Origin of the sequence: Paludisphaera mucosa (assembly GCF_029589435.1) — a bacterium.
GTDB lineage: Bacteria > Planctomycetota > Planctomycetia > Isosphaerales > Isosphaeraceae > Paludisphaera > Paludisphaera mucosa.
The window spans coordinates 4,481,400-4,539,070 of the sequence record NZ_JARRAG010000002.1 but is presented as its reverse complement, the minus strand read 5'-3'; the positions used below and the strand labels follow the sequence as shown (position 1 = coordinate 4,539,070).

General features: G+C 71.0%; 44 protein-coding genes (2 of these 44 cut by a window edge). 13 read left to right on the top strand and 31 right to left on the bottom strand.

The genetic code is table 11. The features are described 5' to 3' along the window. Both PZE19_RS27535 and PZE19_RS27530 read right to left on the bottom strand, forming a co-directional pair. Positions 1-204: the 5' end (the start) of an argininosuccinate synthase gene (locus tag PZE19_RS27535; protein WP_277863810.1), read on the bottom strand. Its footprint begins 1,059 nt before the window's first position; 204 of the gene's 1,263 nt are visible here — the first part of the coding sequence; it begins with the start codon at positions 202-204; its stop codon lies beyond the left edge, outside the window. Between the two features lie 48 nt (positions 205-252). After that, on the bottom strand, positions 253-495 hold the full coding sequence (locus tag PZE19_RS27530) for a type II toxin-antitoxin system Phd/YefM family antitoxin (RefSeq protein ID WP_277863809.1): 243 nt from the start codon (positions 493-495) through the stop codon (positions 253-255). A 271-nt stretch (positions 496-766) separates the two neighbouring features. Here PZE19_RS27530 and PZE19_RS27525 point away from each other — a divergent pair, with 271 nt between their 5' ends. Next, complete coding sequence (locus PZE19_RS27525) at positions 767-1,789, top strand: hypothetical protein (protein ID WP_277863808.1); 1,023 nt, start codon at positions 767-769, stop codon at positions 1,787-1,789. A gap of 117 nt (positions 1,790-1,906) precedes the next feature. Here PZE19_RS27525 and PZE19_RS27520 read toward each other — a convergent pair whose 3' ends face one another. Both PZE19_RS27520 and PZE19_RS27515 read right to left on the bottom strand, forming a co-directional pair. Beyond that, positions 1,907-2,539: a hypothetical protein gene (locus tag PZE19_RS27520; protein ID WP_277863807.1), complete on the bottom strand. Its 633-nt coding sequence runs from the start codon at positions 2,537-2,539 to the stop codon at positions 1,907-1,909. A gap of 130 nt (positions 2,540-2,669) precedes the next feature. Continuing rightward, on the bottom strand, positions 2,670-4,460 hold the full coding sequence (locus tag PZE19_RS27515) for an aspartate kinase (protein ID WP_277863806.1): 1,791 nt from the start codon (positions 4,458-4,460) through the stop codon (positions 2,670-2,672). 331 nt (positions 4,461-4,791) lie between these two features. Between PZE19_RS27515 and PZE19_RS27510 the strand changes: the two genes are divergently transcribed. The 3 genes from PZE19_RS27510 (at position 4,792) to PZE19_RS27500 (ending at position 8,434) form a co-directional block, all read left to right on the top strand. Continuing rightward, positions 4,792-5,835 carry a GT-B fold glycosyltransferase domain-containing protein gene (locus tag PZE19_RS27510; RefSeq protein WP_277863805.1) on the top strand — a complete coding sequence of 348 codons (1,044 nt, stop codon included), beginning with the start codon at positions 4,792-4,794 and terminating at the stop codon, positions 5,833-5,835. Between the two features lie 31 nt (positions 5,836-5,866). Then, positions 5,867-6,916 (top strand): GT-B fold glycosyltransferase domain-containing protein, encoded by a 1,050-nt coding sequence (locus tag PZE19_RS27505; RefSeq protein WP_277863804.1) that lies wholly within the window; start codon positions 5,867-5,869, stop codon positions 6,914-6,916. A gap of 195 nt (positions 6,917-7,111) precedes the next feature. Next, a complete protein-coding gene (locus tag PZE19_RS27500) occupies positions 7,112-8,434 on the top strand; it encodes a UDP-glucose dehydrogenase family protein (protein WP_277863803.1) in 1,323 nt (440 codons plus the stop codon). Here PZE19_RS27500 and PZE19_RS27495 read toward each other — a convergent pair. Further along, positions 8,392-9,594 carry a tetratricopeptide repeat protein gene (locus tag PZE19_RS27495; RefSeq protein WP_277863802.1) on the bottom strand — a complete coding sequence of 401 codons (1,203 nt, stop codon included), beginning with the start codon at positions 9,592-9,594 and terminating at the stop codon, positions 8,392-8,394. The two genes, PZE19_RS27500 and PZE19_RS27495, sit on opposite strands and share 43 nt — an antisense overlap. A 102-nt stretch (positions 9,595-9,696) precedes the next feature. Next, the gene (locus PZE19_RS27490) at positions 9,697-11,142 is read right to left on the bottom strand and encodes a hypothetical protein (RefSeq protein ID WP_277863801.1); all 1,446 of its coding nucleotides are present in this window, start codon (positions 11,140-11,142) and stop codon (positions 9,697-9,699) included. Positions 11,143-11,416: 274 nt separating this feature from the next. On the opposite strand from PZE19_RS27490, the gene PZE19_RS27485 reads away from it, so the two are divergent. Next, positions 11,417-12,430 carry a DUF1559 domain-containing protein gene (locus tag PZE19_RS27485; RefSeq protein WP_277863800.1) on the top strand — a complete coding sequence of 338 codons (1,014 nt, stop codon included), beginning with the start codon at positions 11,417-11,419 and terminating at the stop codon, positions 12,428-12,430. 69 nt (positions 12,431-12,499) lie between these two features. Here PZE19_RS27485 and PZE19_RS27480 read toward each other — a convergent pair whose 3' ends face one another. Beyond that, positions 12,500-14,140 (bottom strand): hypothetical protein, encoded by a 1,641-nt coding sequence (locus tag PZE19_RS27480; protein WP_277863799.1) that lies wholly within the window; start codon positions 14,138-14,140, stop codon positions 12,500-12,502. Between the two features lie 321 nt (positions 14,141-14,461). On the opposite strand from PZE19_RS27480, the gene PZE19_RS27475 reads away from it, so the two are divergent. From PZE19_RS27475 to secD, 7 genes are all read left to right on the top strand, one after another. Continuing rightward, positions 14,462-15,532 carry a DUF1559 domain-containing protein gene (locus tag PZE19_RS27475; RefSeq protein ID WP_277863798.1) on the top strand — a complete coding sequence of 357 codons (1,071 nt, stop codon included), beginning with the start codon at positions 14,462-14,464 and terminating at the stop codon, positions 15,530-15,532. 39 nt (positions 15,533-15,571) lie between these two features. Further along, entirely contained in the window at positions 15,572-16,042 is a 471-nt protein-coding gene (locus PZE19_RS27470) for a hypothetical protein (protein ID WP_277863797.1), read from the top strand. Positions 16,043-16,219: 177 nt separating this feature from the next. Next, positions 16,220-17,353 carry a tetratricopeptide repeat protein gene (locus PZE19_RS27465; RefSeq protein WP_277863796.1) on the top strand — a complete coding sequence of 378 codons (1,134 nt, stop codon included), beginning with the start codon at positions 16,220-16,222 and terminating at the stop codon, positions 17,351-17,353. A 157-nt stretch (positions 17,354-17,510) separates the two neighbouring features. Further along, a complete protein-coding gene (locus PZE19_RS27460; protein ID WP_277863795.1) occupies positions 17,511-18,902 on the top strand; it encodes a DNA-directed RNA polymerase subunit alpha C-terminal domain-containing protein in 1,392 nt (463 codons plus the stop codon). A 7-nt stretch (positions 18,903-18,909) separates the two neighbouring features. Next, entirely contained in the window at positions 18,910-20,061 is a 1,152-nt protein-coding gene (gene tgt, locus PZE19_RS27455; RefSeq protein WP_277863794.1) for a tRNA guanosine(34) transglycosylase Tgt, read from the top strand. A 101-nt stretch (positions 20,062-20,162) separates the two neighbouring features. Next, a complete protein-coding gene (gene yajC / locus PZE19_RS27450; protein WP_277863793.1) occupies positions 20,163-20,504 on the top strand; it encodes a preprotein translocase subunit YajC in 342 nt (113 codons plus the stop codon). Between the two features lie 265 nt (positions 20,505-20,769). Further along, positions 20,770-23,832, top strand: a complete 3,063-nt coding sequence (gene secD / locus PZE19_RS27445) for a protein translocase subunit SecD (RefSeq protein WP_277863792.1) — start codon at positions 20,770-20,772, stop codon at positions 23,830-23,832. 103 nt (positions 23,833-23,935) lie between these two features. Here the strand turns inward: secD and PZE19_RS27440 are convergent, their stop codons facing one another. The 15 genes from PZE19_RS27440 to PZE19_RS27365 form a co-directional block, all read right to left on the bottom strand. Continuing rightward, entirely contained in the window at positions 23,936-24,703 is a 768-nt protein-coding gene (locus tag PZE19_RS27440) for an FkbM family methyltransferase (RefSeq protein ID WP_277863791.1), read from the bottom strand. A gap of 497 nt (positions 24,704-25,200) precedes the next feature. Further along, positions 25,201-27,705: a Calx-beta domain-containing protein gene (locus PZE19_RS27435; protein ID WP_277863790.1), complete on the bottom strand. Its 2,505-nt coding sequence runs from the start codon at positions 27,703-27,705 to the stop codon at positions 25,201-25,203. 747 nt (positions 27,706-28,452) lie between these two features. Continuing rightward, positions 28,453-30,975, bottom strand: coding sequence for a Calx-beta domain-containing protein (locus PZE19_RS27430; protein ID WP_277863789.1), 2,523 nt, complete (start codon positions 30,973-30,975; stop codon positions 28,453-28,455). A gap of 170 nt (positions 30,976-31,145) precedes the next feature. Beyond that, positions 31,146-33,632, bottom strand: coding sequence for a Calx-beta domain-containing protein (locus tag PZE19_RS27425; protein WP_277863788.1), 2,487 nt, complete (start codon positions 33,630-33,632; stop codon positions 31,146-31,148). Positions 33,633-33,800: 168 nt separating this feature from the next. After that, on the bottom strand, positions 33,801-35,150 hold the full coding sequence (locus PZE19_RS27420) for a Calx-beta domain-containing protein (protein ID WP_277863787.1): 1,350 nt from the start codon (positions 35,148-35,150) through the stop codon (positions 33,801-33,803). Between the two features lie 91 nt (positions 35,151-35,241). After that, on the bottom strand, positions 35,242-36,612 hold the full coding sequence (locus PZE19_RS27415; protein WP_277863786.1) for a Calx-beta domain-containing protein: 1,371 nt from the start codon (positions 36,610-36,612) through the stop codon (positions 35,242-35,244). 68 nt (positions 36,613-36,680) lie between these two features. Further along, a complete protein-coding gene (locus tag PZE19_RS27410; protein WP_277863785.1) occupies positions 36,681-38,072 on the bottom strand; it encodes a Calx-beta domain-containing protein in 1,392 nt (463 codons plus the stop codon). A gap of 252 nt (positions 38,073-38,324) precedes the next feature. Then, positions 38,325-38,540: a hypothetical protein gene (locus tag PZE19_RS27405; protein WP_277863784.1), complete on the bottom strand. Its 216-nt coding sequence runs from the start codon at positions 38,538-38,540 to the stop codon at positions 38,325-38,327. A gap of 252 nt (positions 38,541-38,792) precedes the next feature. Then, positions 38,793-39,017, bottom strand: coding sequence for a pilus assembly FimT family protein (locus tag PZE19_RS27400; RefSeq protein ID WP_368411343.1), 225 nt, complete (start codon positions 39,015-39,017; stop codon positions 38,793-38,795). A 156-nt stretch (positions 39,018-39,173) separates the two neighbouring features. Further along, the gene (locus PZE19_RS27390) at positions 39,174-39,755 is read right to left on the bottom strand and encodes a hypothetical protein (RefSeq protein WP_277863783.1); all 582 of its coding nucleotides are present in this window, start codon (positions 39,753-39,755) and stop codon (positions 39,174-39,176) included. 58 nt (positions 39,756-39,813) lie between these two features. Then, positions 39,814-41,430: an alpha/beta fold hydrolase gene (locus PZE19_RS27385; RefSeq protein WP_277863782.1), complete on the bottom strand. Its 1,617-nt coding sequence runs from the start codon at positions 41,428-41,430 to the stop codon at positions 39,814-39,816. A gap of 242 nt (positions 41,431-41,672) precedes the next feature. Continuing rightward, positions 41,673-42,038: a hypothetical protein gene (locus PZE19_RS27380; RefSeq protein WP_277863781.1), complete on the bottom strand. Its 366-nt coding sequence runs from the start codon at positions 42,036-42,038 to the stop codon at positions 41,673-41,675. Between the two features lie 245 nt (positions 42,039-42,283). Continuing rightward, on the bottom strand, positions 42,284-43,594 hold the full coding sequence (gene hemA, locus PZE19_RS27375; protein WP_277863780.1) for a glutamyl-tRNA reductase: 1,311 nt from the start codon (positions 43,592-43,594) through the stop codon (positions 42,284-42,286). Continuing rightward, positions 43,591-44,469 carry a cytochrome C assembly family protein gene (locus tag PZE19_RS27370; protein WP_277863779.1) on the bottom strand — a complete coding sequence of 293 codons (879 nt, stop codon included), beginning with the start codon at positions 44,467-44,469 and terminating at the stop codon, positions 43,591-43,593. The genes hemA and PZE19_RS27370 overlap by 4 nt, the downstream gene beginning before the upstream one ends. 93 nt (positions 44,470-44,562) lie before the next feature. After that, positions 44,563-45,411: an alpha/beta hydrolase gene (locus tag PZE19_RS27365; RefSeq protein WP_277863778.1), complete on the bottom strand. Its 849-nt coding sequence runs from the start codon at positions 45,409-45,411 to the stop codon at positions 44,563-44,565. A 168-nt stretch (positions 45,412-45,579) separates the two neighbouring features. Here PZE19_RS27365 and PZE19_RS27360 point away from each other — a divergent pair, with 168 nt between their 5' ends. Continuing rightward, entirely contained in the window at positions 45,580-45,903 is a 324-nt protein-coding gene (locus PZE19_RS27360; RefSeq protein WP_277863777.1) for a phasin family protein, read from the top strand. A 14-nt stretch (positions 45,904-45,917) separates the two neighbouring features. Here PZE19_RS27360 and PZE19_RS27355 read toward each other — a convergent pair whose 3' ends face one another. From PZE19_RS27355 to PZE19_RS27315, 9 genes are all read right to left on the bottom strand, one after another. Beyond that, complete coding sequence (locus PZE19_RS27355; RefSeq protein ID WP_277863776.1) at positions 45,918-46,907, bottom strand: DNA-methyltransferase; 990 nt, start codon at positions 46,905-46,907, stop codon at positions 45,918-45,920. Positions 46,908-46,915: 8 nt separating this feature from the next. Beyond that, the gene (locus PZE19_RS27350) at positions 46,916-47,995 is read right to left on the bottom strand and encodes a sigma-54 interaction domain-containing protein (RefSeq protein ID WP_438270000.1); all 1,080 of its coding nucleotides are present in this window, start codon (positions 47,993-47,995) and stop codon (positions 46,916-46,918) included. Positions 47,996-48,172: 177 nt separating this feature from the next. Continuing rightward, the gene (locus PZE19_RS27345) at positions 48,173-50,530 is read right to left on the bottom strand and encodes a hypothetical protein (protein WP_277863774.1); all 2,358 of its coding nucleotides are present in this window, start codon (positions 50,528-50,530) and stop codon (positions 48,173-48,175) included. Positions 50,531-50,687: 157 nt separating this feature from the next. Beyond that, on the bottom strand, positions 50,688-51,971 hold the full coding sequence (gene lysA, locus PZE19_RS27340; protein WP_277863773.1) for a diaminopimelate decarboxylase: 1,284 nt from the start codon (positions 51,969-51,971) through the stop codon (positions 50,688-50,690). Between the two features lie 49 nt (positions 51,972-52,020). Next, positions 52,021-53,403, bottom strand: coding sequence for an argininosuccinate lyase (argH, locus tag PZE19_RS27335; protein WP_277863772.1), 1,383 nt, complete (start codon positions 53,401-53,403; stop codon positions 52,021-52,023). 803 nt (positions 53,404-54,206) lie between these two features. Beyond that, complete coding sequence (locus PZE19_RS27330) at positions 54,207-55,067, bottom strand: hypothetical protein (protein ID WP_277863771.1); 861 nt, start codon at positions 55,065-55,067, stop codon at positions 54,207-54,209. A 7-nt stretch (positions 55,068-55,074) separates the two neighbouring features. Further along, positions 55,075-55,695, bottom strand: coding sequence for a YcxB family protein (locus PZE19_RS27325; RefSeq protein ID WP_277863770.1), 621 nt, complete (start codon positions 55,693-55,695; stop codon positions 55,075-55,077). Between the two features lie 123 nt (positions 55,696-55,818). Beyond that, on the bottom strand, positions 55,819-56,304 hold the full coding sequence (locus PZE19_RS27320) for a VOC family protein (RefSeq protein ID WP_277863769.1): 486 nt from the start codon (positions 56,302-56,304) through the stop codon (positions 55,819-55,821). A 244-nt stretch (positions 56,305-56,548) separates the two neighbouring features. Further along, positions 56,549-57,671, bottom strand: the 3' portion of a protein-coding gene (locus PZE19_RS27315) for a hypothetical protein (RefSeq protein WP_277863768.1). It continues 764 nt past the right edge of the window; the window shows 1,123 of its 1,887 coding nt (coding positions 765-1,887); the start codon falls outside the window, past its right edge — the gene reads right to left on this strand; the stop codon is at positions 56,549-56,551.

Here is a 57,671-nt window from a genome sequence, read left to right as displayed (position 1 = left end):
GAAGAGGTTGCGGGCGTCCTCGGCGATCGCGTCGACCGCGCCGGTCCGCAGCGCCTTGTCGCGGATCGCGTGGATGTCCTGCCCCTGCCCGAGGTCGCAGGTGTAGGCGATGACGTCCATGTCGTACGTTTCGTTGATCCACTTGACGGCCACCGACGTATCGAGGCCGCCGCTGTAGGCGAGGACGATCTTCTCACGCGCCACGGCTGTAGGTGCTTTCTCTGGGGTTGCGAGGGCTGAAAATTCGCGGCGTCACCAGATTCTGGCGACGTACTCCCGAAAGTCGTCGAGCGGTTCGTCGAAGTCCGGGGCCATGTGAAGGATGGTCCCCCTCATCGTCCCCAGCCGGCGGGGCCTTTGCTGGGGAGTGGCGGTCAGGGTCAGGCGGGCCACGGGACGGTCGTCCTCGGTGATGACGATCTCCTCGCCGGGCGCGAGCCGATGGATCACCTCCGACAGGCGGGCCTGGGCTTCCTGGATCGTGATGGTGCTCACGGCGACTTCCTTCGCGAGGGGACCCGGGGCCGTAGGGATGAAGCCGGCACCGGCCTCCATTATTTCGGGAACGATCGGGGTTCGACAAGCGGTCCCCGACGACGGGGTGTCCCCAGCCGGGCGGTCCTGCGTCGTCATGCGAATTGGGAGCCTTCTCGCGGTATCATGGAGGTCCGGAGGCGGGGTGGTCTCGGGGGCGGTGACGAGACGAGATGACCGGGGGGGCGGCCATCAGGCCGGGTTCGTCTTGGACGATGCGACGCAAAAGCGGATGGAGGAACTATCCTACGTCGAGGCCGTCCGGAAGCGCCCGGGCATGTACGTCGGCGACAGGGGGTTCTTCGGGTTCATCCAGTACCTCGTCTGCCCCGTCGTGTTGACGCTGTCGCGGGGGGCGAAGCGGGTGGCCGTGACCGTCGAAGCCGGCGGGTTCGTCGTCGAATCCGACGCCGTCGTCCCGATCGGGGAGTCGACGAGCGGCCGTTTGGTCCCGTTCGAGGAGTGCCCGGTCTCGAGGCCGGGGCACGACTTCGAGGGGACCGTGCTGAACGCCCTGTCCGAGCGCCTGACGGTCGAGGTCAGGGAGGGGCGTCGTCTGGTGACCCTGGCCTTCCGCCGCGGGGCTCTCGAATCCCGGCGCGAGATGGAAGTCCGGTCGGAGGAGCCGGGGACCACCCTGAGGTTCGTCCCCGATACTTCGATCTTCACCATCACGGACCTCTCCCCGGAAATCTTCCGGAGCTACCTGCGCCGGCTCAGCTTCCTCCATCACGGCGTACGGTTTTCCCTGAACGTCGGGGGGGACGTCCGGGAGTACTTCGCCCCGCGCGGGATCGTCGACCTCTTCGATTCGGTAGCGGCCCCGTACCAGCTCCTGCACGAGCCGATCCACTTCGTCGCCGAGGAGGGCGATCTCCGGCTGGAGGCGGCCTTCGCGTACCAGAGTTGGACGGGGGACGCGGTGTGCTGCTTCATCAACAACGGCCGGGCCGTCGAGGGGGGCACGCACGAGCAAGGACTGAAGGACGCGTTACACCGGATCTACCGCGACTTCAAGCTGCCGAAGTCCTTGAAGGCCGACCGAAACGGCGTCGTCGGCGTCGTGTCCATCCGGTATCCCGGCGCGGTCTGGGAAGGCTGCATCAAGGCCCGGATCGGGAACCCGGAGCTTCGGGAGATGGTCCGCGACCTGTTCATCCGGGGGGCCCTGGAATGGCAGCGAGACCATCCCGAGGTCGCGAAGCAGTTGCCGAAGATCCGGACGTTCGCGTTCCCCGAAATTTGGTCCTGGTGAGGCGGCCCCGGGGGCGGGGCCTCCCCACCCGGGCGTTCTTTCGTCGTCACGCGAATGGGAGCCCTTCGCGGTATCATGGAGGGCCGAACATCAGGGATGACTCTCGTCGCCCTGCCGCTAAAGGAAGTCAAGATAGTACTGGCAAGGGAGGATTTTATGGGCCCGTCGTAGCCAATCGAAAAAATCGCCTTCGGCACCGAGGGTTTTGTAGACGAGCCAATCGTTGAGAAACTCCATGTAGTCCGAGAACGAACCAAACGCCGTGAGTCTGGCGTAGTCCGATTCATCGAGCAGGGCCGGATCATCCTCATAAAATTGGTGAGGGATCTGAACGATCGGATAATCGTTCAATCTGCTGGGGCGCGATACGTCGAAGCACAGGTCGCTGATGTCGGCCGATCCCTGAGTGAAGGGAACCAAGTGGATGTTCTTTTGGTAGAAGTCCATCAGCTTCCTCTCGATGGACCACCGCTTGACCCATTCCATGGGCTTTTCCAACGTGATGGACGGGAGCTGTCCAAGCCTAAAGTCGGCACTGGGCACGCAGGAGGACGTCAGGTAGGCGCGGAACAACGGCGGGAGGACGACCCCCAGGTCTCTTTCGTGGAGCAAGACCATTTCCGGGGTTATCGGGCTGGCGGCAAGTTCCCACCTGCGGCCATCCGCTCTCAGGGCGAAAGGCGAATCGACGTAGCTCCGCAGGAATTCCTCGATCCGGCGTCGATCGTTCGGGCTCACGATGTCTAGCATTCGTCGCTCCCCCGAAAGCCTCACTGCGGAGGTCCCGCGACGCGTGCGCGAGAACCGTCGGGATGGCGGCGGCGCGACTCTAGAGTCTCATTCCGCGGTGCCGGCACTAAAGGAGCGATAGCCGACGCTCTCACCGTTCGTCCAGCGCAAACGCCTTGCGGAGGCTCTCCAGGGCGAGCTTGCCGCCGGCGCTGTCGGCGCCGACGTTGATGCGGACCTCGCTGGTGTTGATGAGCTTGATGTTGATGGAGGCGTCGGCCAGGGCGCGGAACATGGCGGTGGCGACGCCGGTGTGGGTCCGCATGCCGACGCCCGAGACGGCGAGCTTGGCCAGGTGGGGCTCGACGGCCACCTTGCCGCCGCCGAACGGGCGGACGGCCGCGGCGGCGCGGTCGGCGGACTCGCGGGGGACGGTGAACGACAGGTCGGTCATCCCCTCCAGGCTCACGTTCTGGACGATCATGTCGACGAAGACCTCGGCCTCGCCGATGGCGCGGAAGACCCGCGCGGCGTAGCCGGGCTCGTCGGGGACGCCGAACAGCGAGACGTTCGCCTGGGTCTCGTCGAGGTCGACGCCGGCGATCACCAGGTCTTCCATCCCCTGCGGCAGGTCGGGGTCGGCGTCGGGGTCGGCCAGGGGGACGAGCTTCATCGCCCGCTTGGACGACGGGCCGGGGACGAACGGCGACGGCGGCGCGGCGTGGACCATCTCCAGCAGGAACGCCTTGTGCACGGCGCGGAGGGCGGCGGCGGCCTTGGGCCGGGCGACCAGGACGCTGATCTTGATCTCGCTGGTGGTGATCATCTGGATGTTGATCCCCTCCTTCGCGAGCGCCTCGAACATGGTGGTGGCGACGCCGGTGTGGGTCCGCATCCCCAGGCCGACGACCGAGACCTTGGCGACCTCGGCGTCGTGCTGCACGCCGATCGCGCCCACGGCGTGGGCGGCGGCCTCGGCGGCCGAGAGGGTCTCGGGGAGGTCCCCCTTGGCGACGGTGAAGCTGACCTCGGCGCGGCCCTCGACGGCGACGTTCTGGACGATCATGTCGACGACGATCGCGGCCTTGGAGATCGTGTGGAAGATCCGGTGGACGACGCCGGGGCGGTCGGGCACCCCCTGGATCGTGATCCGGGCCTCGTCCTTCGCCAGGGCCGCGCCGGTGACGGGGACGCCCAGGCGGCGGGCGTCGGCCTCGGCGACGATCCAGGTGCCGGCGGCGTCGGAGAAGCTGCTGCGGACGTGGATCGGCACGCCGTACTTCTTGGCGAACTCGATCGACCGCGAGTGCATCACGCCGGCGCCCAGGCTGGCCAGCTCGAGCATCTCGTCGTAGCTGATCCGCTCGATCTTGCGGGCCTCGGGGACGATCCGGGGGTCGGTGGTGTAGACGCCGTCGACGTCGGTGTAGATCTCGCAGGCCGAGGCCCCGAGCACGGCCGCCAGCGCGACGGCCGTGGTGTCGGACCCGCCCCGGCCCAGGGTCGTGATGTTGTAGTTCTCGTCGACCCCCTGGAAGCCGGCGACGATGACGATCCGGCCCGCGTCGAGCGCCGCCTGCATCCGCTCGGTGGAGATGTTGCGGATCCGGGCCTTGGTGTGGAAGCTGTCGGTCACGAGGCCGATCTGGGCGCCGGTGAAGCTGATCGCCGGCACGCCCAGGGCCTCGACGGCCATGGCCATGAGCGCCACGCTGACCTGCTCGCCGGTGGAGAGCAGCATGTCCATCTCGCGCGCCGGGGGCCGGTCGTTGATCTCGCGGGCCAGTGCGACCAGCTCGTCGGTGGTGTGGCCGCGGGCCGAGACGACGACCAGGACCTGGTCCCCCCGCTGATGCGCCTGGATGGCCCGCCGCGCGGCGGCCAGGATCTTGTCCGAATCGGCGACGCTCGTCCCGCCGAACTTCTGCACGAGCAATGACACTGTCGGCTCCCGTTCCCACTTCGGCCGGCGCCCCGGCCTTCGACTCGATCCGGCCCGCGTCGCACCCCTCCGGAAAGCAAGCATCTCCGCCCCCGCCCAGGCCCGGCGGGGAACGGCCCATTCTAACGACCCGCGCGCCGGGCCGCGAGGGGCGCCGCCGGCCCGCGCGGCGTAGGTCGGAGAGCGCGCAGTGCTTAAAAAGGCGGATCGGTTCCCCGCTCGACGCCGGCCGCCGCGCCCGCGCGGACATTGCCCCCGCGAGGGGCCGGAGTGTAAAATCGCCCGTCGCCGGGACGCTGGCGAGACGCAACACCAAGGCGCGGGACCCCTCATGGCGACCGATCCCGGATCATCGCAGGACGACCAGGCGACGATCGTCTGCTGCATCGAGCGAGGGCGTCTGGAGCCGGAGACGCTCCTGATGCTGGAGACGCTGCGGAAGTGGGGCGGCCCGCTGGGCCGCTCGCGCGTCCTGGCCGTGATGCCGCGCCGCGACCTGCCGCTGCTCCCCGAGACCGTCAAGGGGCTGGAGGCGCTGGGCGCCGAGCTGCACGACGGCTCGCGGTACAACAAGACGCGCTGGTTCAACTGGTACGGCAAGGTGGTCGCCGCCCGCGTGGCCGAGCGCGAGGCGAAGACGCCGGTCGTCATCTGGCTGGACAGCGACGCCCTGATCCTCGCGCCGCTGGTGGAGCTGGGCCTGCCCCACGGCGACGATTTCGCCGCCCGGCAGGAGTTCCGGCCCTCGTGGGAGCCGAAGGACTCCGGCCCGTTCGTGGACGGCGTGCGGTACGCCTGCGAGACCCTCGGCATGTCGTGGGACGAGCTGCCGGTGCACCTGCCGGAGGGCCCCCACGAGCCCCAGCGGCTCTCGTTCAACGCGGGGATCTACGCGTTCCGCCGCGGGCTCGGGTTCTCGGAGGCCTACACCGAGTTCACCGACCGGCTGCTGGCGGCGCACGTGGCCTCGCACGGCGGCAACTTCTGGTTCAACGAGCAGATCGCGGTGATGCTCGCCATGCTGAAGCTCGGGATGAAATTCCGGGAGCTGCCCCAGTCGGAGAACCACATGGTCTTCCGCGACCATATCGACGGCCCGACCGCGGCCCCGTTCACGCCCGACGCCCGCCTCGTCCACTACAGCGGCTCCATGCTCCCGGAGTTCTGGCCCCGCTTCCTGGAGCGGATGAGGAGAGAGAAGCCGGAGCAGTACGACTGGATCGCCGGGCGGGGGCCGATCCCGAATCCCGTCGCGTCCAGGGATCCGATCTATTTGGTCCGCAAGATCTACCGCAAGCTGCAGTCGAAGGCCCACACCCGGAAGTGCCGCGAGGCGTCGGCGGCCCGGCTCGCCCGCGCGGCCGGCGCGGGGTGATCGGGGCGGCGCGGCTTCAAAGGACGGCTTCATGACCGAGTCGAACGGGGACGTGGCGAACGGCGGCGCGCAGACGACGATCGTCTGCTGCATCGAGCGAGGGCGTCTGGAGCCGGAGACGCTCCTGATGCTGGAGACGCTGCGGAAGTGGGGCGGCCCGCTGGGCCGCTCGCGCGTCCTGGCCGTGATGCCGCGCCGGGACCGGCGGCTGCGCCCCGAGACCCTCAAGGCGCTGGAGGGGCTCGAGGTCGAGGTCCACGACGCCTCGCGGTACAACAAGATGCGCTGGTTCAACTGGTACGGCAAGGTGGCCGCCGCCCTGCTGGCCGAGCGCGAGGCGACGACGCCGGTGGTCACCTGGCTGGACAGCGACGCCCTGATCTTCGGCCCGCTGGTGGAGCTGGGCCTGCCCCACGGCGACGACTTCGCCGCCCGCCGCGAGACCCTGCCGCCGTGCGTCCGCGACGACTCCGGCCCGACCGTCGAGTTCTGGCGCCGCGCCTGCCGGGTCGTCGGCCTGGACTGGGACGAGGTGCCGTGGCTCCCGGCCGACGGCCCCAGCCCCCCCCAGCGGATGTACTTCAACGCCGGCATCAACGCCTTCCGCCGCGGGCTGGGCTTCGCGGAGACCTACGCCGACTGCACGCTGCGGCTGCTCAGGGGCCGCATCGCCGACGACTCCGGGAGCTTCTGGAACAGCGAGCAGATGTCCGTCACGTTCGCGATGCTGCTCCGGAAGATGAAGTGCCGCGAGCTGCCGCGGGCCGAGAACCACATGGTGTTCGACTGCCACATCGAGGGCCCCCAGGCCGCGCCGTCGATCGCCGACGCGCGGCTGGTCCATTACGGCCGATCCCGGAACCCGGACCACTGGGCCCGGTTCATGGAGCGGTTCCGTCGCGAGCGGCCCGAGCATTACGACTGGCTCCGCGAGCGGGGCCCGCTCCTGGCCGAGTCGGGCGGCCGCGACCCCGTCCACCTGGCCCGCAAGATCTACCGCCGGCTCTACACCGACGTGTACGCCAAGCAGTGCCGCCGCGCCACCGCGGACTGGAAGGCGGGCCGGGCCGACCTGTCCTGATCGATCGAGGGATCCGCACCGCTTCGCGACGCGGCCCCGTCGCGCGCGGCGTTGACCTTGCTCGGCGGGCGCATTCCTTAGCATAATGCGGTTCGTGACAAGACCGCGTCGGGCGCAGGCTCCCCCCCCCGCCGCTCCGCCCCCAAGCCGGCGGACCGGCCCCGGCGTCCACCCCGTAGAACACGAGACCTCATCTTGAAAATCGCAGTGATCGGGACGGGATACGTCGGATTGGTCCAGGGGACCTGCCTGGCCGAGAGCGGCAACGACGTCGTCTGCATCGACAAGCTGGCGGACAAGGTCGAGGGGCTGAAGCAGGGCAAGATCCCGATCTACGAGCCGGGCCTGGCCGAGCTGGTGCACCGCAATTACCGCGACGGCCGCCTCAAGTTCACCACCGAGCTGGCCGCCGGCATCGCCGACGCCGAGATCGTCTTCATCGCGGTCGGCACCCCCCAGGGCGACGACGGCGGCGCGGACCTCTCGGGGGTCTGGGCCGTGGGCCGCCAGGTGGCCGAGGCGCTCCAGAGCCCCAAGGTGATCGTCATCAAGAGCACGGTCCCGGTGGGCACCAACGCCGAGCTGACCCGCCGCATGAAGGAGGTCGCCAAGGTCCCCTTCGACGTCGCCAACAACCCCGAGTTCCTCAAGGAAGGCGCCGCGATCGAGGACTTCAACAAGCCCGACCGCATCGTCATCGGCGTCCGCCGCCCCGAGGTCGCCGAGTCGCTGCACGAGCTGTACGCCCCGTTCCTCCGCACCGACCGGCCGTTCCTGGTCATGTCGCCCGAGAGCGCCGAGATGACCAAGTACGTCGCCAACTGCCTGCTGGCGACCAAGATCAGCTTCATCAACGAGATGGCCAACCTCTGCGAGGCCTACAAGGCCGACGTCAACGACGTCCGCCGGGGGATCGGCCACGACCAGCGCATCGGGTTCCACTTCCTGCACCCGGGCGTCGGCTACGGCGGCAGCTGCTTCCCCAAGGACATCCGCGCGGTCATCCACATGGCCCAGACCCGCGGCCTGGAGTCGCGGATGATGCTCGCGGTCGACGAGGTCAACGAGGCCCAGAAGCAGGTCCTCGTCCGCAAGGTGACCGAGCACTTCAAGGGCGACCTGGCCGGCAAGACGATCGGCGTCTGGGGCCTGGCGTTCAAGCCCCGGACCGACGACATCCGCGAGGCCCCCGCCCTCGTCCTGATCGACGCCCTGCTCGCCCAGGGGGCGCAGGTGCGGGTGCACGATCCCGAGGCCATCCCCAACGTCCGGGCGATCTACGGCGACAAGATCGTCTACTGCGACCGCCCCTACGGCGCCGTCGAGGGGGCCGACGCCCTGGTGATCGCCACCGAGTGGAACGAGTTCCGCAACCCGGACTTCGAGATCATCAAGCGGCTCCTGCATCAGCCGGTGGTCTTCGACGGCCGCAACGTCTTCGACCCCGAGCGCATGGTCGAGCTGGGCTTCACCTATCACGGCGTCGGCCGGCTCGTCCCCCAGCCCGCCGCAGGCTGAGCCGGGCCCGGGGCGGCCGCCGCCGGCAGATCGCGCCACGCCCGGGCCAGGCGTTCCAGGCCGACCCGGGCGCAGGCCTCGGCGATCGTCGCCCGCGGCGACGGCCGCTCGACCTTCTCCAGCGCGTCCTCGAGCGCCGGCCCGAGCGTCATCGGGTCGAGCGCCTCGCGGATCCGGGCCGTCGCCCGCGCCGCCGCCGCCGCCTCGTCGCGCCGGCCCAGGATCGTCAGGGCCCGCGCCAGGCGGTAATGCGTCCGCCAGTCGTGGGGGGCCGCGTCGAGCGCCCGCCGGAAGGCCGCGGCGGCCTCCTCGGGCCGGCCCTCGTATTCCAGGTCCCAGCGGCCGCGGAGCCGATCGTAGCGGGCGTCGCGGGCGGCCGGGGGCCAGGCGTCGAGCACCCCGCGGCCGCGGCCGACGTCGCCGCCGTCGGCCAGCAGCGTCGCCAGCGCCTCGCGCGGGCCGGGGCGGTCGGGATGCTTCGCGGTCAACGCCTCCAGCCGCGCCTGGCGGGCCGGCTGGTCGGGGTCGTCGGACCTGGGGTCGGAGCCGATCCGCCGCAGCAGGGCGGCCTCGGCCTCGAAGTCGTCCGGGTCGGCGGCGATCCACTTCTTGAGCGTGTCTCGCGCCAGGTCGTCGGGCAGGTCGGCGAGCGCGGCCAGGGTCAATTCGCGGAGCACCGCCGCCCGGTCCTCGGGCGCGACCGCTTCGAACGCCCGCCAGCCCAGCGCGGCGGCGTCGATCCAGCGGTCCTCGACGCGGAGGATCTCCAGCCGCAGGACCCACGCCCGGACGGCTCCCGGGTCGATCTCCGTCGCCCTGCGCAGGGCCGCCTCGCCCTGCGCGGCCCGTCCCAGGGCCAGGCAGGCCCGGCCCTCCTCCAGCCACGTCGCGGCCGTCGCCGCCGGCGAGGCGTTCACCCCCCGCCAGAGCGCCAGCGCCCCGTTCCAATCCTTCTTCGCCGAGGCCGCTTCGGCCCGCCGCCGGAGCCAGCCGAGGTCCGTGCGGCTCGCGATGAAGACGACGCCCAGGGCCGCGACCGCGACCCCGACCGCCCCGATCAGCCATCGAACCCGACGCGCCGGGGCCGGCTTCGGGATCTCCCCCGCGCGAGCCGCCGGGGACGGCCGATTCGGACGGCGTTCGGGACGACGACGAGCCATGCGACGAGGGATCCTGGGCCTGGAGGGGCGACGGCGACTCCATCCTGCCCGACCGGCCCGGCTTTGGAAATCCCCCGATGCGGGCGAGCCGCGGCCGGCCCGTCAGAACCCGGCCAGGTGGATCACCTCGGCGGCCTCGTAGCAGGCGGCGACGATCAGGACGATCGCGACCAGGACGTTCCCCTGAAAGTTGACCACGACGGCCCGGACGAACCGGCGGCCGAAGCCCTCGCGCGGGGTCGGCGGCTCGGGCTCGGCGAGCGTCTCGGCGTCCGGGTCGGCCGGCTTGACGCGGATCGGGCCCCGGCCGAACAGGTAGATGGGCACGAGCAGGGCGAAGAACGTGGCCAGGATGTAGCCCTCGCCTTCGAGCAGGAGCGTCCCGCTGTGCGGGATCATCCGCCCGGCCATGATCGCCTCGGTCGGGCCCAGCAGCAGGCCCCAGAGCGTCGCGCGGAACATCGACAGCAGGGCGCCGGAGCCCGGCACGATCAGGGACGGCAGGGTGATCATCGTCAGCGAGCCGAGCGGGAAGTTCACGGCGAACGTCACGAGGGCCGCGTAGGGGATGTTCCCCGAGCGATAGGCCCGGCCCGCCGCCGCCAGCGGCCCCCGGCCCCCGCCGCCCACCGCCGCGGTGACGTTCGACATCAGCAGCGTGTTGAGGTCGGGCGCGGCGTAGGCCGCCAGCGACCCGGCGACATAGAGGCCGAAGTAGACCAGGTGCACGCCCCAGATCAGCCCGGGACGGCCGGCGATCTCCCGCAAGGGGTCGGCCAGGATCGGCAGGGCCGCCCGCGCGGCCAGGCGGCGGTAGAGGCCGATCAGCAGCCCCGAGCCCCCCAGCAGGAAGAGCGCCTGGCCCGCCAGGTAGAGATGGAAGGCGTCGGCGTCGGGGCGGATCCGCGGCGTTAAGAGCTGGAAGCGGTCGGTCGGATAAACCTCGGCGATCCGCTCGCCGACCGTCAAGGCGCCGGCCCGCCCGTCGCCGAACCGGATCAGGGCCGCGGCGGCCGTCTCGACCTCTTTCCCCCCGGCCTGGAAGACCTCGTCGAGCTTCGGGCTCGCCGGGACCAGGTACGACCCGGCGAACAGGGCGACGTCGGGCCGTAGCGACCCGACGACCTTGAGCGTCCGGCCGGCGACGTGGAGATCGGCCCCTTCGGCCCCCGCGCCGGCCAGGACCTCGTCGCCGCCCGGCTCGGGCGTGCGGCCGGAGCGCAGCCAGGGGGCGAGGCCGGCGACCTCCTCGGGCGGGAGTTCGATCAGCTTGGGCCGGATGACCGTCGCCAGCCTCGACGCGTTCTTCGGGTCGCCGCCGGCGATCGCCTTGACGAGCGACCCGGACTGCTCGGCGAGCGGCAGCAGGACGACCCGCGCCTTCAGCGCCGAGACGCCCTCAGGCGCGTCGGGCGGTTCCGCCTCGCCGATCACCATCAGGGCGGCCGCCCACGGAGCCGCCGGGTCGGTCGCCATCCGCCGCTGATGCGTCGTCGCCATCAGCCCGAACCCCGCCGCCGCGACGATCGCCCAGGTCCAGGCCCGCATGGAAGCCCTCTTTCGTCGCCACGAGGATGGAACGATCCGATCCTGGATTCTCACGGTCCCGGGCGCCGGTCGCAAGGGACTGGCCCGGCCGCGGCGACCGTTCGCGGCGAGCCCGCCCGTCCCGGATCGATGGCTCCCGATGGCTCAGATCCAACTGCTTGACGGATTCATTCGCAGCCTGTAAAACTTTTAAGACTGAGATTCAGTCTCATCTGCAGCGATTCTTGGCGAGCGAAGCTCGTCGTCCTCCCTCGAATGCGAGAGCAAGCACACCATGCGTCGACCCCGCGCCGGCTTCACGCTGATCGAGTTGTTGGTCGTCATCGCGATCATCGCCGTCCTGATCGCCCTGCTCCTGCCGGCCGTGCAGTCGGCGCGGGAGGCGGCCCGACGCATCCAATGCGTCAACAACCTGAAGCAGCTCGGCCTGGCGGTGGCGAACTACGAGGGGAGCCAGGGCGTCCTGCCGCCGTCGGTGGTGGTGGCGAAGAACGGCGCGGGCTTCTGGTCGAACGGTTGGAGCATCAACGGCCGCCTGCTGCCGTACCTGGAGCAGAACGCGGCGTTCAACTCGGTCAACTTCACGCTCAACTATTCGGCGGCGGACAACGCGACGGTCTCGCAGCTGGTGATCGCCGGGTACATCTGCCCGAGCGAGCGTCGGCCCGAGCCGAGGCCCACGGCGACCGGCCGGTACGGGGTGGCCAGCTACAACTGGAACGTGGGCGACTGGTACGTCTTCGGCGGGCTGTCGGCCTCGGCGCAGGGGCGGGGGGCGTTCGGCGCGAACCGGAGTCGACGGTTCGCGGAGTTCACCGACGGCCTGAGCAATACGGTCTGGACCTCGGAGGTCAAGACGTACCAGAACATGCTCACGAAGTGCACCCTGTCCACGGTGCTCGAGCCGGGCTCGATCCCGTCGCCGGTGGCGGATCCTTATTCGGCGGTCCCCGAGTACAAGTCGGGCGCGTGCACGCTCAACGACCACGGCCACGGCGAGTGGGTCGACGGCGCGGCGCTGGAGACGGGGTTCACGACGGCCTGGCCGCCCAACAAGGTGATCCTGGGCGGGCCGACGATGGTCGACGTCGACATCGTGGGCGTGGGCGAGAAGTCCGGCGGGCCGACCTACGCGGCGATCACGTCGCGGAGCTACCACGCGGGCGGCGTCAACTCGCTGTTCGGCGACGGCTCCGTCCGGTTCATCAAGAGCAGCATCGACGGCAACACCTGGCGGTCCCTGGGCAGCGTGGCCGGCGGCGAGGTGATCTCCTCCGACTCCTTCTGAGCGCGACGCCGCACGCGGACGCGGGGCCGTCGCCCTCTTCGGGGACGGCCCACCTCCACCTCGGCTCGATCAGGACCCCGTGGGCGACGCGGCCGGGGCGGGCTGGCCGCCGGCGACGGGGGCGCGGGCGGGGCCGAGGGTGCGGCCCTCCAAATCGAGGAGGCGGCGGTAGACGCCCAGGGCCTCGGCGTCGGCGATCCTCGGCAGGTTCGCGGCCAGGATCACGCTGTCGGCCCGTTCCAGCAGGCGCTGGTACTTGACGGCCTGGCGTTCGGGGTCCAGCGTCGTCAGCTGGGCCCGTTCGCGGCGGGGGATGCGCTGGGCGAACGCCTTGTAGTCGGGCTGGGCTTCGAGGAAGCGGCGGATCTCGTCGCGTTCCTCGGCCAGGATCCGCGGGGCGTCGGGGTGGAGCGGCACGGTCAATTCGGGCCAGCGCTCGGCCAGGGCGGCGCGGAGGCGGCCCGCCGCGGCGTTGGGCTGGGGTCGCTGGCCGTCCGGCGCCGGGGGCGCCTGGGCGGTCGGGCCGTGCTCGGCGTGCTCGGGCGCGGGGGCGGCGGGCGGGTTGCCGGGGCGGTTTTGGCCGCGGCCGCGGCGGTTGCCGCGTCGGGGGGCGGCCTCCTTGGTTTTGGCGCGGGCCCGGGCCAGGCGGTCCTCGCCGTCGAGGCCGAGGACCTGCGAGAGCCCTTCGAGCGCCGCGCGCTGGGAGGGCGACGCGGCGGCCAGGACCGTCGACCACGGGGCGTCCTGCGCGAGCAGGCCGAGCGACGGGTCGTCCTCGGGTTTGGCGAACCGGCTCTTGTCGCGGAGCAGCCGGTCCGAGGTCGTGGTGGGGACGTCGATCGTGTCGGAGGTCAGCAGGACGTGGGCGAACGCCTCGGCGTACGAGGTCCGGCCGTCGCCGTCGAAGTCGGGCCTGGCGACGGCCTTGCCGGTGCGGGTCTCGCCGGCGAGGGCCTCGAAGAACGACGTCGAGAACTCGTGGTAGTCCTCCTCGTCGATGTCGGGCGTGCAGCCGGCGGCGGTCCGCGAGGCGACCGTCGAGAAGAACCCGGCGCGGGGGTGGCGGGCGAACCCCCTGGCCGGGTCGCCGTCGTTGTAGATCACGTTCGCGAACCCGCCCGAGTAGCACTGCACCATCACCAGGGTCACGTCGACGTCCGGGCTCAGCTTGTCGAGCTGCGCCGCGAACTGCTTGACCGTGCAGGCGCCGGGATATCCGGGCATCACCAGCGACGTGTTGCGGGGCTGGTCGGGCTTTTCGGCGTCGGGCCCGCCGTGGCCGGTGAAGTAGAAGAGCAGCTCCTGGCCCGGCGGCAGCGACCGGCCCACGCCCTCGAACCAGGCGTCGAGGTTGGCGACGCTCGACGGGCCGACGAGGCCGGGGATCTGCACCTTGGCGTACCGCATGTCGGCGTCGGGGCTGTCGGCCAGGATCAGGCCCAGGGCCTTGGTCAGCCGCTGGTCGTCGCCCTCGGCCAGGCGGTACTGCACCGAGTTCCGCGCGCCGCCGTCGCCGAAGTAGATGTCGTGGCGGACGCCCCCCAGCCCCACGCCGGCGAGCACCCGCTGGAGATAGGCGACGTTCCGCTCCAGCGAGATCTGGTTGTGCGAGGGCGGCCCGCCGCCGAACGTCAGGACGTGCGTCCCCGCGACGGCCGTCGTCGCCCACAACCCCGCCGTCGCGACGATCAACCCAGGTACGAGTCGCATATCCAGGCTCCCGAAGGTGTTCATCCGGGTCGGTCGGCCGGGACGCGATCGCCCACGCCACCTTCATCTTATAGTTCGGCGTCGCCGCGGGCCGGCGTGGATTCGCTTTTTTCCGGGGAATCCGGCGCCACGACGGCGAAGCCGGCGGTCGTTCCCGGGGAAGCGAGCCTGGCGGCGGCGTCTCCTAGGTCCTAAGGAAATCATCTTCGGGCCTGAATCGCGCCTTCACGGACGGTCGCTACGATCGGCGAGCCGGCGTCGCATCGGCCCGGCATCGAGGAATCGTCTCTCCGGCATGAGAATGCAGAAGGATTACCTGGTATGCCCGCGTCCGCGAGTCAGTCGAGGTCGGGATTCACGCTGATCGAGCTGCTGGTGGTCATCGCGATCATCGCGGTGCTCATCGCGCTCTTGCTCCCCGCCGTGCAGTCCGCCCGCGAGGCGGCCCGGCGGATCCAGTGCACCAACAACCTCAAGCAGATCGGACTGGCGGTCTACAACTTCGAGTCGTCCAACGGCAAGCTCCCCGACGGCTGGGGGCCGGCGCCGAACGGCGGCGTCCCGGGCCAGGAGGGGAACCAGGGGAACAGCCGGCCCAACGTCCAGGCGCTGATCCTGGGCTACATGGAGCAGGCGAACCTGTACGGGGCGTTCAACTTCCAGCTCGACGTCAACGCCCAGGCCGGCAACGGCACCGCCCGCCTCCAGCAGGTCTCGGCCTATCTCTGCCCGTCGGATCCCTCGCTGGAGCGGATCGGCGGGACCGGGAACAACAACTACTTCGCCAGCCTGGGGGCGACGGCCAGCCAGCGGCTGGGGGCGGACACGACCGTCGGCGAGGAGACCGACTCCACGCGGGCCGGCCTCTTCAACATCCGGCTCAACGCCACCGCGCCCCGCGGGAACCCCGATTGGCAGAAGATCATGGCCGGGGTCCGGCTGGCCGACATCACCGACGGCACCTCGAACACGGCGATGTTCGCCGAGATCAAGCGGTCGAGGCTCCCCAACGGCAGCGGGACCGGCCAGGCCGCCGACCACCCGGACCGCGTCTTCTACTTCGGGACCGGGTTCGACAACGGCGCCGTGAAGCTGCCCGAGTGCAACGGGCCGGGGTCCAGCCTGGCCTACCGGGGGATGCAGTACTACCGCCAGCTCCCGATCACCACGACCTACACCCACACGGTCCCGCCCAATTACCGGGGATGGGACTGCGGGTCGTCGAACTTCTTCGCCGCCCACATCGCCGCGCGAAGCTACCACTCGGGGGGCGTGAACGTCCTCTTCGGCGACGGATCGGTCCACTTCATCAAGGATGCGATCAACCCCACGGTCTGGCGAGCCCTCGGCACCCGGGCCGCCGGCGAGGTCGTCAGCTCGGATCAATATTGATTGATGGACCGGCGTGCCCGCCGTGTGGAAGGACAGAGAATGCCGCTTCGCAACCCCCTCTCGCGGCGCCTCGCGCCGCTCCTGATCGTCGCGGGTTTGGGACTCGCCGGCTGCGGCGGGGGGACGTCGCCCTCCGCCGCCGAGGATTCCCCCGAGCAGGCCGACCTGCTGGAAGTCGGCGAGATGTACCGCATCTACATCGACGACAACAAGCGTCCTCCGCGCGCCGTCAAGGACGTGCTGAAATACGCGCCCGCGTTCAATTTCGGCTCTATGGCCCTGCAGGAGAAGCGGGTCGTCGTCCTCTGGGGCGCCGACCTCCAGGCCGAGTCGACCGAGGTCCTGGCCTATGAGGCGAAGGCGCCCGAATCCGGCGGCGCCGTCCTGCTCCGCGACGGCCTGACCGTCAAGGCGATGACCCCGGCCGAGTTCCAGGCCGCGGCCAAGTCGCCCGGCAAGCTCGAAGACCCAGGCAGATCCAAGGCCGCCAAGAACGCCAGGGCGGGGTGAGCCGGGCCCCGCGAGGTCGCGGTCGATCGAGGGGGCGGGCGGGGTCGAGATCCCCGCCCGCCCCCTTTCATGCCCCGCCGGCGAGGGGCGGAAGGCCCTCGCGGCGGGATATCCTGCGACGCCCTCGTCGCGCCTCGGCGATCGTGGGGCGGTCGAGCCGTCCGGAGGCTTCCAGCCATGGCCGAGTACCTGGTGACCGGCCGCGACTCCGCGGGCAGGTCGGCGACCGAGCGCATCGAGGCCGGGTCGGCCGACGACGCCGTCCGGATCGCCCGCGAGGCGAGGGGGCTCGACGAGGTCGTCCTGCACACCGACGACGTGGGCGCCCTCTACTCGCGGCAGGCGGCCGTCGCCGAGGTCGTCTCGCCGCGCGACTACCTCCGGTTCCGCGACCTCCCCGCGCCGATCGCGGGGTTCCTGGTGGTCTCGAAGGCGATCTACCGCCGCAGTCGCGGTCTGATCCTCCTCGCCGCGGCCGTGCTCGCCTATCGACGCTGGCGGGGATGGCCCTGGACCGCGATCGACTGGCTCCAGGCGTTCGTCGTCATCTGGCCGATGATCTTCGCGGCGGCCGCCCAGCTTCTCCGGGAGCGGGCGGGGAGATACGGTAAGCTGATCGAGGCCGTCGCATGGGGCCGCAGGGAGGATGCCTTGAGGGCCGCCGACGGGTTGAAGGGCTCGCGGGTCCCGCCCGAGGAGCTGGCCTTCCGCCGCGCCCAGGCCCTCGCCGGGCTCGGCCGGCTGGACGAGGCCCTGGCCGTCATCGCCACCTACGGCGACGGCGAGGCGATGGCCGGCTGGCTCTATAACGGCCGCCTTCCCGAGATCTACAACGCCGCGAAGCGCCCGGACGACTCCCGCACCGCCCTGGAGCGCGCCGCGGAGCTGGCCCCGGGCAACCCGAGCATCCTCCTCGACCTGGGCGGGTTCGAGATCCGCCACGGCCGCAATCCCCGCCGGGCCCGCGAGCTGCCGGCCCGCGCCCGCGAGCACGCCCTGAGCGACGTCCTGACCCCCTTCGCCCTCGCCCTGGAGGGGAAGATCCTCCGCGACGAGGGGAGGCCTCGCGAGGCGATCCCCCTGCTGGTGGACGCCCGTCGCCGGCTCTCGGCCCTCCGCCACGCGTCGCCGCTGGTCGGGGGCGCCGTCGACTATCTGGACGCCGACCTCGCCCTGGCCCTCGCGGCGGCCGGCGACGTCGACGCCGCGCTCCGCCACGCGCGCCGGGCCCTCCCCCGCCTGCAGGCGCTGAAGGGCGTCGACATCCTCGACCGGCTCCGCTCGGCCCTGGGCCCGGACGTCGAAGGGTGAACCGGGCGCCGGGGCCGGGCCGCGTGACGCCGGTCTTTGACAAGTCAAGGGAATTCGTTACGATATGGGATTCACCCCGGCGACGTCGCAGGCGTCGCGGCCCGACGCGCGGCGGGGAAGGCTCGGAAAGCGGGCGGAACAGGGAGATGATTCGGCGATGACTGAGATGATGACCACGGACGTCCGCGCGATCATGGATCGCACGCCCTTCGATGTTTCGGCCGTCGCCGACCTGCGCGAGGTGCTCAACCGCGACCCGTCCCGCTACCGGACCCTCCGCGACGCCGTGGCGACGATCCGCGACCGCGAGAAGAAGCAGGCCAGCAACACCCCGGAGGCCCACCTCCGGCTGGGCGTCGGCGAGGTCCTGTTGGGCCGCTACGCCGCCGGCCTGGACAACCTCAAGCGCGCCGGCGACCTGGGCATGGCGCTCTACTTCCAGGGCCTCGCGTTCGAGAACCTCCAGAAGTACCGGGAGGCCGCCGAAGCCTTCGCGAAGTCGGCCAAGCTGGGCTACGACGCCAAGAACTCGGAACTCCGCCGCGCCGGCTCGCTGCGTCGGCTGGGCCAGATGGACGTGGCCAACGGCAAGTCCGAAGAGGCCGCCGGCAAGCTCGAAGAGGCCAAGAAGATCCTCCACGGCCTGGAGAAGTCGGTCGGCTCGTCGGCCGAGTTCCACTTCCAGCAGGGCGCCATCCTCGCCGCCGAGGGCGAGCTGGAGCTGGCCGCCGGCGAGCTGGAGAAGGCGCTGAACCTCGACCGCGACCACAACGGCGCGCTCTTCGAGCTGGCCTACATCAACGACCTCTACGGCAACGACGAGGCCGCCGTCGACTTCTACAAGCGCTGCACCGAGCGCCCCCCCGTCCCGCTCGCCGCCTGGATCAACCTGGGCGTGCTGTACGAGGACGAGATGAAGTTCCGCGACGCCGAGCAGTGCTATCGCCACGTCCTCGAGTACGAGCCCAACCACCCCCGCGCCCGGCTGTTCGTCAAGGACTGCCAGGCCAGCAAGGGGATGTACTACGACGAGGAGGCCGAGAAGGGCTACACGGTCCTCAAGCAGCTGCTCGAGATCCCCGTCACCGACTTCGAGCTCTCGGTCCGCAGCCGCAACTGCCTGCGGAAGATGAACATCCGGACGCTCGGCGACCTGACGCGGACGACCGAGGCGGCCCTGCTCGCCTCCAAGAACTTCGGCGAGACCTCGCTCGCCGAGATCAAGGAGATGATGCGGTCCAAGGGCGTCCGCCTGGGCATGGCCCTCGAAGGCGCCGAGCGCGGCGGCCCCGGCGGCGTCGACCATCGCGCCGAGCCCCCGCAGGAGGTCTCGCCCGAGCTGCAGGCGATGCTGGGCAAGCCGATCAGCGAGCTGAGCCTCTCGGTCCGGGCCCGCAAGTGCATGAGCAAGCTCAACCTGCAGACCGTCGGCGACCTCACCAAGCGGTCCGGCGACGACCTGCTGGAGTGCAAGAACTTCGGCGTCACCTCGCTCAACGAGGTCCGCGACAAGCTCTCGGCGCTCGGCCTGAAGCTCAAGAACGACTGACCGTCCCTTGAGCCCGGAACCCACCCTCGAAGCCCCCCCGCGCGGCGTCCGCCCCGTACGCTTCACCGCGACGGCGCGCGACGCCGGCTCGGCCGCCCGCGCGGGGAGGCTCGACACCCCCCACGGGCCCGTCGAGACCCCGGCGTTCATGCCGGTCGGCACCCAGGCGACCGTCAAGGGCCTGACCCCGGACCAGCTCCGCGAGGCCGGCTCGCGGATGCTCCTCGCCAACACCTACCACCTGGCCCTCCGCCCCGGCGAGGAGACGGTCGCGGCCCTGGGCGGCCTGCACCGCTTCATGGCCTGGGACGGCCCGATCCTGACCGACTCGGGCGGCTTCCAGGTCTTCAGCCTCGCCCAGCGGGCCAAGATCACCGACCACGGCGCGACCTTCCGCTCGCACCTCGACGGCCGCCTGCTGGAGCTGACCCCCGAGCGCGCCGTGGCGATCCAGGAGGCGCTCGGGGCCGACGTCGCCATGTGCCTCGACCAGTGCCCCGCCCTGCCGGCCGAGAAGGCCGAGATCGCCCGGGCCGTCGACCGCACGATCGCCTGGGCCGCCCGCTGCCAGGACGCCCGCCGCCGCCCCGACCAGGCCCTCTTCGGCATCGTCCAGGGGGGGGCCCACGAGGACCTCCGCGGCCGCTGCGCCGAGGCCCTGATCGCCATGGACTTCGACGGCTACGCGGTCGGCGGCGTGAGCGTCGGCGAGAGCCGCGAGGAGGTCCGGCGGGCCCTGGACGTCTCGGTGCACCTCCTGCCCGAGGATCGCCCGCGCTACCTGATGGGGGTCGGCCGGCCCCAGGACCTGCTCGACGCGGTGCACGCGGGGATCGACATGTTCGACTGCGTGATGCCGACCCGCAACGGCCGCAACGCGACGTGCTTCACCGACGCCGGCCCGGTCAAGCTCCGAAACGCGGCCCACGCCCGCGACCCCCGGCCGCTGGAGGAGGGCTGCGACTGCCTGGCCTGCTCGCGGTTCTCGCGGGGATACCTGCGGCACCTGTTCCTCGCCCGGGAAATGCTGGGGCCGATCCTGGCGTCGATCCACAACCTGGCCTACCTCCACCGCCTCACGCGTCGGATGCGCGAAGCGATACGGGCCGGTCGATTCGTCCAGTTGCGGTTGGACGTGCTTGAAGCCTTGGGACCCTAGGCGTTAGAGTGCAGGAAATTCCGGCCGCCGTCGGGCCCCGAGCCCCGGCCGCGCGCCGCGACCCTTTGCGAATCGCACCGAGCCCTAACGGACCCCTCACGATGCCAGGACTGTTCGACGCGATCGGCCCCCTCCTCGCCCAGGACGCGGGCGCGGCGCCCAGCAACTGGACGACGCTCCTGTTCCTGCTGCCGATCCCCCTGCTCTTCTACTTCATGATCTACATGCCGCAGAAGGAGCAGGAGAAGAAGCGGCGGGTGATGATCGACGCCCTGAAGAAGAACGACAAGGTGGTCACGGCCGGGGGCATCTACGGCACCGTGATCTCGGTCGACCCCGCGTCGGACCGGGTGGTGCTGCGGATCGACGACGACAAGGGGGTCAAGATGAGCCTGACCCGCTCCAGCGTCGTGCGGGTGCTGGAGGGATCGACGTCGGAGTGAGCGAACCGGAGGGCGTCGGCGGGGACGTCGCCGACCCGAGGGCTTCCCGGGGGTCGTCGGAGTCCGGCGGCCGCGCCGGGACGCGAGGCGGCCGGCTCTCGCGGAGCGTCGCGATTCGACGGCCGGCTCGCCCATCTCCCCTTCGTCCGGCCCCGAGGGCCGGACGCCGACGCGCGTTTGAGACACCGTTTACTCCGACCAATCCCGATTTTTCGCCGACCAGGGACCGCGGTCGGCCGCCGCCTGCGGGGCTTGAGGAACGCCGATGAAGAACATGCTGAACTGGAAGAGCGCCTTGATCGTGGGGTCGACCCTTTTGGGCCTGATCGCCATGTATCCCCCCGAGAAGAAGTTGAAGCTGGGCATCGACCTCTCCGGGGGGACGATCCTCGTCTACGAGGTCGCCAAGGAGAGCCAGGCGGCCCCCAACTTCAACATGAACGAGCTGATCGCCGCGCTCAAGCAGCGGGCCGACCCTCAGGGGGTGAAAGAGACGCCGATCCGCAACATCGGCAACAACCGGCTCGAGATCATCCTGCCCAAGGCGGGTCCGGAGGAGGTCGAGGAGATCAAGAGCATGCTGACGGACGTCGGCTCGCTCGAGTTCCGGATCCTCGCCAACCGCAAGCACGACTCCGAGGCGATCGCCCGCGCCATGGGCCCCGGCGGCCTGGCCAAGCCCCCCGCGCGGTACAAGTGGGCGCGGCTGGGCGAGATCTCCACCGGCGTCGACCCCCAGTTCACCGACGTCACGATCACCGACCCCAAGCAGCACTGGAAGCGCGACCTCTACGCCGGCGTGGACGTCCTGCTGACCGGCAAGGACGCGGGCGGCGCCGAGAAGCGGCTGGCGATCCCGGTCAAGACCAACACGGCCGACACCCTGACCCTGACCGAGCCCCACAACCTCAAGTCGATCGCCTCGTACGAGGTCTCGTACAACCCCAGCGGCATCCGCGCCGGCAACCCGGCGAGCCCGCTCCCCGGCGACCCGATCATCCGCGAGGAGAAGGTCGCCGACGGCCGCACCGAGGTCTACATCCTCTGCGTGCAGGACCGCCAGGACGTCACCGGCGTCTACCTGTCGCGCGCCTACCAGCAGACCGACGAGAAGCTCCAGCCGGCCGTCGGCTTCCAGTTCAACCGCATGGGGGCCCGCCGCTTCGGCCAGCTCACCCGCGAGCACCTGCCCGAGGAGGGCGACGCCTTCCGGTATCAGCTGGCGATCCTGCTGGACAACCTGGTGATGTCGGCCCCGTCGATCAACTCCGAGATCCGCGACTCGGGCATCATCGAGGGCGGCGGCCAGGGCTTCAAGCTCAAGGAGGTCCAGCACCTCATCAACATCCTCCAGGCCGGCAGCCTGCCGGCGAGCCTCAACCCGGTGCCGCTCCAGGAGGAGAACGTCGGCCCGACCCTGGGCGAGGACTCGATCGCCAAGGGCTGGCAGGCCATCTGGGTCTCGATGCTCGTCGTGCCGATCTTCATGATCTTCTACTACCGCTTCGCCGGCGTGGTGGCGGTCGTCGCGCTGGTGGTCAACATGATCCTGCTGGTGGGCTCGATGGCCTTCATCCAGGCCACGTTCTCGCTGCCCGGCCTGGCCGGCCTGGCGCTGACGATCGGCATGGCGGTCGACGCCAACGTGCTGGTGTTCGAGCGCATGCGCGAGGAGAAGGAGCGGGGCGCGGGCCTGGCCCAGCAGATCCGCAACGGCTTCAACCGGGCCTGGGTGACGATCTTCGACTCCCACGTCACCAACCTGCTGGCCGCGATCGTGCTCTACGCCGTCGGCACCGAGGAAGTGAAGGGCTTCGCCCTGACGATGATCCTGGGCATGCTCTGGAACCTGTTCACCGCCGTCTTCATGTCGCGGTTCATCTTCGAGACGGCCTACGCCCAGGGCTGGCTCCGCGAGCTGCGGTTCCGCAAGCTCTGGGACAAGACGAACATCGACTTCGTCGGCCCCCGCTACTACTGCATGGCGGCGTCGCTGGTCTTGATCCTGCTGGGCCTGGGGGCGTTCTTCGCCCGCGGCCGGACGATGTACAACATCGACTTCACCGGCGGCACCCTGGTGACCATCCGGCTCAACGAGGCCGACACGACGGTCCGCAGCCTGACCGACAGCCAGCGCACCGAGTTCGTCCGCGAGAAGGCCGGCGTGCTCCCCGACGTGACCATCGAGAGCCTCCGCGTCTCCCAGAACCAGAAGGATCGGGCGGCCCGGTTCAACATCCGGACCACCGACCTCGACCCCAAGCGGGTGCAGGAGGCGATCATCGCCGCGTTCGGCCCGTCGCTCGCCAAGATCGACATGACCGTCGGGGCCGAGAGGCCGATCCCCGGGACCCCCGCGCCGGCCGCCCCCGCCGCCGCCAAGGCCGCCCCGACGACGATCGCCGCCCGGTTCGCCGGCGGGCGGGAGTACGACCTGGCGTTCAACACGACGGCGTTCAACAGCCCCCAGCCGCCGGCCCAGGTGGTCTCGTCCGAGTTCGCCCGGGTGCTCGCCGCCGCCGGCATCGCCACCCCGAACTCGCGGTTCGAGATCACGCCCGCCGGCTCGGCCGACAAGCCGGCCGCCGAGGGGACGAGGCTGCTCCTCAAGACCGACCTGGAGCCCGACGTCGCCAAGGCCCAGCTCGAAGCCCTCAAGACTTCGCTGGCCAACAACCGCGACATGCTCTTCGAGCGGATCGCCAACTTCGGCAGCACGGTCGCCTCGGAGACGCGGACGCTGGCCCTGATCGCCACCGTGGCGAGCTGGATCATCATCATCGTCTACCTCTGGTGGCGGTTCCACTCGTTCACGTACGGCCTGGCCGCCGTCCTCGCGGTCGTCCACGACGTGCTCATCACCCTGGGCGCCATCGCCGTCAGCTACTGGCTGGCCCTCGTGCCGGGTCTGAACACGCTGCTGATGATCGACCAGTTCAAGATCGACCTGCCGATCGTCGCGGCCTTCCTGACGCTCATCGGCTTCTCGGTGAACGACACCATCGTCATCTTCGACCGCATCCGGGAGATCAAGGGGAAGACGCCCCACCTGACCCCCAAGCTGGTCAACGACGCCATCAACCAGACCCTGAGCCGCACGGTCCTGACGTCGCTCACCGCCTGGCTCGTCGTGCTCGTCCTGTACGTGCTGGGCGGCGAGGGGTTGCACGGCTTCGCCTTCGCCCTGGTCGTCGGCTTCCTCAGCGGCACTTACAGCACGGTCTACATCGCCACCCCGATCCTCATCGACTGGATCGGCCACGAGGGCGACCACCTCGACGCCTCGATCAAGCCCGGCGACAAGCTCAAGGGCGTCGCCTCGCGCTGAGGCGCGGTCGACCGCGGCACGAACGCGAAGGCCCTCCCCCGATCGACCGGGGGAGGGCCTTTTGCGTTCGAAACGTCGCGGGTTCGCGCCCCGATCCGTCCCCTCAACGCCGCCGGCAGACGGTCAGCTCGTCGCAGGTCGAGACTTCGAAGTCCCGCCCGGCGATCGCCTCGTGGAAGATCCGCTCCCGCTCGCGGCCGTGGAGCTCGATGACGATGTTGTCGACGCGGTCGATCCAGGCCGCGGCCGTGGGCCCGAAGACCTCTTCCTCGGCCCCCTCGACGTCGACCTTCAGCAGGAAGATCCGGTCGTGGCCCGACCCTTCGAGGAGGGAGAGGACGTCGACCGCCTGCATCTCGGGCGTCTCGCCCTCGTCGGCGGGGCGGACCTTGCGCGACCACTCGCGGCCGAGGCCCTGGCCCGCTGCGGACATGACCAGCCCGCAGGACTGCGACCAGACGGCGGAATGGATCGCGCGGGCTCGCGAGCCGTACGGCGCCAGCGTCCGCCGGACCATCTGGAAGTTGCCCGGATCCGGCTCGACGGCGATCAGCTCGGCCTCGGGGAAGCGCGTGAGCAGGTAGGAGGCGCTGTGGCCCACGTTGGCGCCGAGGTCGAGGATCAGGCCCGAGCCCTGCACCTGGTCCAGGCAGCGATACTCCTCGTCGATGAAGATCTGGTGCAGGACGCCGGGGTCGCTGGTCCGGGGGCGGCAGTAGATCGGGTGCTCGGCCTTCGGCACGCGGAACTTGCGAGGCGCCCCTCCGACGGGCCCGGGCCGGTACTTGACGCCCAGCATCGCGATGTATCCGCCCGGACCGAGCTTCTCCAAACGGAGCTTCTGCGTTCGTATCTTCTCAGCGAGCCACATGGTCGGTTCCTCTGCCTCTTCGCAGGCGCGATCGGGCGCCGAAGGGCCGACGCGGCGCCGGACCCGCAGTTCCGGGGGAGCGACGCCAGGCGTCGATCTCGTGGGTCATGCCCATACCCACGTCAGAATAAAACATGCCTCGAAATAAACAACGGAGTGGAATAAAAAATCAATCAGAATAAAAGTTGAATCCGCATGAGAAGCCGGGCCCCCCGGCGCGAGCGAGTCGGCCTGGGCGCTCCACCGCCGCGACCCCGCCTTCCTCGCGGGCGGGCGATCTCCCGACCGGCCGGAGCGCCGGCTGTTCCCGAAACGGGTTCACGCCGGGGAACGGTGGCGGCATCGGTTCGTCCTCCTGGACGCCTCGCGGATCCCTGTCTCGGCGGCTACGGGGCGAGGCGACGCGGCCGTGCGTCGGCCTCGAAACGCGACCGGCCCGGGCGGGCCGCCTCGCGGCGGTCGCGTCCGGGCCGGGTCGGCCCGATCGTCGGGGGGCGTCACGCCACGCTGAAGGCGGGGGGAGCGGCGTCGTTGAGCTTCCGGAAGCCGTCCGTCGCGGACCATCGCCAGAAGCCGCCGGCGCCGAAGCCGATGTAGAGGGCCTGGTCGAACGAGCTGAAGGCGACCAGCTCGGGGTTGGCGCCGTTGACCTGCTGGTAGCCCGCGGTCTGGCCCCACTTCCAGAGGCCGCCGGTGCCGAAGTCGATGTACAGGGTCTGGTAGCCGTCGTAGACGACCGACTCGGGGTTGGCGGCGTTGATCTGCGAGAAGCCCGCGCCCTCGCTCCACTGCCAGAGGCCGCCCGCGCCGTAGTCGAGATAGAGCACGTCGCCGTAGCCGGACGCGACGTCGTAGGTGTAACCCAGCGTCATCGTCTCGGGGCTGACGGTGTGGAGCTGCGCGAAGCCCGCCGTCCCGCTCCACCGCCAGAGTCCGCCGGCGCCGAAGTCGATGTAGAGCTCGTTGTAGTTGCTCGCGACGGCCTCGGGGTCGAAGGGGCTGATCTGCGTGTAGCCCGCGGCCTCGCTCCACCGCCAGAGCCCGCCGGGGCCGAAGTCGATGTCGAGGTGGTCGAACTGGACGATGACCTGCTGGGGATCGACGCTGTTGATCGGCGTATATCCCGCGGACTCGCTCCACTTCCAGAGGCCGCCGTATCCGAAGTCGATGTAGACGCTGTCGCCGTTCTCATCGAGCATGACCGACTGGGGGTCGACGGCGCTGATCTGGCTGTAGCCGCGGAGCTGGTCCCAGTGCCAGAGCCCGCCGGGGCCGAAGTCGATGTAGGCGTCGCGCCTCCAGGTGGTGAGGACCGACTGGGGGTCGACGGTGTTGATCTGGGCCCAGCCCTCGACTTGGTTGTAGGTCCAGAGGCCGTAGGCGTCGTAGTCGACGAAGACGAGCGGGTGCTCGGCGGCGGGCTCGTCGTCCTCGATCGAGACGTAGCCCTCGACATTGCCGAGATCGTCGACGCCGACGGGGTCGGAGAGGCTCACGTAGAAATACTTGTAATTCTCGGCGACGTGGTCGTCGACGACGGAGAGGGCGATCGTGCCCAGGGCCTGGCCGGGGGCGAAGTTCAGGACGCCCGAGGTCGGCGTGTAGTCGTAGCCGGCGAGGGCCGACCCGTCCCGGGTCGCATACCGGACGCTCGCCGCCTGCGAGAGGTCGCCGCTGCGGATCACCGTGAAGACGGCCTGCCCGACCGACTCGGAGACGTCGAGGCCGTCGTTCGAGATCCCCAGGCCCTTGCGGGTCGACGCGAATCGCTGGGCCGAGACCTCGCCGGCCGTCGGATCGGCCTGCGGGTCGCCCCAGATCAGCAGGAAGTCGCTGCCGGCGGTCGGGACCACGGTCAGGCTCGCCAGCGAATCGGCCGCGACGTCGGGCGCGGCGATCGGCCCGTCGATCGGGGTCCCGTCGGCGCCGAAGATCTGGATGTAGCCGCCGTCCGGCCCGGCCGGATCCTGATCGACGAAGAAGACCGCCAGGGCGTCGTCGCCGAGCCAGCCGATGGCGGCGGCCTCGGAGTCGCCGGGGGCCGCCGTGGCGAGCGTGAAGCCCTCCCCGATCGGGGTCCCGTCGTAGTCGATCTGTCGGGCGTGGAAGGTCGTCCCGGCGGCCTCGGCCTGACGCCAGGCGATCAGCGACGTGCCGTAGTAGCCCGCGGGCCGGACGACGGTCGGATCCAGGGCCGCCAGTTCGGCCGCGCTCGTCGCGTCGTCGATCTCGGCCACGAGGATCGGACCTTGCAACATCGGGTCGTAGCTGTTCAGCGGCGCGGCCCAGATCCGGGCGTCGTACACCGTCTCGTCGGCGGCGTTCTGGCGCGAGCGGGTCTCCGCCCACGTCACGACCGCCGTGTCGTAATAGAGGATGCCGACGCGGCCGGGGGCGTCCGAATCCTGGACGGTCCAGCCGGCGTGCGCCCGATCCAGCGTCGTCGAGCCGGCGGGCGTCCCGTCGGCGCCGAAGGTGTAGATCTGGTCGTCGGTGACGATCAGGAACCCCCCGGACGGCAGGCCGACCAGCTCGTAGTCGGCGGGAACCCCCGCGACGCCGGCGAGCGGCGTGGGCTCGCCGACCTTCAGGCCCTGGGCGTCGTAGAGCTGGAAGTCGACCTGGCCGCCGTCGCGCCAGGTGACGATCAGGCCGTCGTCCTGATAGGTGATGCTCCGCACGGCGATCCGGGGGTCGGTCTGGTCGCCCGCCGTTTCGGCGTTGACCCGAAACTGGGTCCCGACGGGATTGCCGCCGACGTCGAAACTCCGGGCGTAGACGCCGTAACCCGAGCCGTCGCCGCCGTAATCCTGCCAGACGACATTGACCCGGCCCTGGTCGTCCACGACCGACCGGGGCGCCGACTGGCCCCCCGCGATCGTCTCGTTCACCAGGAACGCCGGCGCGGGCGCGCCGTAGGAGAGCATCTGCCGCCACTCCAGCGATTCCAGGCTCAGGACCGGCCTGAGGGCCCGACGCGATCGTCCTTTTGTCCGCCTCATGGGTGTGCTCCAAGATGCAACGGCGTCGTTGAACTCGATCGAAGGCCGACGCCGACGTGCGGCGAATGGTATCAGGGGAAAGCTTGCGCTCACCCAGACGTGCGGGCTCGCACGATCTTACTGACATGAAACCATTTTTATGGTAAAGGAAGGTCCGGATCGCCCCGGGCTCGGGCGACGGCAAGGGGGGACCGACGGCTTCGGCTTCGTCGCCGGGATTCGGGTTCGCCTCGGCGTTCGACGACTTCGTCGATCTCGACCAAGGGTCGACGCGGGGTGAGGGGCTCTCGCGGAGAGGCTCGCGTTCCGGGGACCTGCGCGGTCGCTCCAGCTTGCAAACGGGAAGGCGCTTCGCTGCGTTCCGACGTCTCGGGCGTCGAGCCGTCGCCGGCAAGATAGCACGGCCGTCGGGCTCCCGCCAGGGGCCTCCAGGAAATGGCGGGCGGTCGGCCCGAGCCGAGGACTTACGCCGCGACGACGGCCTGGGGGGCGACGTCGTTGAGCTTCGTCCAACCCTCGGTCGACGACCGGCGCCAGAAGCCGGCGTCGAGGACCTCGCGGACGACGGTCGCGAGATCCGCCGCGTCGACCGTCGATGGAACCCCGGCCCGGGCGGCGCGTGGCCGAGCAACCGCCGGGCTTCGAGGAGTTCGGGCGAGAGGGCCCGCCGCCGGGGTCGACGCGGTCGTCCGTCGGAGACTTTCTCGAGGCGCCTCCGGGAAGCCGCGACGCTGCGCCGCTGGCGCGCTACGGCCGGGCGACGGCGCGGGGGGAGAGGTCGTTGAGCTTGAGCCAGCCCGACGCGAGGGTCCATCGCCAGAGGCCGGAGGGGCCGAAGTCGAGGATGGCGTCGGTCAGGCCGAACCCGGCGATCGTCTCCGGGGCGAGGTCGTTGAGCTTCGCGAAGCCCTCGGCCTGGGTCCAGCGCCACAGGCCGCCCGCGCCGAAGCTCACGAAAGCTCCGCCCTGCTCAGGGGCGATCGCCGAGGGGTCGTAGGCGCTCAGCCACGAGGTCCCCAAGGACTCGTCCCAGCGCCAGAGGCCGGCGGGGCCGAGGTCGAAGGACAGGCCGTCGGGGCCGCCGACGATCGCCTGGGGGTCGCGGTCGTCGATCTTCAGCCAGTTCGTCTCGAAGGGACGCCACCTCCAGACGCCCGCCGACCCATAATCCAGGTAGAGGTCGTAGTAGGAGTCGGCCGCCATCGCCTCGGGGATGTCGCGGCTCACGAGGGTGTAGCCGTCGTTCGCGGTCCAGCTCCAGAGACCGCCGTGGCCGAAGTCGACGTAGAGGGACTGGCCGCCCGCGATCATCCGCACGGGGTCGACCTCGTTGAGCCGCGCCCAGCCCTGGTTCTCGCTCCAAGACCAGAGGCCCCGGGGGCCGTAGTCGAGGAACAGCCTGCCGTCGCCGTAGGTCATGGATTCGGGCGCCACGTCGTTGAGCTTCCGCCAACTCCGGACGCCGTCCCAGGTCCAGAGGCCCTGGGGGCCGAAGTCGACGAACGCCGAGCGTCCGGGCGCGGCGAGGATCGCCCCGGGGTCGGCGGCGCTGAGCTGCCGCCAGCCCTCGGCCTCGTTCCAGCTCCACAGGCCGGCCGCGTCGTAGTCGAAGAAAGCCAGGTTGCGCCGGGCGGGGTCGTCGTCGTCGACGATCGTGATCGGAAAGTACGTGAAGATGGTGGGATGGGCCCCCCCGTCGAGGTACGAGAAGGTGACGAAGAGGCGCCGGTCCCCGTCGGGGGCGTCGTTGTCGAGGATCGGGACGACGACCGACGCCTCGGTCGAGCCGGCCGCGAAGGTCAGCACGACGTCGACCGGCGTGAAGTGATAGCCCGCGATGGCGGCGTCGGGGCTGAAGGTGGGGACCCCGGTCGCGACCCGGATGGAGGTCGGCTGCGAGACGTCGCCCGAGCGGACGAACCGCACGACGACCTGCCCGTCCGCCTCGCCGACCCGATTCACGCCCGGGGCGAACCCGACGCTCGTCTCCGCCGGAGCGACGCGCTGGGCGTGCAGGCCGGGGCGGGCGCCGGGGTCGTCCCTCAGCAGCCAGAACTCGGCGTCGATGGTCGGCACGATCGTCAGGTCGCCGAACGAGCCCGGGGGGATGTCGGGCGTGGCGACCGGGTCGCCGTCCGGATACCAGTACCAGGAGTTGGGCTCCCAGGGGAGGAGCTTTATGGCCGTCCAGGTGCGAAAGTAGCTCGCGTCGGCGCCGGTCGCCCCCGGGCGCACGTAATGCACCGCGACGTCGCCCGAGGCGAGCACTGACACGGCCGTCGGCTCGCCGTCCGACCCGTCGGGCCACGAATCGGAGAAGTCGAAGGCGCCCGACGCCGGATCCGCCTCGTACGACTTCGCCGTGAGCACCGGGCCGTAGGGCTGAAGTTCGCGCCAGACGACGAGCGTCCCGTGCGGGGTGTCGAGGAGCGAGGGTTGGATCGCGGCCGCGACGTCGGCGGCCAGGCCGGTCGGCGCGGCGACCAGATAGGCGGCCGCGGGGCTGCCGTCCGCGGAGACGACGAGGCTGCGGATGTGGGCGTCGTAGACCGTCGCGCCCCCCTCCTCGCGGCCGAGGATCGCCGTCCACGTCAGCAGGACGGATCCGTCGCTCAACTCCTCCGCGCGGGCCGGGTCGTCGGACTCGCGGAGCGTCCAGCCCCCCTCGGCCACGACCGGGCCGAGGTCGGCCGAACGCCTCGGCGAGCCGTCGGGGCCGTACCAGCGGAGCTGGAAGCCGTCGGCGTAGATCGCGAAGCCGTCGGCGTGGTCCGCGAAGCCGTCGGCGTGGTCCGCGAAGCCGTCGTCGCGGGGGCGAAGCAGCTCGTATCCGCGGGCGAGCCCCGCCGTCCCGTCCAGGACCTGCGGGCCGGCGATCGCCGCGCCCTCGGCGTCGTAACGGCGGAAATACAGGCGGGAGTCGCTCCACCAGGTGACGACGGCCTCGCCTTCCCCGGAGATCGCGACCCGGGGCGCGACCTGGTCCCCGGCCGTCTCGACGTTGAGCAGGAAGGCGTCGCCCAGCGGGCTCCCCGCGAGGTTGAATCGCCGGCCGTAGACGTCGAAGCCCTCGCCCGCCCCGTAGCCCTCCCAGACCACGGTGACGACGCCCCTCCCGTCGTAGGCCGAGCGGAAGGCGTGGTCGGCCCCGGTCAGGCCCGCGGCGACGTCGAACACCGGCCCCGGCGCGGCGTCGGCGAGGAGCCGGCGGTCTTCGAGCGGTTCGAGGGTCAAGGCCCGCCTGCGGGGCCGTCGGTCGATTCGTCGCATGGCGGGGCTCCACCCGGATGCAGGATCGACTCCCGGTCGTTCCCGCCGGAGCCGGGACGCAGCTCAACCCCGCAATCCGGACGAGAGCCACCCCCAAGGGATGAACGCGAGGCCCGCGGCGTTCTTACGAAATATGAAATATTGTTCACGATTGGCCCGTCCTGCGGCCGCTACATCCGGGCGACGGCGCGGGGGGAGACGTCGTTGATCTTCCTCCAGCCCGACGCCGGGCTCCAGCGCCAGAGGCCGGCGGGGCCGTAATCGAGGATGGCGTCGTCGACGTTCGGGCTCGTCGCGATCGCGGCCGGGGCGACGTCGTTGAGCGGGGCCCAGCCGCCGGCCGGCGTCCAGAGCCGCAGGCCGCCGCGGGCGAAGGCCGCGAAGAGACCCCCCTGCGCGACGGCGAGCGTCGAGGGGTCGTCGCCGCTCAGGGGGGCCATGCCGTTCGTCGCGTCCCAGCGCCAGAGGCCGTAGGGGCCGTAATCGACGAACAGGCCGTCGGCGCCGACGGCCATCGCCTCGGGGTCGGCGCCGTTGATCTTGATCCAGTTCGGCGCGCCGGCCTGCCAGCGCCAGAGCCCGGCCGGCCCGTAATCGAGGTAGAGCCGGCCGTCGAGGCTGGTCATCGCCTGGGGGACGTCGGGGCTGATGAACGTGTAGCGGTTCGTCTCCTGCCAGGCCCAGAGACCCGCGGGGCCGAAGTCGAGGAAGAGGGCCTGCTCGTCGGCGATCATCCGCACGGGGTCGGCGTCGTTGAGCTTCGCCCAACCTCGAAGCTCGCTCCAGGACCAGAGGCCCTGGGGGCCGTAGTCGAGGAAGAGCGAGTGTCGCGGGATGCTGGGCGAGGAGGAGGTCGAGTCCACCCCGTCGGCCATGTGCTCGGGGGCGAGGTCGTTGAGCTTCACCCAGCTTCTCAGGGCGTCCCAGCGCCAGAGCCCGGCGGCGCCGAAGTCGACGAACGCCTCGCGGTCGGACGTGGCGAGGACCTGCACGGGATCGACGTCGTTGATCTTCCGCCAGCCCTCGACCTGGTTCCAGGTCCAGAGGCCGGCCGCGCCGTAGTCGAAGAAGGCCAGGTCGCGGCGGGCGGGGTCGTCCTTGTCGAGGATCTTCAGGAGGTTGTAGGTCGTCCAGCCGTCCGGCGACGTGCCCGGCGCGCCGATCAGAAGGCGCACGGTCTTGTCGCCGTCGGGGACGTCGTCGTCGAGGATCGGGACGACGAAGCTCGCCTCGGAGCGGCCGGGCTCGAAGACGACCTCGCCCGTCACCGGCGTGAAGTCGTAGCCGGCCAGGCCGACCCTGTAGAAGGTTTGGTAGCGGTCCTCCACGGCCGCGTAGGCGATGGTCGCCGGCTGCGACAGGTCGCCGCCGCGGTGCAGCCAGACGACGGCCTCGCCGTCGGACTCGCCGACGTCCGGCGTGTAGGCGACGAACCCGATCTTCGATGCGATCTCGTCGGCGTAGTAGCGCTGGGCGAGGAGCTCGCCGGCCGGGGAGCGGTGGAGGAACCAGAAGTCGCTCCCGCTGGTCGCGATGATCGACAGGGAGTCGAACGATCCCGGGGGGACGTCGGGCGTCGGGGTCGGGCTCCCGTAGGGGACCCAGTAGGTGTGCGTTTGCTTGAAGTGGTAGGTCGTCCAGAGGCGGTAGTAGCTCGCGTCGGGGCCCGCCTCGCCCGGGCGGACGAAATGGACCATGAACGCGTTCGGGAAGAGGCCCGGCGCGATCGTCGTCGGCGTGCCGTCGGTCGCGTCGCCGAACTCCTGCACCGGCCAGTCGGGATAGGCGGGCTCCTTCAGCCGGATCACCGGGCCGAACGAGGCCCTGTCGCGCCAGGCGATGAACTTCGCGCCCGAGTCGGTGAGGATCCAAGGGTTCAGCCCGTTGGCGAGGTCGGCGTCCGCCAGCCCGGATTCCGTCGCCACGACGCTCGGCGCGCCGCCGGACAGCTCTCGGGCGTGGATCGAGGCCTGCATGATCTGGACGTCGTAGACGGTCGTCGCCCCTTCCTGGCGTGCGCGGACGTCGGTCCAGGTCACCGTCGCGTAGAAGGCGAGATTGGACCACTTTACGCGGTCGGGGGCGGTGGATTCCACGGCCGTCCAACCCTCCGAGGTCGGGTCGAGCGTCCGGGCGCTTTCGAGCGTCCCGTCGAGCGTGTACCAGCGGAACTGGAAGCCCTCGGCGTAGATCAGGAAGCCGTCGGCGTCGACGCCGGCCAGCTCGAACCGGGGCGAGAACCCCTCGGTGCCGGGCAGGGCCTGCACGCCGCCGATCGGCGTCCCGTCGCGGTCGTAGCGGCGGAAGTCGAGTTGCGAGTCGGACCACCAGGCGACCACGATCGCGCCGGAACGGTCGACGGCGATCCGGGGCGAGACCTGGTCGCCCGCGGTCGCGTCGTTGAGCCGGAAGGCGTCGCCCAGCGGGGCCCCGCCCGACTCGAACCGTCGCGCGTAGACCCCCCGCCCCGAGCCGTCGCCGGCCTCCCAGGCGACGATCACGCGACCTCGCAGGTCGACGGCCGTGCGGGCCCCGGACTGGTCGCCGGCCGTGGCCTGGTCGATGGCGAAGACCGGCCCGGGGACGTAGGCGAGCAGGCGACGGGCTTCGAGGATCTCGGGCGCGAAGGCCCGCGGGCGGGGACGTCGACGCGGCATCGGGGGGGCCCTGCGGCAACGGGGGCGGGCCGGGGGGGCTAGTGCGTGCACAGCCCCCGGGGGGGCGGGAGTTTCCCGTCCATTGGGAAACGTACCCCCGGCGGCGGCTTCACGCCATGGGTTGACCCCCTTTTTCACCCCGCAGGCCGCGGGCGGGGACCGGCCTCGTCAGGCCGTGCGGCCCGTCGAGTCGGGGTCGGCGACGTTCAGCCGCTTGTAGCCGGTGGCGGTCCAGCCCCAGAGCCCGCCGGCCCCCTGGTCGACGAAGACCCGGCCAGCTCCGGGGCTGTCGAGGAGGCCGTCGACGGCGGCCCCCGTCTCCTGATGGAAGCCGGCGGCGGCGGTCCAGGTCCAGGCGCCGAACGCGGCGAAGTCCAGGTAGAGGACGCCGCCGACGCTCAGCATCGAGCGCGGGTCGGCCGCGTTCAGGCGGGCCCAGCCGGCGGCGTCGGTCCAGCTCCAGAGGCCGGCCGCGCCGTAGTCGGCGTAGAGGACGTCGCCCTCGGAGGCGATGGCCTGGGGGTCGCCGTCGCCGACCTTCGCCCAGCCCTGGGCCGTCGACCAGCTCCAGAGCCCGCTCGACCCGTAGTCGAGGAACAGCACGCCGACGTCGGCGGTCATGCCCTCGGGGGCGACGTCGTTGAGCTTGAGCCACGGCAGGGCGTCGCCCCAGCGCCAGAGGCCGCCGTATCCGAAGTCGATGAAGACCGTCTGGCGGTCGACCGTGATCGCCCGCGGGTCGACGTCGCTGAGCTGCAGCCAGCCCCGCGAATCGCTGTACCGCCAGAGGCCCCCCGCCCCGTAGTCGACGAGCAGGACGTCCTCGGCCCGGGTCCAGTCGTTGTTCACCACGACCATCTGCTGCGGGTCGGCGTCGCTGAGCTTCCGCACGCCCCGCAGGGCGTCCCAAGCCCAGAGGCCGCCCGCGCCCAGGTCGAGGTAGCCCGAGCGGTTGGACGAGCCGACGACGGCCTGGGGGTCGGCGGCGCCGATCTTGCGGAACCCCTCGATCGCGTCGTAGGTCCAGACGCCGTAGGCCCCGTAGTCGAAGAAGCTCAGCGGCTGGGTGCTCGCCGGCTCGTCGTCCATGATGAACACCCCGGCGGTCGACGCGGCGGCCAGCCCCGCGCCGCCGGCGGGGTCGAACAGGATCACGTTGAACAGCTTGTAAGGCGACTCCGAGACCTTGTCGTCGACGAGGTCGACGCCGAACGTGGCCGTGGACTGCCCGGGGGCGAACGTCAGCGTCGTCTGGAACGTGACGTAGTCGTACCCCTCCAGGGCCGTCCCCGCCACGGTCCGCACCTTCACGGTCGCGAGCCCCGAAAGGTCGCCGGTGCGGGTCACCGTGAACGTCTGCCGCCCCGCCGCCTCGGAGACCGACCGGCTCGAATTCGTCCCGAACTCGATCAGCGACACGATATCCGAGCCGCCGGCCATCAGCCGACGCCCCTCCAGCGATTCAAGGACCGGCCTCCGGCCGCGGGAACGACTCGATCGTCCATGCGAGATCATCATGTGGGGACTCCATCCCGGGTGAAGGGCGACCGGGCGCGGGGCCCGACCGCCCATGAGGTCGATCCTGATGCGTCGCCGGGCTCCGCCCGGCTCAGACGACCGCGACGGCGGAGGGGTCGGCGGCGTTGAGCTTGGCGTAGCCGTCCTTCACCGACCATCGCCAGAGGCCGCCGGGGCCGAAGTCGATGAGGAGGTCGTTCATGCTCACGAGGACGACCGCCTGCGCCGGGGCGTCGCTGAGACGGGTCCAGAAATCCGGCAGGTCGGGCCTCAGGTCATATCGCCCCCACCGCCAGACGCCGCCGGGCCCGAAGTCGATGTAGAGGGCGTCGAACGAGGCGGTCATCGACGCGGGGTCGGAGTCGCTGACCTTCCGCCAGGCCGAGTCGGCGTCCAGGCTCCAGACGCCCTTCGGCCCGAAGTCGAAGTAGGTCCGGTCGTCGTAGACGGCCACCCCCTCGGCGCGGCCGTCGCCGAGCTTGGTCCAGACGTTCGACTGCGAGAAGGGGTCGCGGCTCCACGACCAGAGGCCGGCCGCGCCGTAGTCGAAGTAGCCGCCGCCCAGGATCGTCTCGGGGGCGGCGTCGTTGAGCTTCGCCCAGCCGGCGATCTCGTTCCACTCCCAGAGGCCCTGGTCGCCGTAGTCGAGGAAGACGCCGCCCGTCTCCGCGACCATAGCGTCGGGGCTGACGTCGTTGAGGTGGGCCCAGCCCGAGGACTCGCTCCAGGTCCAGAGCCCGCCCCGGCCGAAGTCGATGGCGAGGAACGACGACCCGGGGGCGATCGCCATCGCCTCGGGATCGACGTCGCTGAGCCGGCGATAGCCCCGCACCTCGTCGTACGCCCAGAGCCCGGACTCGCCGAAGTCGAGGTAGGCCCCGTACGCCGCCACCGTGGGCGCGGCGACGATGGCCTCGGGGGACGCGTCGTTGATCTTGCGATAGCCCGAGGCGTCGTTGTAGGTCCAGAGCCCGGCGTCGCCGAAGTCCATGAAGGCCAGCGCGGGCGTGCTGGCCGGCTCGTCGTCGATGAGGTGCACCGACGCGACCGACCAGACCCCCAGGCCGTCCACCCCCGTCGGCTCCGAAAGCTCGACCCAGAACCCCTTGGGGTAATACGGTTCGGCGACGGCGTCGTCGAGGATGGCGACGGCGAAGTCGGCCTCGGACTGGCCGGGGGCGAACGTCAGCACGAAATCGAGTCCCACGTAATCGTACCCGTCCAGGGCGAAGTCCCCCCTCGTCCGGACGCGAACGCTCGCCGGGCCCGAGAGGTCCCCCGTGCGGACGACGGTGAACGGCTCCGCCCCCGCGGCCTCGGAGACCTCGTGGTAGGCGTACGGCGGGAAGGCGATCTCCGAGGGCGTCGGATCGCCGACGGACATCAGACGGCGGTCTTCCAGCGCCTCCAGGTTCCATCGGCGTGGGGAACGGCGGCGCGCGCGTCCATGGGTGAGCATCATTCTGCGGCTCCATTCAGGGTGGGAGCGGCGGCCGGATTCCTCCCCGGCCGCCGGGTGGCGCGATCGATTCAGGCGATCGCGATGGCGGCGACGTCGGCGTCGTTGAGCTTCCGGAAGCCGTCCGTCGTCTTCCAGCGCCAGAGGCCGAAGCGGCCGTAGTCGAGCAGGAGGTCGTCTCCCATGACGCTCGCCTCGGGCGAGGCGTCGTTGAGCCGGGTCCAGGTCCCGTCCCCCGCCCTTCGCCAGAGGCCGCCCGCGCCGTAGCCGAGGTAGAGGTCGTCCTGCGAGGCGAGGATCGTCTCGGGCGCGGCGTCGCCCAGCTTCAGCCAGGTGCCGTCCCACTGATGATCCCACAGGCCGCCGGGACCGAAGTTGATGTAGGTGTGGCCGGGGGTGCCGGCTGTCATCGCGACGGGGTCGGAATCGCTAAGCTTCCGCCAGGCGCCGGATGCGTTCCATTGCCAGAGGCCGCTCGCGCCGAAATCGAAGGAGCCGGACGGAGACGGGGTGTCCAGGCCCGCCATCGCCTCGGGGCTGGCGTCGTTGATCTTCTCGTAGCGGCCGAAGGGCCTGTCCCAGGCCCAGAGCCCGGCGGGGCCGAAGTCGAGGAAGGCTGAGTAGCCGGAGCCCGCCATCGCCTCGGGGCTGGCGTCGTTGATCTTGCGATAGCCGTCGGCCTCGCTCCAGGTCCAGAGACCCCCGTGGCCGAAGTCGATGAGCGTCGTGTCCGTGTACGACCCCGTGGGGCCCGGCCCCCAGACCTGGGGAATCGGGGGATTGCCCTGGGGGAGGCTCAGCATGGCCTCGGGGTCGACGTCGCTGAGCTGCCGGTAGCCCCGGAGGGCGTCCCAGGCCCAGAGCCCCGCCGGGCCGAAGTCGAGGAGCGCCCCGCGCTGCGACGTGGTCAAGATTGCCTCGGGGGAGGCGTCGTTGATCTTGCGGTAGCCCTCGGCGTCGTTGTAGGTCCAGAGCCCGGCGTCGCCGAAGTCGAGGAACGTCAAGGGCTGGGCGCTCCCCGGTTCGTCGTCGACGAGGCCGACCAGTGCGGTCGACGAGAAGCCCAGGCCGTCGACGCCCTCGGGACGGTCCAGGAGAATCTCTATACCCTTATAGAGCGGCTCCGAGAGGTCGTCGTCGAGGATGACGAGGTCGAACGTCGCCTCGGACTGGCCGGGGGCGAAGCCCAGGACGAAGTCGAGGCCGACGTAGTCGTATCCTACTTGAGCGCTGGCCGACCGCGTCTGAACATGGACGCTCGCCGGCCCCGAGAGGTCGCCCGTGCGGACGACGGTTAAGGGCGCCGAGCCGGCGGCCTCGGAGACCTCGTGGTAGGAATTCGGCGGGAAGGCGATTTCCGAAGGCGCCGGGTCGGTCACGGACATCAGTCTTCGATCTTCCAGCGCCTCCAGGCTCCACGTCCGGGCGACGGGGCGGCGCTGTCGTCCATGCGTGAGCATCATGCTGCGACTCCATCCTGGGTGTGCTCGGCGAGCGACCGGGCGCGTCCGCATCCGTCGCGGGACGACCCTCCCCGTCGCGACCCGAGGAGGTCGGGGACGCCGGGGCGGCCTCGGCCGGCGCGGGTCCCCTAAGCTTCTCGGACGCCGGCGACGATCATACGCTTGCAGCCACGCGTTGAGAAGTGGGTGGCGGGGACGGCGCGCGCGGAAACGCATAGGCCCGGCTCGGGGGCGTGCGGGGGGGGGCGGGGGTCAGTCGGCGGTGAGGCGTTCGACCTTCCAGGCGCCGCCCTCGCGGGCGAGCAGGACCTTCACGGCGGCTCGCTGATCGGCCGTGCGGAAGAGGCATTCGGCCAGCGGCAGGCCCTCGCGCTCGGCGACGTTGAACGAGACGAACTCGGCCGGGGCCTTCTCCTTGAGCGATTTATGGGCCTTGACGTAGCCGACCAGGCCGTCGCGGCCGAGCATCGACTTGAACTCGGTGGAGGTCCCTTCCCACGCCTGCTCGGGCTTGCCGACGCGGACCTCTTCGAGGAACTTCGCCGCGGTCGTCCGGCTGGCGTCGGGGTCGGGCGTCGCGCTCGCGCCGCAGCCCGTCCAGGCCAGCGTCGCCGTCAGCCCGAGCGCGACCAGGGCCGCATGGAGGGCCGGGCGCCGCGGGCGGGGGGAGATGGAACATCGCTCGACCTCTTCATCTTCGTCCTGGGATGCGATCGTCCGTCAATAGTCGCTCACGACCTCGCCGCCGGCGCGGGTGCCGAGCGCGCGCCAGGTCGGCAGGGCGATGGTGTTCTTGATGAACCGGACGGAGCCGTCGAGCAGCAGGGCGTTCAGGCCGCCGGCGTGGAAGCTGCGGGCGGTGACGGCGCCGTAGGTCGGCAGCGCGATCACCACCAGCAGCTCCATCAGCGTGAAACCCCGCCCCCGTCGCGCCGGTCGATCCATGGGTCCATCCTTCCCGTCAGCCGCCGCACCTCGCACGCGTCGCCCGTCGTCGCGGCGGTCTGCGTCCGCGCGTTTCACCCCCCCCGCCCAATCATAAAAAATCTTCATGTCGCGGTCGAGGGGGTGGGATGCGGGAAGGTCGGGGAACCCCCGCCCTCAATCCTCGTGGAGCCCGAACGAGGTCATGAAGCTTTCGAGGAACTCGACGTACTCGCTCCGGGGCCGGCCGTCGCTTCGCTCGTCCGCCAGCAGGGCGTCGACGGCCTCGCGCAGCGCGGCCTTCGCCACCGGGCCGGCGTCGCTCAACTCGCGACCGATTCCTTCCAGGGCTCCGACCGCGGCGTCGGGGTGCACCATGTCGTCGTCCGCGAGTTCCAGGAACGCCGCAGCTTCGACCACGGACCGGGCCAGCGCCCTCATCGCACGATCCCGCTCGTCTCTGGTCGGTCCGGGAGGGCCGAAGGTCGCTTCGACGTCTCCCAGGGCGTCTTCCACGTGGGTCAGTCTGTGGAGCGCCTCGCCGAACGCGTCCCAACCGCCGAGGCGCATCAGCTCCGCGCGAGTCGCGGTCGTCGCGGCGAGGGCGTCGCATAAGGCTTCATCAGCCCGCCCCCGCCACCACGCCGTGAACCGGGCCGCCACCCAGGCCGCCGGGGTCGTCCCCTCCGGCAGGCGGCCGACCGGCGACAGGGCCTGTTCGATCCAGTTGGAAAGGACCGCCTCGATCGGGTCGGACATCGTGGTCCCTCGAAAAGAAGGATGAGGCACGGAGCGGCATCCCGCCCGCCCGTCACCTTCAATATGCGATCAGGAAAACGACGGCGACGACGGCCAGGATCGCGCCGGTCCAGAGGATGGCGGGCGTGAGGCCGACCACGAAGAGGAGGCCGACGATCGCGACGAGGGCGACGAGCAGGATCCAGAAGAGGCCGCGCGAGCCCCGGTCGAGCCAGGTCGGCAGGCTGGTCGGCAGGCCCGTCAGGGCGCCGGGGCGGCCGTGCACGAGGAACGCGGCGATCGAGGAGAGGTTGTCCTTGGTCAGGGCCGCGCCGTGGTCGCCTGGCAGGTAGCGGCTCTCGGATCCGGGGGGGAGGCGCTGGAAGCCGGCGAACCCGCCGATGCCGAGGTCGCGGTAGGGGGCCAGCCAGCTCAGGGTGCCGCAGATCAGGGCGACCACCCAGTCGGAGCGGGCGGTGTCGTTGCGGACCTGCGCGACCTTGCCGCCGATCAGGGCGTCCCAGGCGAAGTCGTCGGGCAGGACGCTGCCGGCGAGGTAGACGCGCTCGAACTCGACGCCGGGCACGTCCTTCACGGCCGTCGCGATGATGAACGTGCCGTTGCTGTGGCCGGCCGCCGCGAACGGCACGTCGGGCCGCTTGGCCAGCTCCTGGACGTAGCGGTCGACGAAGTCCCGCACCTTGCCGGCCCGCAGCGACGGCGCGAGGAAGTTGATGAGCTTGAAATAGCCGTAGCGGATCGGCAGGACCTCGGCCTCGGGGTCGAGCCGCAGCACGGCCTCGCGGAGGTCGTCGAGCCAGGGGCCGTAGTCGCGGATCCCGTGGATGAGGAAGACGACCCGGCTCCGCGGGGCCGGCTGCCGCGGGCGGTGCTTGGCGGACATCGGCCCCAGCAGGGCGTCCACGACGTAAGGGTACGTCGGGTCGTCGGGCCCGGACGGGAGGATCGAGATGTGGTCGGCGTCGACCGGGACCAGCGCGGAGTTGGCGTACCGGAACACGTCGGCGCTGTCGTCGGGGCCGACGACCGGGTCGCGGGTGCCCAGGATCTGCACGGTCTCGGGCGGCTCGGTCCCGCAGAACCGGCGGAGCCAGCGGAGCCGGACCCCCGTGACGAACCAGCTCCCGCGCAGCATGCTCAGGGCGAACGAAGCCACGGGGAACGGCAGGTGGCGGATGACGAAGACCGCCGGCCCGAGGAACCTCGGCACGTCGAACCCGCGATTCGTCGACGCCAGCAGGACCAGCCGCCGGACCTTCCGCTTCCCGGGGGCGGCCCAGGCGAGGTCCCGCTCGATCCCGTCCAGCAGGGCGGCCCGGACGATCACGCCCCCCATGCTGTGGCCCACCAGGAAGATCTCCCGATAGTCGTTCTCGCGATCCAGCCGATCGATCTCGGTCGCCAGCCCCTGGGCCACGCCGGTCGGGTTGGTGTTCGACAGCCGCCCGGCCCGGTAGGCCCAGGGGAGCAGGTCGCAGTCGGCGAGCCGGGGATCGTCGCGGAAGGACCGCAGCAGCCCCTTGTAGGCTTCGGGCGTCCGCCTCCAGCCGTGGACCACGACGACCAGCCGCCGGCCCTCCGGCCGGGGCGTCGGCGACGGGCAGAGCCGTCCCTGAGCGACGGCCTCGTCCAACGTCCGCATCGGCGCGGCCCGACCCCCGATCGTCTCCACCATCTCGAACCCCCGTCCGATGCGCCCTCGGCCTCCGCCGGCCGCGACTCGTCGGCTCGACCCGTCCGGGCTCTCGGTCAGGATAAGCCATCTTTCGTCGAAACGGAAACGCCCCGCCCGTCGGAATCGCGCGATCGTGGCCCACAGTCTCTACGGCGGCGAGCGCCGGGCCTTCGCCGATTTGCCGCTCGGGCGTCGACCGAAGTCTCGTCGGCAGGTCCGGGGGCGACGGCTCCGGCGTCGGATCAAGGTCTCGGGGCGAGGAGCCGGGCGGCCAGGGCCGAATAGGACGCGAGGGTGAGGACGACGATCATCGCGAACGGCTTCCATCCCCCGTCGTCGAGGACGTGGAAACGGCCCCGGGCGAGTCGCACCACGGCGGCGGCCGGGAGGTGGTACGCCAGGAAGGCGTCGAACCAGAGTTCGTCGGGGACGGATCGTTGCGGCTCGTGGATCGCGACGAGGGTCCGGATGTCGAGCGGGACCATGCCGCCCTGTCGCTCCTCGGCCAGGCGGCGGACCCGCCGCCAGATGGCGCGGCGCTTCCGGAACGAGAGGATCCAGAAGACCTCGACCGCCCCCAGGATCGCGACGGCCCCGATGGCTTGCACGTTCGGGCTCCCCTCATCGCACCGCAGACCGTCGAGCCGGTGGCCGCCGTCCCCTGCGCAGGATATCAGAGAGGCCGGAAGTCGGAGCGGAAATCCATGCGGATTTCGACGACCGAACCCAATCGGCGGGGGACGATTTGGGTCTCAAAATATTGCCGAACAAGGATTTATATCGAACGACGTCCGAGGCCGCGGGATCAGACGAACCCAGATCGAAGCCGATCCGGCGGGTTGGTTCGCCCGGCCTACTTGAGGCCGTTGCGGGCGGGGGCGTCGGCGAGGCCGAAGAGGTGGCGGACGGCGGTGAGGATGGGGTGGGGGGCGTCGGGCGCGGCGGCGGGCTCGGCGGCGGCGGAGCGGACGGCGGCGCGGGGGTGGTGGAGGAACTGGTTCTGGAGCCGGGCGGCCATGTGGGCGATGGCCTCGCGGTCGGCGTCGGAGAGCGCGGGCAGGTTGTGGAACAGGTGCTCCAGCTCCCGCAGGCGGATCTGGTCGGCCCGGTCGCCGAGCTGCCGCAGGAGCGCGCCGGCGTCCTGCTGCCGGCGGACGGCCGCGTAGCAGGCGGCGGTCTCGCGCTCGATGATCAGGAGCGCGGGGTCGACCCCCTTGCGGCGCCGCGAGAGGTTCTGCTCGGCCTGGGCCCGCAGGTCGTCGACGTGGTAGAGCGTCACCTGGTCCAGCTCGCCGATGCGGGGGTCGAAGTCGCGGGGGATGGCGATGTCGAGGATCAGCGAGAGCCGGTTGCGGCGGGCCCGCTGGACCCGGACGTACTGCTCCAGCGAGACGATGGGCTCGGCGGCGGCGGTGGTGCTGATGACGAGGTCGGCGTCGATCAGGGCCTGGCCCAGGCGATCGAAGGCGACGGCCTGGCCCCGCCAGCGCTCGGCGACCTCCCGGGCGCGGTCGGGGTTGCGGTTGACGATCAGGATCCGGCCGGGGTTCAGGGCCTTGAGGTGCTGGAGGGTCAGGTCCGCCATCTTGCCCGCGCCGATCACCAGGACGGCCTTGTCGGTGAAGGTGTCGAAGACCTCGCGGGCGAGGTCGACGGCGACGCTGGCGACGGAGAGCTTCCCCTGGTCCATGCCGGTCTTCTCGCGGACGAGCTTGCCGACGCGCAGGGCGTTCTGGAAGACCGCGTGGAAGATCGGCCCGGCGGCCTTGCGGTCGACGGCCGAGCGGTACGCCTCGCGGACCTGGCCCAGGATCTGGCCCTCGCCCAGGACGAGGCTCTCCAGGCTGGCCGCGACCCGGAACAGGTGGCCGACCACCGCCTCGTCGTGGTAGCCGACCAGGTGGCCGGCGAACGTCTCGGGGCGGAGGGCGTGGAAGTCGGACAGGAAGGCCGAGAGGGCGTCGACCCCGGGCGCGGCGTCGGCCGGGCCGGCGGCGTAGACCTCCACCCGGTTGCAGGTCGAGAGGACCACGAACTCGTTGCCGGGGAAGGCCCCCTGGAGGGCTTCCAGCCCCTCGGCGAGGCGGTCGTCGCCGAAGGCCAGGGCCTCGCGGACCGTCGCGGGGGCGGAGCGGTGGTCGACCCCGAGGGCCAGCAGCCTCACGGCAGCCTCCCCGCCGTCCGGGGCGCGCCGTGGGCCGTCGGCAGCCGCAGGGCCTCGACGCCGACCCAGGTGAAGACCAGGAAGGCGAACGCGGCGATCGTCAGCATCATCACCGTCCGCCCCCGCATCGACGGCCGGAACCGGGCGTGCAGGAGCACCGCGAACACCAGCCACATCCCCGCCGCGCTCAGGACCTTGGGGTCGTACCAGGGGACGCCCGACGAGGCCTCGACGCCCCCCTTCCGCAACTCCACCGCGCTGAGCAGGGCCCCGATCAGGAGCCCGGCCGTCAGCAGCGGGAAGGCCGCCACCACCGCGCCGCGGTTCACCCGCTCGGACTGCTCCAGGCTCGGCAGCGAGAAGCCGAACCGGTGCGCCGGCTTGGACTTCAGCCGCCGCATCTGGGCCAGGTACATCAGCCCGGCCGCGAACGCCAGCGAGGCGCAGACGGCCCCCGCCAGCAGGAAGACGCCGTGGATCGTCCCCCAGAAGGCCGTCGCCCCCTCCCACTCCCGCCCTTCCGACCGCGGCACGAACCAGGCCGCGCCCAGGATCAGGCCCAGGACCAGGGGGAGCGTGAAGAACCCCACGGCCACGTTCCGGGGCCACTGGATCATCAGGTAGAGCCCGATCAGGGCCACCACCCACGACAGCACCATCACCGACTCGAACGCCGAGGTCACCGGCAGGAGCGTCTGGTCCTTCCAGGCGATGTTCGCCAGGTAGATCGTCTGCACGCACCAGCCCAGGAAGGTCAGGCCGACCCCCAGGTGCCACCGGAACGCCCCGCCGCCGCGCACGAAGACCCTCGCCAGCTCGACGGCCAGCGCCAGCCCGTACGTCCCGGCGAAACAGAGGATCTTGAGCCGATCCATTCCCTTGCCACCCTCGACGCCTCTCGCCCCCGCCGCCGGGCGCGTGGCTCCATTCTAGGGGAATCGCCGGCCGAATCCCAGGCACGTCGGGCGTCAGTCGGGCCTGGGCAGGTAGCCGAGGGAGGTCAGGAACTCGTCCATCCGGTCCGTGGTCCGCACCTTCCAGGGGGGCCGGTTGAAGAAACCGTGGCCCGCCCCCTCGGCCGTGAACAGCTCGGCCCGCGCGCCGGCGGCCCTGGCCCTGGCGACGTACTCGTCCCCCATCGGGGCGAGGCGGTCGGCCGTGCCGAAGAGGATCAGGGCCGGGGGCGCGTCCTTGCCGACGTGGCGGCTGGGCGAGATCGCCTCCCCCAGCGCGGCGTCGTCGCCGATCCGACGCATCAGCTCGGGGGCCCCCGTGAACCGCAGGACGGGGTTGAACAGCACCAGCGCGTTCGGCCTCGAGGAGACGGCGAGGTCCTCGCCCGCCGCGTCCAGGCCCGGCGTCAGGGCGGTGCAGGCGGCGAGGTGCCCGCCGGCCGAGCCCCCGGCGGCGGCGATCCGGTCGGGGTCCACCCCCTGCTCCCGGGCGTGGGCCCGGAGCCACCTGACGGCGCTCTTGGCGTCCTCGACGCCCGCCGCGGGCGTCACGCCCTGCCGCGACTTCACCCGGTAGTCGGCCCGCGCCGCCACCATCCCCCGGCGGGCCAGGTGCTCGGCCTGCTCGGCGAACTGCTTCACGTCGCCGTTCGTCCAGCCGCCGCCGAAGAAGAAGACGATTCCCGGCCGCGCGTCCGTCGCCTTCCAGCCCGGCGGGTAGGTCACCACCACCTTGAGCGGCCCCTGCGGCGCCGTCTTGTAGACGAACTCCTTGGTCGCCGGCTCCTCACCGGCCGCCGCGCCTGCGACCAGCCCCAGGACCAGTCCCAACGCCCCCAGCAACCGCCCCACGCTCGTCCTCATCCCGGCCTCTCTGGTAGCGAAGTCGTCCCTCGGATCCAACCCCGGACGCCGTTTCGAGTATCGCACCGACCGCCGCGCCGTCGGCGGCGACTGACGAGGGGTCATCCTCCCGGCGTATAATACGGGGGGGCCGTCGGCCCCATTCCTCTGACGCGAAGGGTGCCAGCGATGATCGACCTCATCAAGAAGACGCTGTTGACGGGCGTGGGCCTCGCCGTGATGACCAAGGACAAGGTGGAGGAGCTGGGCCGCGACCTGGCCGACCAGGCCAAGCTCGGCGAGAGCGAGGGCCGGGAGTTCGTCGACAACCTCATGAAGCAGTCGGAGAACGCCCGCGGCGAGTTCGAGACCCGGGTGAACGCCCTCGTCAAGAAGGCCGTCGACGGCCTGAACCTCGCCCCCAAGGACGAGCTGACCAAGCTCCAGGCGCGGGTCGCCGAGCTGGAGGCGGAACTCAAGCGGCACGACGAGTCCGCCACGCACGCCGGCTGACTTTCCCAGTCGATTCAGGCCCCCGCGCGCTTGGGCGCGGGGGCCCGCTTCCTGCGGGCCGGTGGCTCGGTGGGGGTCTTTCGGCCCCCGGCGAGGGGCTCGGGCCCCCCTTCCAGGGGCTGGCCGACGTGCGCGGCGGCGAGGCGTCTCTCGACGGCCGAGGCGTAGTCCGGGGACAGCTCGAAGCCGAGGAACCGGCGGTCGAGCTTCTTGGCGACGGTCAGGGTCGTGCCGCTGCCGGCGAAGGGGTCGAGCACGGTCTCGCCGGGGTTCGAGCAGGCCCGGACGATCCGGCCCAAAAGCTGTTCGGGCATCTGGCAGCCGTGCCAGCCGGCGCGCTCCTTGAACGTCCCGCAGACGCGGGGGACGTACCAGGTGTCCTCCATCGGGTCGAAGCCCGTGGTCATGTCCTGGGGGCGGAGGATCCAGGTGTCGTCGGGGAGCCGGCCCTTGGGGTTGGCGCGGGCGTCGGCGTAGACGAGCTGACGGGCCGACGGGACGCGGACGTCCTCGTCGTTGAAGGTGAAACGTTTGGGGTCCTTCAAGAAGTAGAACAAGTGGGCGTGGCTGCGAGCGAATTTACGTCGACAGTGGACCCCAAACGTATAGTACCAAACCACCCAGCTCCGCATGGTCAGCCCCAGCTCGCGATGAAAGATCACCTTCATCTCGGCGGCGTATTCGTCGCCGATCGCGAGCCAGAACGTCCCGTCGGGCTTGAGCGCACGAACGACCTCGCGGCCCCAACGCCTCGTCCAGTCGAGGTAGGCGTCGTTGTCGCGGGCGTCGTCGTAGACGTCGTAATCATAGCCGATGTTGAAGGGGGGGTCGGCGAAAATCAGGTCGACCGAGCCGGTGTCGATCCGGGGCAACAGGTCCAGGCAGTCGCCCGGGTACAAACGGTCGCGGTCGAGGGGGCCGGCAGGAGATTCGCTGGAATTCCGCGCGCCGGGGGTCGGCGCCGCCCCGTCCGGCCCGGAGGGAGTGATGGCCGCTTTCCGCATGGGGTCGCTCACTCGTCGTAGGGGTGGGGGGCGTCGCCGGTCCGTCCGCCGTCGTGGCCGTCCTCGCCGTCGCCGTTGGGGGGGCCGGCGGCGGGCGCGTTCTCGTCGATGCGGTATTCCGAGAGCTTCTTGTGGAGCGTGTTGCGGTTGATGCCCAGCCGGGCCGCCGCCTTGATCTGGACCCGGTCGCACGTCTGCAGGACCTGCTGGATCAGCTCGCGCTCGACCTGGCCGACGACCCGGTCGTGCAGGTCGTTGGCGTTGGGCCCGGCGGCGCGGATGCCCTGGCGGACCAGCTCGGAGGTCAGCACGGTGAAGTCGGCGCTCGACGTCCCGCGGTGGCGGATCGGCCGGGGGGTGGTCTCGCCCCGGAGCTGCGGCGGCAGGTGCTCGACCGTCAGCTCGGCCCCGTCGCCCAGGATCACGGCGCGCTCGACGTAGTTCTGCAGCTCGCGGACGTTCCCCGGCCAGTCGTGCTCGCGGAGCCGCCGCATGGCCTCGGGGTGGACGCGTCGCATGTCGCGCTTGTTCTGCTCGGCGTACCGCTTGAGGAAGAAGTTGACCAGCAGCTCGACGTCGTCCCGCCGCTCGCGCAGGGGGGGCAGGTAGATCGGCACGACGTTGAGGCGGTAGTACAAGTCCTCGCGGAACCGGCCGACGTCGATCTCGTCCAGCAGGTCGCGGTTGGTGGCGGCGACGATCCGGGTGTCGACTTTCTTGGTGTTGTTGTCGCCGACCCGCTCGAACTCCCCTTCCTGCAGGACGCGCAGGAGCTTCACCTGGAGCTTAGGCGAGGTGCTGTTGACCTCGTCGAGGAAGATGCTGCCGGTGTGGGCCGCCTCGAACCGGCCGGTGCGGTTGTCGACCGCGCCGGTGAACGAGCCCTTCACGTGGCCGAACAGCTCGCTCTCCAGCAGGCTCTCGGTCAGGGCGCCGCAGTTGACCCGGATGTAGGGGCCGGTCGACCGGGGGCTCAGGTCGTGGATGGCGCGGGCGATCAGCTCCTTGCCGGTGCCGGTCTCGCCGACGATCAGGACGCAGGCCCGCGACGGGGCGACCTGGCGGGTGGTCCGGTAGACCTCGCGCATCGCCGGCCCCGCGCCGATGACCCCGGGCAGCGGCGCGTTGGGGTCGAGGCCGGACTCCGAGCCCGGCCCCCGGGACGCGGGTTTCAACGGGTGTCCGTAGCTCGGCCGGGTCTCGATGGCCATAAATCGCGGGATTCCTGGGGGTGCTTCGTCCTGGTGCGGGCTGCGTCCGGGGTCTCAACCGGGGGGAGGGACCTCCGTCGCCGGGGGCGCGACCGGCTCGACGACGACCGGGGCCGGGGCGGCCGGCGCGACGATCGTCCCGGCCGGGGCGAGGATCACGGGGGCCGAGACCGGCACGGGCGTCGGGCCGCGGTCGGGGCCGAAGTTGGCGTTCGCGGGCGTCTGGGCGTCGCGGGTGGAGCGGCGGAGCGCCCCCAGGACCATGCCCAGGCCGGTGTGCAGCTCGGCGTCCTCCTCGGACTTGTAGGCGGCGTCGAGCTTGACCTCCTGGTCGGCGGCGACCATGGGGCCGAAGCGCTGGATGCTGCGGGCGAGCTGGCGGGCCCCCGAGCGCCTCAGGGCGGGGTCGCGGGAGGCGTCGAGGAGGGCGTCGGCCAGGGCGCGCTGGGCCGCGGGCGACGGGACGTCGGCCAGGGTCTCGGCGACGGGCAGCTCGACGCCGTGCAGGCCGATCGCGCCCGAGAGGGTCTCGCGGGCCGAGTCGAGGTCGGGGGCGAACAGGCTGCGGGGGCGCGCCGAGATCCGGGCGAGGGTCTCGGCGGCCTGCTTCGCCTGCGACGTCCGCTCCTCGGCGCTCAACCGCGAGGGCCGGCCGCCGAGCTGGCGTTCGAGGTCGGCGGGGACGTTGGAGTAGACGATGAACTTGACGCCGGGGTACTCCACCGGCAGGTTGGGCCGGCGGACTTCCAGGTCCTGGGGCCCGTAGACGAACAGAGGCAGGTTCGACGTCCGCGCGTCGCTGCGGAGGATCGAGAGGACGTCGAGCAGGTCCCACGAGCCGGCGGCGTTGTCGTGGGCGGTGAGGATCAGCTCGACGTCGGCCGACTCGGTCGCGGCCCGGAAGCCGCGCTCGCCGGTCGTCTCGGCGTCGGCCTCGTAGCCCAGGCCCCGCAGGGCGCCGGCGACCTGGGCCCCTCGCGACGGGTTGCCGTCGATGACGACGGCCCGGGGCCGCTCCTGGTTGAGCAGGAAGCGGGCGAGGGTGGGGACGACGCGGCTCGACCCGGGGAAGGGCTGGGTCGGGTCGATGTCGACGATGGCCTTGGCGGCGGCGAGCTGGAGCCGGCGGCCGGGCGACGAGAGGGCCTCGACCAGCGGGTGGGGATGGCCCTGCCGCGAGGGGAGGCTGGGGTCGGCGACCTTGCCCAGCGCCTCGGCCGTGGCGGCGGCCAGGTTGCCGCGGCGGGTCGCGATCGCGCCCCGCAGGAGGTCGCCCAGGACCTCGGGCCCGGCGGCCAGGACCTCGGCGTACGTCTCCTGGTCCTTCGCCGGGAAGTTCGCGTAGCCGACCTTGTCGACGGCCCGCTCCAGCAGGAAGCCCAGCCGGACCACCTGGGCCCGCCGGTTCTTCGGCTCCAGCAAGAGGGCCTGGCCGGCGAGCTTGCCGCCGAAGATCCCCTCGACGTCGACCTTGCGGGCCAGGTAAGGGGCCGGGACCCCCTTGGCGTCGTCCCACTGCCAGAGGAGCACCTGCTCGCTGGGCAGCTCGTACTGGTGCCGGGCGAGGGCCTCGGCGGCGTCGTCGAGCGTCTGCACGGGCGAGCGGGGCTGGGCGTCGAACGGCGTGCCGGTGAGCTTCTCGACCGCCAGGGCGGCCGCCGCCTTGAGCGGGGCGGCCGAGTCGGCCGAGGCGGCGGGGAAGGTCAGGAAGGGGACGGCGCGGGGGTCGCCCAGGTCGCCGAGGATCGCGGCCGCGTCGGCCGCCAGCGCCGGGTCCCTGGCGTCCAGGACGGCGATCCAGGCGGGGACCGACGAGGTGTCGAGCCGGCCGGAGTTGTAGGTCAGCCGCTCGCGCTCGGGGGTCGTCGGGCCGTACTTGCGAAGCTCGCCCACGATCGCCGGCACGGCGAACGGGCCCGACTCGCGGAGCCGCGCCACGGCGTAGTCCTGCTCTTCCTTCGAGAGCAGGAGCGCGGGGAGGTACGACTTGATCCGCTCGGGGTCGGCGGTGAGGCGGCGGGCGGCGGCGACGAGCTTGTCGGTCAGGGGCTTGGCGTAGGGCTTGGTGGCCGGGTCGTCGTCGAGGCGGAGGAACGAGCCGGGGCCGAACTGGTCGCGGAGCTTCAGCAGGGCGGCGTCGTCGATCGGGGCCTTGGAGAAGGTCTCCAGGTAGGGGACCGCCTGGCGGCCCTGGCCGGTCCGCGACAGGTAGTCGATCGCCCCCCACAGCTCCTCGGGCGTCTTGGGCTGCTTCGCGAACAGCTCGGGGCCGGGGGCCTGCGCCCAGGCCGGGCCGGCGGCCGACCAGCCCAGGGCGGCGATCACGCCGGCGGCCAGCACCCGCGCGCGGCGGCCCCGCGAGGATCCCGCCTTCCCGGATCGGCCGATCGAGCGAACGATGTCTTGACGCATGACTGTGGTCCGATGGGTTGATGTCCGGGACGCCCGCCCCGCCCTGCTCCGGTCCGCCCTACTCCTCGGCCCTTGCTCCGCCCCGCCCCGCCCCGCTCCGCTTCTCGCGCGAACCCGCGGACGCCGTCTCCGGGCGTCCGCACGGCTCAGCCTTCGCTCACAGGTCGAGTTCCTGCGCCACCAGGTCGTCGAGCGTCTCGCGCCGCCGCACCAGCTTGGCCTGGTCGCCCTCGACCAGGACCTCGGCGGCGCGGGGGCGGGTGTTGTAGTTGGAGGCCATGACCATGCCGTAGGCGCCGGCCGAGAACGTCGCCAGGAGGTCGCCGCGGTCGAGGGGAGGCAGCGGCCGGTCCTTGGCGAAGAAGTCGCCGCTCTCGCAGATCGGGCCGACGACGTCCCGGGGCTCGGCGCCGGGGATCTCGGCCTCGTAGTCGGTCGGCGGCGCGGGCAGCCCTTCGGGGACCGCCACCGGCCAGATCCGGTGGAACGACTCGTAGAGCGCCGGCCGGATCAGGTCGTTCATGGCGGCGTCCTGGATCAGGAACCGCTTGTCGCCCGACTGCTTGGTATATAACACACGGCTGACCAGCACGCCGGCGTTCCCGGCGATCACCCGCCCCGGCTCGATCGCCAGCCGGCACCCCGCGGCCTTGATCCCGGGCAGGATCGCCTCGGCGAACTCGCGGATCGGCCGGGCCTCGTGGCCCTTGTAGGCGATCCCGTAGCCGCCCCCCATGTTGTACCAGGCGATCGGGTGGCCCATCTCGCGCAGCTGCCGGATCAGCTCGACCCCCTTGGCGACCGCCTTGACGTAGGGGTCGACCGAGGTGATCTGCGAGCCGATGTGCATGTGCATGCCGATCATCGTCAGGCTCGGTTTATCCTTCGCCGTCTGCGCGATCCGCACGGCCCGCTCGATGTCGACGCCGAACTTGGATTGCTTCTGGCCCGTCGACGTGTACCGATGCGTCTTGGGGTCGACGTCGGGGTTGACCCGCAGGGCGATCGGCGCGATCCGCCCCATCTCGGCGGCGACCCGGGCGATCGAATCCAGCTCGGCTTCGCTCTCGACGTTGAACATCAGGACGCCGGCGTCGATCGCCTGGGCGATCTCGGGGTCGCTCTTGCCGACTCCCGCGAACACCGTCTTGCCCGGGTCTCCCCCCGCCTTCAGCACCCGGAACAGCTCACCCCCCGAGACCACGTCGAACCCGCTGCCGTGCCCGTTCAGGAGCCTCAGCACGCCCAGGTTCGAATTCGCCTTCACCGAGTAGCAGACCAGCGGGTCGACCTCGGCGTAGACCGCCTGCAGGGTCCGCAGCGCGTCCAGGATCATCGAGCCGCTGTAGACGTACAGCGGCGTCCCGTACTCCTCGGCCAGCCTGGCGACCGGCACGGATTCGCAGAAGAGCTGATTCTCGCGGTATTGGAACGCGTCCATTCTCGGTTTCCCTGCTTCGTTCAAAACGATCGGCGACCGTCGCGCGGTCTCACAGTTCCAGCTTCGTCTTCCACCGCTCGACCTGCCCGGCGACCTCCGCCGGCGCGGTCGAGCCGTACGACTTGAACGCCCGGATCGCGGCCTCCACCCCCAGCAGCCCTCGGGACTCGGGGCCGAGCTTGGGGGAGGCCTCGGCCAGGTCGGCGTCGGCCAGGTCGGCCAGGCGTTTCAGCCCTTTGCGCTCGCAGAGGCCGACGAGCCGGCCGATGACCTCGTGGGCCGTGCGCTGGGGGACGCCGTTGAGGATCAGGTGCTCCATCAGGGTCGTGGCGTCGAGGAACCCCTCGTCGAGGCGCTCGGCGATCCGCTCGGGCCGGAGGCTCGCGCCCGAGACGACCACGGCGGCCAGCTCGACGCAGGCCTCGACGGTGTCGAAGGCGTCGAACAGGGGGATCTTGTCTTCCTGGAGGTCGCGGTTGTAGGCCAGCGGCAGGCCCTTGATGAGGACGAGCAGGGTCGTCAGCGAGCCGATCACGCGGGCGGAGCGGCCTCGGATCAGCTCCAGGACGTCCGGGTTCTTCTTCTGGGGCATGATGCTGGAGCCGGTGCAGATGGCGTCGGGCAGCTTCAAGAAGCCGAACTCCTGGGTGCTCCAGAGGATCCACTCCTCGGCCCAGCCCGCCAGGTGCTCGGCGATCAGGGTGAGGGCGAAGACGGCCTCGATGGCGAAGTCGCGGTCGCTGGAGACGTCCAGGCTGTTGGCCGCGACGCCGTCGAAGCCCAGCTCGCGGGCGGTGAACTCGCGGTCGATCGGGATGCTCGTCCCGGCCAGGGCCGCCGCGCCCAGGGGCAAGACGTTCAGCCGCCTGCGGCAGTCGGCCAGCCGCGAGCGGTCGCGTTCGAGCTTCTCGACGTAGGCCAGGAAGTAGTGCGGGGCCAGCACCGGCTGGGCGCGCTGCATGTGGGTGTAGCCGGGCAGGATCAGGCCCTCGTGCCTACCGGCCGACGCGACGAAGGCCCGCTGCAGGTGGACCAGGCCGGCGGCGAGGCGATCGATCGCATCCCGCGTCCAGAGCTTGACGTCGGTCGAGACCTGGTCGTTGCGGCTGCGGCCGGTGTGGAGTTTGCGGCCGAGGTCGCCGAGCTTCTCGGTGAGGGCGGCCTCGATGTGCATGTGCACGTCCTCCCGCTCCAGGACGAACGGGAAGTCGCCGGCCTCGATCTGGGCCTGGATCTCGCCGAGGCCCCTTACGATGGCCTCGCACTCGGGCTGCGTCAGCAGGCCGACGTGGGCGAGCATCCTGGCGTGCGCCTGGGAGCCCAGGACGTCGTGCCGGAAGAGCCGGCGGTCGAACGAGATCGACTCCGTGAACTCCTCCACACGCCGGTCCGTCCCGGCGTCGAACCGCCCGCCCCAGGGCTTGCTCGTCACGTCCCGCCCCTTTCGCTTCGCCGCGATGTGCGTCGCCACTCTCGGATGCGCGCCATTTCAGCAGCGCGAGCCCAAGTATAGGCAATCGCCCCAGCGGATTCAATCATCTGGAGACCCAGACGCCGGTTGGGAGACGCAGGTTCGTCGCGTCGCCCGATTCGTGAGAGATGGTCGGCTTGGTGAAGCGACACCGTGCGCGCATTGCGGTCAGCCTTCTATCCGCCGGCCGTTCGCCTCGTCTCTAGATTCGCTTGCCGATCTCGGCTCAAGGTCGTCTTTCGCAAACGGCCCAACGTCGGACTATTCCTACTCCTTGGACACCTGTCACGGGCTGCGTCGAGACCCGTTCTTATTGAAGGGTATGGCGGCGGTGGGCCGATGCCGTCGTCGTCTTCCTCGTTTCGTGACGCCGCGTCCGCAAGGATCGCAACGGAAGAGTCGTACGGCGAACGTCACCCGGGGGCGGCATGAATCGATACCACCTCGGCGTCACCCTCCAGCGTGCGGTCACTGTCGTCGGCCTGATGGCCCTGACATGCGCCGCAGTCCGTCGCGACGACAGCGGCAGGACTGCCTTGGCCGTCCTGACCGTATGCTTCATCCTGATCGCCGCGCGGTGGTTCGTCGCGGCCGTGGAGGTCCGCCGCTCAAAAGGGCTGGCGATCGGCCCGACGGAATGGTCGGCTCTCGTCCTGGCGGCCTTGGGCTTCGCGGTCATGATCGTGGGGCTTTCGAACCTGGCCTTCGTGGTGGGATTCGAGTTCGGGATCGACCTTATCCAGGGGCGGTCGGCAGGCCGCCCGCTAGACACGGCTCCTGATATCTTGTTCAAGGCTTCGGCGCTCGGTCTCGCCGCAGGCGGGTCGACGGCCTTCGCGCTGCGTCGAGCCTTCCTGCCGATCGTCGCGAATGGAGAGGCACGAACCTCGGCCCGGCGGTTCGGGCCCCTCGTCGGGCTGATCCTCGTCGCGACGCTGCACGGCGGTGGCCTGTTGGCGTTCGCACTCAGCCAGGCGGCCACACCTCGACCGCCTGATTTGCCCCAATTCGGGCCGCCCGGTCGATGACGCGTAGCGCGGCGCCTTGGATCGGAAGAGGGCCGCAGCGGCCGGGTGGTTGAAGGGGGCGTGGAGGGCGTGGTCGGGGAGCCAGAGGCCGCCGGCGCCCGACTTGTTCAGCAGGACGAAGCCGTCGCGGAACTCGACCACGCCCGGAAGGAAGGCCCAGTCGTCGCTGGAGTCGACCAGCGGGCTGTGGGTGATGTAGCGATCCGGGGTGAGCGCCATGGCGTACTCGTCGCCGGCGAACGGGAACCGGGCGTACGACGCCCGGACGCGGCGATGGAGGCCGTAGAAGCCCACCCAGAGGATGCGCCCGGCGACGAGGGTCGCGAGGAGGCCCTCGACCGCCGTCCAGCCCGAGACCGGCCCGTCGGGGCCGTCTCCGCTTCGGGCCCAGCGGACGATCAGGTACAGGCCGCCGAGCAACAGGACGTGCCAGAAGCCGAAGAAGAGGATCCCCCAGAACCGCGAGCCGTACCAGCGGAGTTGCGCCATCGTGACGGCCCGCGTGGCGGCGACGAATTCGTCTTCCGTGAACCGGAACGACGCCCAGCCGACGACCCGGGACGGGTCCGCCACGAACGGGATCTCTCGGACGTCCATCGGCGGTTCACTCCGCGGGCCGGGCGAAGCGGTCGAGCACCCGGTACTTCGCCGCCCTGGAACGCAGGAACGCGGCGGCCGCCCGGGCGTCGAACGGGGGCCGGAACGCGTGCTTGGGGATCCAGACGTCGAGCCGGGCCCGCATCACCAGGACGAACCCGTCGCGCAGCTCCACCACGGTCGGGAACAGGAGCCAGTCGATGCTCGAATCCGACCTCTCGCTATGACGGACGAGCCGACGCGGCGTGAACGCCAGGTCGACCCGGTCGCCGGCCGCCGGGAACGCGTGGAAGAGCCTGCGCATGCGACGCCGGTAGCCGTACAGCCAGCGGTACGCGAGCCAGGCCCCGTAGGCGGCGAGGATCGCGCCGAAGGCGAAGACGATCGCGTTCGGCCCCTGCCGCCGGGCGCCCGGGCCGAGCCCTTGCAGCATGAACATGGCCCCGATGGCGAACATCACGTGGGCCAGCAAGAGGAGCGTGATCCGCCCCGTCCAGGTGTCGAACGACCGGTTGAGGGCGATCTTCGAGGCTCGTCGCGAGGCGATGAACTCGACCTCGTTGTACTGGTACGAGGCCCGGACAACGACCTCATCCGCGCCTTCGAGGGTCGGGGCTTCCGCATCCATGACTCGTGCAGCCTCCCGACCCCGCGATGCCGATGCGTCTTGCGACCACGAGGCCTGGATTGAATCACGCCGCGGGGCCGTCCGCAAGCGGCCCGCGCGGCGATCGAAGAGCCCATCCCGGGCTCAGACGACCTCGGCCGGCACCCCCGCGCACATCTCGGCCATGCGCCTCTGCATCTCCTCGGGCGAAACGTCCTCGATGTGCGTGGCGACCGACCAGTGGTGCCCGAACGGGTCGACGAGCTTGCCGAAGCGGTCGCCCCAGGGCATGTCGGTCGGGGGCATCGCGGCCGTCCCCCCCGCCTCGATCGCCCTGGCGAACACCGCGTCCACGTCCGGGACGTACAGGTGGATCGAGACGCTCGCCCCGCCGCCGCCCGGCGCGACCGAGCCTTGCTCGGGGCACGCCATGCCCAGCATGACCATCGAATCGCCGATCTTCAGCTCGGCGTGACCCACCACCATCTGGCCGTCGGGGCCCGGGAAGGGCATCCGGACCAGCTCCTCGGCCCCGAACGCCTTCTTGTAGAACTCGATCGCCTCGGCCGCCCCATTGAACGCCAGGTAGGGCGTGATCGTCCGGAATCCGCTCGGAATCGCCTCGGGCATCGGTCCACCTCCCGTTTGAATCCTTCCGTCGTCACCTGTTCACGCGAACAGGAAGTGCGTCGGGCCAGAGGATTCAACCCGGAGATCGACTTTTTGTCAACGCCTGTACAGTGATTCCGCGAAAATTGTCGATTTCGTCCATGTTCGCATGGGAACGAAGGGCGGAATCCACTCCCCCGTCGTCGCCATCCATCGGATTCGTCTCAAAAGGTCCGACCCTCGACGAGGCGGCTTCAAGTTGGATTCAGCGTCGAACCCGAGAAGGCTTGTCTTCAGGCCGGCGGGCGATCGAGGGCGAAAGGTCGGCGTCGTCGCCCAGGGTCGTCCAGGCGGTGACGGGTCGGCCGTCGGCGTCGAGGGCGAGGAGCTTGAGGACGATCGGGCCGGGATGGGCCTGGCCTTCGAGCCGGATCGGGAGCGAGTCGAGGGAGCCGTCGGCGGGGACGGCGGCGGCGCCGAAGGCGGCAACCAGGCCGTCGCCGTCGAGGCGGCCGGGGCGGAGCGGGGAGCGGTTGACGTCGGCGGGGGGCGTGAGCGGCTCCCAGGCCAGGGCGAGGAGCCGGACGGCCGAGCCCCCGCGCTCCCGCGCCGAGGCCCGGAGGAACAGCTCGCCGTTCGCGGCCGTGTAGGCCCGGGCCGAGAGCGCGAGCCGGGCCGTGCGGGGCAGGATCGCGGCGGTGACCTGGAGCTTCGCGGCGTCGGGCCCTTCGACGCGAATCTCGACGGCCTTCGCCTCACCGCAGTCGATCACGGCGTAGTGCGGGCTCGTCCCGGCCGCCTCCCAGACGTCGGGCTCGCCGTCGACGGCCGACCGCGAGGGCCGGGGGCCCGCCGGGGTCCAGGGGCTGTCCGCCGCATCGCCGCGGAAGCCGGCGTAGGCGGCCGAGGGGCCGGCGTCGGGCCGCGCGTAAAGGCCGAACGCCCACTCCCGGAAGAGGTCCTCGAACCGCCGCCCGGTCGCCGCCTCCAAATTCGCCGCGCCTCGCAGGTCCGAATCGACGAGCGTCGTCAGGAGGTCGGGTCCGTAACGATCGGCGCACCAGCGGAGGAACAGGTACGTGCTGCCGCGGTTGCCGTGGCTGCGGAAGAGGTCGGCCGCGTAGTAGTCCTCCACGAGCAGCCGGTAGCGCTCGGGCCGCGAGAGGAACGCGCTGACGCGGTAGTCCAGGTTCGATCGCGTGAAGCCGTGGAGATCCTCGCACAGGTGCGCGAGGGCCTCGTCGAGCCAGCCCTCCTCCTCGACGCCGGCGCCGGCCGGGCGATGGAGGGACTTGCGCGTGAACACGACGGCGTGCGTATATTCGTGGGCCATGACGGTCCGGAGCTGCGGCCCGGCGCGGAGGGCGGTGCTCAGGTGCATCATGTCG

Bases quoted from the DNA above. Each gene is read 5' to 3' on its own strand.
- PZE19_RS27525 (WP_277863808.1), top strand. From the start codon at position 767: ATGGAGGAACTATCCTACGTCGAGGCCGTCCGGAAGCGCCCGGGCATG.
- PZE19_RS27520 (WP_277863807.1), bottom strand. From the start codon at position 2,539: ATGCTAGACATCGTGAGCCCGAACGATCGACGCCGGATCGAGGAATTC.
- PZE19_RS27510 (WP_277863805.1), top strand. From the start codon at position 4,792: ATGGCGACCGATCCCGGATCATCGCAGGACGACCAGGCGACGATCGTC.
- PZE19_RS27505 (WP_277863804.1), top strand. From the start codon at position 5,867: ATGACCGAGTCGAACGGGGACGTGGCGAACGGCGGCGCGCAGACGACG.
- PZE19_RS27495 (WP_277863802.1), bottom strand. From the start codon at position 9,594: ATGGCTCGTCGTCGTCCCGAACGCCGTCCGAATCGGCCGTCCCCGGCG.
- PZE19_RS27490 (WP_277863801.1), bottom strand. From the start codon at position 11,142: ATGCGGGCCTGGACCTGGGCGATCGTCGCGGCGGCGGGGTTCGGGCTG.
- PZE19_RS27485 (WP_277863800.1), top strand. From the start codon at position 11,417: ATGCGTCGACCCCGCGCCGGCTTCACGCTGATCGAGTTGTTGGTCGTC.
- PZE19_RS27480 (WP_277863799.1), bottom strand. From the start codon at position 14,140: ATGCGACTCGTACCTGGGTTGATCGTCGCGACGGCGGGGTTGTGGGCG.
- PZE19_RS27475 (WP_277863798.1), top strand. From the start codon at position 14,462: ATGCCCGCGTCCGCGAGTCAGTCGAGGTCGGGATTCACGCTGATCGAG.
- PZE19_RS27470 (WP_277863797.1), top strand. From the start codon at position 15,572: ATGCCGCTTCGCAACCCCCTCTCGCGGCGCCTCGCGCCGCTCCTGATC.
- PZE19_RS27465 (WP_277863796.1), top strand. From the start codon at position 16,220: ATGGCCGAGTACCTGGTGACCGGCCGCGACTCCGCGGGCAGGTCGGCG.
- PZE19_RS27460 (WP_277863795.1), top strand. From the start codon at position 17,511: ATGACTGAGATGATGACCACGGACGTCCGCGCGATCATGGATCGCACG.
- yajC (WP_277863793.1), top strand. From the start codon at position 20,163: ATGCCAGGACTGTTCGACGCGATCGGCCCCCTCCTCGCCCAGGACGCG.
- secD (WP_277863792.1), top strand. From the start codon at position 20,770: ATGAAGAACATGCTGAACTGGAAGAGCGCCTTGATCGTGGGGTCGACC.
- PZE19_RS27440 (WP_277863791.1), bottom strand. From the start codon at position 24,703: ATGTGGCTCGCTGAGAAGATACGAACGCAGAAGCTCCGTTTGGAGAAG.
- PZE19_RS27435 (WP_277863790.1), bottom strand. From the start codon at position 27,705: ATGAGGCGGACAAAAGGACGATCGCGTCGGGCCCTCAGGCCGGTCCTG.
- PZE19_RS27430 (WP_277863789.1), bottom strand. From the start codon at position 30,975: ATGCGACGAATCGACCGACGGCCCCGCAGGCGGGCCTTGACCCTCGAA.
- PZE19_RS27425 (WP_277863788.1), bottom strand. From the start codon at position 33,632: ATGCCGCGTCGACGTCCCCGCCCGCGGGCCTTCGCGCCCGAGATCCTC.
- PZE19_RS27420 (WP_277863787.1), bottom strand. From the start codon at position 35,150: ATGATGATCTCGCATGGACGATCGAGTCGTTCCCGCGGCCGGAGGCCG.
- PZE19_RS27415 (WP_277863786.1), bottom strand. From the start codon at position 36,612: ATGATGCTCACCCATGGACGCGCGCGCCGCCGTTCCCCACGCCGATGG.
- PZE19_RS27410 (WP_277863785.1), bottom strand. From the start codon at position 38,072: ATGATGCTCACGCATGGACGACAGCGCCGCCCCGTCGCCCGGACGTGG.
- PZE19_RS27405 (WP_277863784.1), bottom strand. From the start codon at position 38,540: ATGCTCGGCCGCGACGGCCTGGTCGGCTACGTCAAGGCCCATAAATCG.
- PZE19_RS27400 (WP_368411343.1), bottom strand. From the start codon at position 39,017: ATGGATCGACCGGCGCGACGGGGGCGGGGTTTCACGCTGATGGAGCTG.
- PZE19_RS27390 (WP_277863783.1), bottom strand. From the start codon at position 39,755: ATGTCCGACCCGATCGAGGCGGTCCTTTCCAACTGGATCGAACAGGCC.
- PZE19_RS27385 (WP_277863782.1), bottom strand. From the start codon at position 41,430: ATGGTGGAGACGATCGGGGGTCGGGCCGCGCCGATGCGGACGTTGGAC.
- PZE19_RS27370 (WP_277863779.1), bottom strand. From the start codon at position 44,469: ATGGATCGGCTCAAGATCCTCTGTTTCGCCGGGACGTACGGGCTGGCG.
- PZE19_RS27365 (WP_277863778.1), bottom strand. From the start codon at position 45,411: ATGAGGACGAGCGTGGGGCGGTTGCTGGGGGCGTTGGGACTGGTCCTG.
- PZE19_RS27360 (WP_277863777.1), top strand. From the start codon at position 45,580: ATGATCGACCTCATCAAGAAGACGCTGTTGACGGGCGTGGGCCTCGCC.
- PZE19_RS27355 (WP_277863776.1), bottom strand. From the start codon at position 46,907: ATGCGGAAAGCGGCCATCACTCCCTCCGGGCCGGACGGGGCGGCGCCG.
- PZE19_RS27350 (WP_438270000.1), bottom strand. From the start codon at position 47,995: ATGCGCGAGGTCTACCGGACCACCCGCCAGGTCGCCCCGTCGCGGGCC.
- PZE19_RS27345 (WP_277863774.1), bottom strand. From the start codon at position 50,530: ATGCGTCAAGACATCGTTCGCTCGATCGGCCGATCCGGGAAGGCGGGA.
- lysA (WP_277863773.1), bottom strand. From the start codon at position 51,971: ATGGACGCGTTCCAATACCGCGAGAATCAGCTCTTCTGCGAATCCGTG.
- PZE19_RS27330 (WP_277863771.1), bottom strand. From the start codon at position 55,067: ATGGACGTCCGAGAGATCCCGTTCGTGGCGGACCCGTCCCGGGTCGTC.
- PZE19_RS27325 (WP_277863770.1), bottom strand. From the start codon at position 55,695: ATGGATGCGGAAGCCCCGACCCTCGAAGGCGCGGATGAGGTCGTTGTC.
- PZE19_RS27320 (WP_277863769.1), bottom strand. From the start codon at position 56,304: ATGCCCGAGGCGATTCCGAGCGGATTCCGGACGATCACGCCCTACCTG.